The sequence below is a fragment of the Streptomyces recifensis genome (assembly GCF_002154615.1).
GTDB lineage: Bacteria > Actinomycetota > Actinomycetes > Streptomycetales > Streptomycetaceae > Streptomyces > Streptomyces griseoluteus.
The window spans coordinates 1-47,105 of the sequence record NZ_MUNH01000221.1; the positions used below are offsets into that span (position 1 = coordinate 1).

At 69.8% G+C, this 47,105-nt stretch carries 42 protein-coding genes and 3 pseudogenes; 24 read left to right on the plus strand and 21 right to left on the minus strand.

Going from position 1 to position 47,105, the window contains the following annotated elements:
* Window positions 1-608 (plus strand): MFS transporter (locus CCN33_RS13175; protein ID WP_140394530.1); only part of this gene is annotated, 608 nt, incomplete at its 5' end.
* Between the two features lie 437 nt (window positions 609-1,045).
* On the opposite strand, the gene CCN33_RS13180 is transcribed toward CCN33_RS13175, so the two are convergent.
* The gene (locus CCN33_RS13180; RefSeq protein ID WP_086693819.1) at window positions 1,046-1,912 is read right to left on the minus strand and encodes a L,D-transpeptidase family protein; all 867 of its coding nucleotides are present in this window, start codon (window positions 1,910-1,912) and stop codon (window positions 1,046-1,048) included.
* 237 nt (window positions 1,913-2,149) lie between these two features.
* Here CCN33_RS13180 and CCN33_RS13185 point away from each other — a divergent pair, with 237 nt between their 5' ends.
* Window positions 2,150-3,052 carry a DUF2690 domain-containing protein gene (locus CCN33_RS13185; RefSeq protein WP_167387845.1) on the plus strand — a complete coding sequence of 301 codons (903 nt, stop codon included), beginning with the start codon at window positions 2,150-2,152 and terminating at the stop codon, window positions 3,050-3,052.
* 547 nt (window positions 3,053-3,599) lie between these two features.
* Here CCN33_RS13185 and CCN33_RS13190 read toward each other — a convergent pair.
* The 3 genes from CCN33_RS13190 to CCN33_RS13200 form a co-directional block, all read right to left on the minus strand.
* Window positions 3,600-3,845, minus strand: coding sequence for a DUF5133 domain-containing protein (locus CCN33_RS13190; RefSeq protein WP_086693821.1), 246 nt, complete (start codon window positions 3,843-3,845; stop codon window positions 3,600-3,602).
* Between the two features lie 266 nt (window positions 3,846-4,111).
* The gene (locus CCN33_RS13195; RefSeq protein ID WP_086693822.1) at window positions 4,112-4,381 is read right to left on the minus strand and encodes a GlsB/YeaQ/YmgE family stress response membrane protein; all 270 of its coding nucleotides are present in this window, start codon (window positions 4,379-4,381) and stop codon (window positions 4,112-4,114) included.
* Between the two features lie 547 nt (window positions 4,382-4,928).
* Entirely contained in the window at window positions 4,929-6,113 is a 1,185-nt protein-coding gene (locus CCN33_RS13200) for an ATP-binding protein (RefSeq protein WP_483027240.1), read from the minus strand.
* A 242-nt stretch (window positions 6,114-6,355) separates the two neighbouring features.
* Here CCN33_RS13200 and CCN33_RS31090 point away from each other — a divergent pair.
* Window positions 6,356-6,448: pseudogene (locus tag CCN33_RS31090) on the plus strand (IS5/IS1182 family transposase); the annotation flags it as partial.
* 49 nt (window positions 6,449-6,497) lie between these two features.
* Here the strand turns inward: CCN33_RS31090 and CCN33_RS13210 are convergent.
* The 7 genes from CCN33_RS13210 to CCN33_RS13240 all read right to left on the minus strand — a co-directional run bounded on the left by CCN33_RS13210 (window position 6,498) and on the right by CCN33_RS13240 (window position 15,760).
* Complete coding sequence (locus tag CCN33_RS13210; protein WP_244173783.1) at window positions 6,498-7,988, minus strand: tetratricopeptide repeat protein; 1,491 nt, start codon at window positions 7,986-7,988, stop codon at window positions 6,498-6,500.
* An 18-nt stretch (window positions 7,989-8,006) separates the two neighbouring features.
* Complete coding sequence (locus CCN33_RS13215; RefSeq protein ID WP_208621741.1) at window positions 8,007-8,957, minus strand: NADP-dependent oxidoreductase; 951 nt, start codon at window positions 8,955-8,957, stop codon at window positions 8,007-8,009.
* Between the two features lie 130 nt (window positions 8,958-9,087).
* Window positions 9,088-10,545 carry a family 43 glycosylhydrolase gene (locus CCN33_RS13220; RefSeq protein WP_086693826.1) on the minus strand — a complete coding sequence of 486 codons (1,458 nt, stop codon included), beginning with the start codon at window positions 10,543-10,545 and terminating at the stop codon, window positions 9,088-9,090.
* Window positions 10,546-10,655: 110 nt separating this feature from the next.
* On the minus strand, window positions 10,656-11,597 hold the full coding sequence (locus CCN33_RS13225; RefSeq protein ID WP_107483935.1) for a carbohydrate ABC transporter permease: 942 nt from the start codon (window positions 11,595-11,597) through the stop codon (window positions 10,656-10,658).
* A gap of 1 nt (window position 11,598) precedes the next feature.
* The gene (locus CCN33_RS13230; RefSeq protein WP_086693827.1) at window positions 11,599-12,504 is read right to left on the minus strand and encodes a carbohydrate ABC transporter permease; all 906 of its coding nucleotides are present in this window, start codon (window positions 12,502-12,504) and stop codon (window positions 11,599-11,601) included.
* An 18-nt stretch (window positions 12,505-12,522) separates the two neighbouring features.
* A complete protein-coding gene (locus tag CCN33_RS13235) occupies window positions 12,523-13,866 on the minus strand; it encodes an extracellular solute-binding protein (RefSeq protein WP_086693828.1) in 1,344 nt (447 codons plus the stop codon).
* An 85-nt stretch (window positions 13,867-13,951) separates the two neighbouring features.
* On the minus strand, window positions 13,952-15,760 hold the full coding sequence (locus CCN33_RS13240) for a glycoside hydrolase family 2 protein (RefSeq protein ID WP_086693829.1): 1,809 nt from the start codon (window positions 15,758-15,760) through the stop codon (window positions 13,952-13,954).
* A 151-nt stretch (window positions 15,761-15,911) separates the two neighbouring features.
* Here CCN33_RS13240 and CCN33_RS13245 point away from each other — a divergent pair, with 151 nt between their 5' ends.
* Complete coding sequence (locus CCN33_RS13245; RefSeq protein WP_086693830.1) at window positions 15,912-16,934, plus strand: LacI family DNA-binding transcriptional regulator; 1,023 nt, start codon at window positions 15,912-15,914, stop codon at window positions 16,932-16,934.
* 830 nt (window positions 16,935-17,764) lie between these two features.
* On the opposite strand, the gene CCN33_RS13255 is transcribed toward CCN33_RS13245, so the two are convergent.
* Complete coding sequence (locus tag CCN33_RS13255) at window positions 17,765-18,955, minus strand: Cmx/CmrA family chloramphenicol efflux MFS transporter (RefSeq protein WP_086693831.1); 1,191 nt, start codon at window positions 18,953-18,955, stop codon at window positions 17,765-17,767.
* A gap of 272 nt (window positions 18,956-19,227) precedes the next feature.
* Window positions 19,228-19,313: pseudogene (locus CCN33_RS33765) on the minus strand (IS5/IS1182 family transposase); the annotation flags it as partial.
* Window positions 19,314-19,579: 266 nt separating this feature from the next.
* Here CCN33_RS33765 and CCN33_RS13260 point away from each other — a divergent pair.
* The 14 genes from CCN33_RS13260 (at window position 19,580) to CCN33_RS13320 (ending at window position 36,552) form a co-directional block, all read left to right on the plus strand.
* The gene (locus CCN33_RS13260) at window positions 19,580-20,407 is read left to right on the plus strand and encodes an FAD binding domain-containing protein (protein WP_086693832.1); all 828 of its coding nucleotides are present in this window, start codon (window positions 19,580-19,582) and stop codon (window positions 20,405-20,407) included.
* Complete coding sequence (locus CCN33_RS13265) at window positions 20,404-23,121, plus strand: molybdopterin-dependent oxidoreductase (RefSeq protein WP_086693833.1); 2,718 nt, start codon at window positions 20,404-20,406, stop codon at window positions 23,119-23,121. The genes CCN33_RS13260 and CCN33_RS13265 overlap by 4 nt, the downstream gene beginning before the upstream one ends.
* 6 nt (window positions 23,122-23,127) lie before the next feature.
* Complete coding sequence (locus CCN33_RS13270) at window positions 23,128-24,099, plus strand: antibiotic biosynthesis monooxygenase (protein ID WP_086693834.1); 972 nt, start codon at window positions 23,128-23,130, stop codon at window positions 24,097-24,099.
* Window positions 24,100-24,206: 107 nt separating this feature from the next.
* Window positions 24,207-24,512: a hypothetical protein gene (locus CCN33_RS31570; RefSeq protein WP_140394532.1), complete on the plus strand. Its 306-nt coding sequence runs from the start codon at window positions 24,207-24,209 to the stop codon at window positions 24,510-24,512.
* Window positions 24,513-24,740: 228 nt separating this feature from the next.
* Window positions 24,741-25,469: a TauD/TfdA family dioxygenase gene (locus CCN33_RS13275; RefSeq protein WP_140394533.1), complete on the plus strand. Its 729-nt coding sequence runs from the start codon at window positions 24,741-24,743 to the stop codon at window positions 25,467-25,469.
* 14 nt (window positions 25,470-25,483) lie between these two features.
* On the plus strand, window positions 25,484-26,545 hold the full coding sequence (locus CCN33_RS13280) for an AurF N-oxygenase family protein (RefSeq protein WP_244173784.1): 1,062 nt from the start codon (window positions 25,484-25,486) through the stop codon (window positions 26,543-26,545).
* Between the two features lie 65 nt (window positions 26,546-26,610).
* On the plus strand, window positions 26,611-27,921 hold the full coding sequence (locus CCN33_RS13285; RefSeq protein WP_208621742.1) for a KamA family radical SAM protein: 1,311 nt from the start codon (window positions 26,611-26,613) through the stop codon (window positions 27,919-27,921).
* Window positions 27,918-29,408 (plus strand): GNAT family N-acetyltransferase, encoded by a 1,491-nt coding sequence (locus CCN33_RS13290; RefSeq protein WP_086693838.1) that lies wholly within the window; start codon window positions 27,918-27,920, stop codon window positions 29,406-29,408. The genes CCN33_RS13285 and CCN33_RS13290 overlap by 4 nt, the downstream gene beginning before the upstream one ends.
* Window positions 29,405-30,484, plus strand: coding sequence for an Ldh family oxidoreductase (locus tag CCN33_RS13295; protein ID WP_086693839.1), 1,080 nt, complete (start codon window positions 29,405-29,407; stop codon window positions 30,482-30,484). Before CCN33_RS13290 ends, CCN33_RS13295 begins: the two co-directional genes overlap by 4 nt.
* A complete protein-coding gene (locus CCN33_RS13300) occupies window positions 30,481-31,713 on the plus strand; it encodes an ATP-grasp domain-containing protein (RefSeq protein WP_086693840.1) in 1,233 nt (410 codons plus the stop codon). The genes CCN33_RS13295 and CCN33_RS13300 overlap by 4 nt, the downstream gene beginning before the upstream one ends.
* The gene (locus tag CCN33_RS13305) at window positions 31,710-33,113 is read left to right on the plus strand and encodes a GNAT family N-acetyltransferase (RefSeq protein WP_086693841.1); all 1,404 of its coding nucleotides are present in this window, start codon (window positions 31,710-31,712) and stop codon (window positions 33,111-33,113) included. Before CCN33_RS13300 ends, CCN33_RS13305 begins: the two co-directional genes overlap by 4 nt.
* Window positions 33,104-34,024 carry a branched-chain amino acid transaminase gene (locus CCN33_RS13310; RefSeq protein ID WP_086693842.1) on the plus strand — a complete coding sequence of 307 codons (921 nt, stop codon included), beginning with the start codon at window positions 33,104-33,106 and terminating at the stop codon, window positions 34,022-34,024. The genes CCN33_RS13305 and CCN33_RS13310 overlap by 10 nt, the downstream gene beginning before the upstream one ends.
* A complete protein-coding gene (locus tag CCN33_RS13315) occupies window positions 34,017-35,396 on the plus strand; it encodes an MFS transporter (RefSeq protein ID WP_208621743.1) in 1,380 nt (459 codons plus the stop codon). Before CCN33_RS13310 ends, CCN33_RS13315 begins: the two co-directional genes overlap by 8 nt.
* 61 nt (window positions 35,397-35,457) lie before the next feature.
* A complete protein-coding gene (locus CCN33_RS13320) occupies window positions 35,458-36,552 on the plus strand; it encodes an alpha-hydroxy acid oxidase (RefSeq protein WP_167387847.1) in 1,095 nt (364 codons plus the stop codon).
* Here the strand turns inward: CCN33_RS13320 and CCN33_RS13325 are convergent.
* Window positions 36,537-37,316, minus strand: a complete 780-nt coding sequence (locus tag CCN33_RS13325; protein WP_140394534.1) for a PhzF family phenazine biosynthesis protein — start codon at window positions 37,314-37,316, stop codon at window positions 36,537-36,539. The genes CCN33_RS13320 and CCN33_RS13325 overlap by 16 nt on opposite strands.
* A gap of 156 nt (window positions 37,317-37,472) precedes the next feature.
* Between CCN33_RS13325 and CCN33_RS13330 the strand changes: the two are divergent.
* A pseudogene (locus tag CCN33_RS13330) lies at window positions 37,473-38,003 on the plus strand (SigE family RNA polymerase sigma factor); the annotation flags it as partial.
* A 164-nt stretch (window positions 38,004-38,167) separates the two neighbouring features.
* Window positions 38,168-38,596: a hypothetical protein gene (locus CCN33_RS13335; RefSeq protein WP_140394535.1), complete on the plus strand. Its 429-nt coding sequence runs from the start codon at window positions 38,168-38,170 to the stop codon at window positions 38,594-38,596.
* Window positions 38,597-39,207: 611 nt separating this feature from the next.
* Here CCN33_RS13335 and CCN33_RS13345 read toward each other — a convergent pair.
* The 4 genes from CCN33_RS13345 to CCN33_RS13350 form a co-directional block, all read right to left on the minus strand.
* On the minus strand, window positions 39,208-39,510 hold the full coding sequence (locus CCN33_RS13345) for a hypothetical protein (RefSeq protein ID WP_086693848.1): 303 nt from the start codon (window positions 39,508-39,510) through the stop codon (window positions 39,208-39,210).
* Window positions 39,507-39,833, minus strand: coding sequence for a hypothetical protein (locus CCN33_RS31575; protein WP_140394536.1), 327 nt, complete (start codon window positions 39,831-39,833; stop codon window positions 39,507-39,509). Before CCN33_RS31575 ends, CCN33_RS13345 begins: the two co-directional genes overlap by 4 nt.
* Window positions 39,834-39,896: 63 nt before the next feature.
* Window positions 39,897-40,106, minus strand: a complete 210-nt coding sequence (locus tag CCN33_RS31580) for a hypothetical protein (protein WP_140394537.1) — start codon at window positions 40,104-40,106, stop codon at window positions 39,897-39,899.
* 12 nt (window positions 40,107-40,118) lie between these two features.
* Entirely contained in the window at window positions 40,119-40,970 is an 852-nt protein-coding gene (locus tag CCN33_RS13350; protein ID WP_244173785.1) for a LysR family transcriptional regulator, read from the minus strand.
* An 81-nt stretch (window positions 40,971-41,051) separates the two neighbouring features.
* Here CCN33_RS13350 and CCN33_RS13355 point away from each other — a divergent pair, with 81 nt between their 5' ends.
* From CCN33_RS13355 to CCN33_RS13370, 3 genes are all read left to right on the plus strand, one after another.
* Window positions 41,052-41,546, plus strand: a complete 495-nt coding sequence (locus CCN33_RS13355) for a cupin domain-containing protein (protein WP_208621744.1) — start codon at window positions 41,052-41,054, stop codon at window positions 41,544-41,546.
* A gap of 281 nt (window positions 41,547-41,827) precedes the next feature.
* Window positions 41,828-42,868, plus strand: coding sequence for an LLM class flavin-dependent oxidoreductase (locus tag CCN33_RS13365; RefSeq protein WP_086693854.1), 1,041 nt, complete (start codon window positions 41,828-41,830; stop codon window positions 42,866-42,868).
* A gap of 254 nt (window positions 42,869-43,122) precedes the next feature.
* On the plus strand, window positions 43,123-43,560 hold the full coding sequence (locus CCN33_RS13370) for a glutaredoxin domain-containing protein (RefSeq protein WP_086693851.1): 438 nt from the start codon (window positions 43,123-43,125) through the stop codon (window positions 43,558-43,560).
* A 60-nt stretch (window positions 43,561-43,620) separates the two neighbouring features.
* On the opposite strand, the gene CCN33_RS13375 is transcribed toward CCN33_RS13370, so the two are convergent.
* From CCN33_RS13375 to CCN33_RS13380, 3 genes are all read right to left on the minus strand, one after another.
* Entirely contained in the window at window positions 43,621-44,682 is a 1,062-nt protein-coding gene (locus CCN33_RS13375) for a cytochrome P450 (RefSeq protein ID WP_086693852.1), read from the minus strand.
* Between the two features lie 134 nt (window positions 44,683-44,816).
* Window positions 44,817-44,897: a tryptorubin family RiPP precursor gene (locus tag CCN33_RS33770; RefSeq protein ID WP_364817717.1), complete on the minus strand. Its 81-nt coding sequence runs from the start codon at window positions 44,895-44,897 to the stop codon at window positions 44,817-44,819.
* Between the two features lie 460 nt (window positions 44,898-45,357).
* Window positions 45,358-46,155: a hypothetical protein gene (locus CCN33_RS13380; RefSeq protein ID WP_086693855.1), complete on the minus strand. Its 798-nt coding sequence runs from the start codon at window positions 46,153-46,155 to the stop codon at window positions 45,358-45,360.
* 346 nt (window positions 46,156-46,501) lie between these two features.
* On the opposite strand from CCN33_RS13380, the gene CCN33_RS13385 reads away from it, so the two are divergent.
* Window positions 46,502-47,105 (plus strand): oxygenase MpaB family protein (locus tag CCN33_RS13385; protein ID WP_244173786.1); only part of this gene is annotated, 604 nt, incomplete at its 3' end.

Sequence of the window (47,105 nt, forward strand, 5' to 3'; positions counted from 1 at the left end):
CCTGGCTGTGGACCTACACGGCCGTCGGCACGGTCCTGGTCTCCGCGTGGCTGGCAGGTTTCCAGCTTCTCGGCCCGCTCGTGGCCGCGGAGCAGTACGCCGGTGCCCGCGACTGGGGCCTGATCCAGGCGGCCTTCACCTGCGGTCTGCTGGTGGGAACCCTCGTCTGCCTGCGCTGGAAGCCGTACCGACTGCTCACGGTCGCGGTCGTCGCGGCCGGTGCTCTCGCGCTCCCCTTGGCGGCCATGGCCTGCACGGTGCCACTGTCTCTCGTCCTGCCGGCCACCACACTCGCAGGGATCGGGCTCGATGTCGCAATCGTCGCCTGGACTACCGCGTTCCAACAACGTGTTCCGCAGACGGAACAGGGCCGCATGAGCGCCCTCAACGGCGTGGGGGAGCGCCTCGCCATTCCCGTGGGCTACCTCATCACCGCTCTCGCGGCCCACTCCTGGAGCAGCCAGGCAGTGCTGTTGACCTGTGCAGGAATGATCGCGGCTGCGACCGTCCTGAACCTCTGCGTGCCGGATGTCTACCGCATCAACCGCCTGACACCGGACAACCAACGGACAGCCGCACACGGTCCTCGCACAGTAGAGCAGGCGTAGCGGCCGCGACGGCGCCGGGTGTCGTCCGAGACGCGAACTGTCCGACGCGGTCCGCGGTTCTCGGCCGTTTGCCAATCAAGCCGGAAAGTGCCTGATCAGTAATATCCGCGACGATGTGATCGGGCCGGGTCCGTGGTCTTCCCGGAGCCGGGAGCATGCCGGTGGCGGCCGCCCCCGCCGCCATGGGCCTCGGCCCCGGGCTCGCGGTCCTACCGCCGAGCTTGCTCCTCGCGCCGCTCCCACCCGTTCACGGCGGCCCTGCGTGCGGATACTGCCGGCTGACCTGCCGGTGATCGATCACGAGTCGGCGTTCGAGGCCGAGCGCGACCCGGACAGATCAACCTCGCCTGAGGTCCCCCTGGTTACCGGGCCCGTGTCGCCGGTAGGGGCTTCCCCGGCAATGCGCCCGGGAAGCCCCTACCCGAGGGGTGGTGATGTCAGCTGACCCGGAGGGTCAGGTTCCTGGGCCAGTGGGCCTGGTTCAGGCGGGCGAACAGATTCTTGATGTCGGCGGGGGTGAGCTTGATGCAGCCGTTGGACTTGTAGCTGCCCCAGCGGCTCTCGCCGTCTTTTGTCATGTTGCTGTGGATGAACAGGTCCCCGCGCGTGATCCCCCTCTTGCCCCGCTTCGTGTGACACGGCATGTCCTCGAGGCGGATGGCATAGCCCTTGATCTTGGTGTTGCGGTTGGTCTGATGCCCGAGGACCTTGTAAGTGCCGCTGGGCAGCCAGCCGACGTTGCGGGCGCACTCGTCCGTGCTGCCCATGCCGGACCCGGCACGGTAGCTCTTGACGAGTCGGCCGTCGCGGTAGAGAGCGAGCTTCGAGTTGCCCGGGGCATTCCGGTTCTTGGTGAACTTCAGCATGTACCCGCGCGGCGGGGGCGTGGTGCCGGTACCGTCGTTCGCCAGCGCGTTCCAGGTGTCGGGTCCCACGACACCGTCGGCGTTGAGGTGGTGCTGGCGCTGGAAGGCCTTGACCGCGGCGGTGGTGCGGGAGCCGAACACGCCGTCTGCCTTCGCCGCGTGCCCCCGAGCGGTGAGCAGGTGCTGGGCCGCCCTCACCGCCGGGCCACGGCTGCCGGAGCGCAGCGTGGGCCAGTGTCGGGCGTGCGAGGCACCGGCGGCCTTCTTCCCCGTGTGGGCGGCGTTCAGCGGCTGGGCCACGTGGCCCGGGTGGGTGGTGCCGACGTCGTGGGCGGCGGCAGTGCCGGCCGGTGTGGTCAGGCCCAGTACGGAGAGCATCCCGACGGAGGCGGCTGTGGCGGCGGTGATCCGCAAGGTCGTGCGGTACTTCGCGTTCATGAGGGTTCGTCCTTTCGTGTCATGTCTCCGGGCAGGCCCGTGACGCGCCAGGGCATGGCGCGGCCAGGGACTACCGGGGAGGGGGTCTGCCGGGACGTTTTCTCCGGCTGACGACAACCTTGGACCATGTTCGGAGCCGGTTCTACGCTGAGCGCGGTACCGGTCATACGCGCATATACACGGTTGCGCGTATGGGCTTTGACCTGGTGTTTGAATGTGAACAGAGGGAGCGTGCGGGTGGACACCCAGCCTCGAGACGACGCCGACAGCGGCCAGGAGCCGCCGACTGCCGCAGCAATCGAGTTGGGGCAGACGCTCAAGCGCTGGCGCGAGGAGAGCAACCGGAGCCAGAACGCGGTCGCCAAGAAGTTGGGGACCAGACAACCGACGGTTTCGCGATGGGAATCGGGTGCCACGCTTCCCGCTGTCGAGGCGATTCAGGTGCTGTGGCGCATTCGCACGCAGGCCGCCGAAGCGCCACGGAGCGAGACGGAACTCGACCGGGCCCTGGGGTTGCACCAGCGCGCGGAGACGGAGCGCGGTCGCTTCCCCAAGCGGTCCGTGCCACCGGCATCCCCGGCGACGACGGCCCGAGCACCTTTACCGGCACCGGCCGAGACCCCGACGAAGAGGACCATGGTGACGATCCTCACCGCATCAGGTGTGGTCGTCGCCCTGGTCGTCGCGCTCCTGGTCTGGCAGCACTCCAGCGGCTCTGCCCAAGCCGGTGGAGAGGACCACCGGTCGACACCAGCGGCAGCAGCCCGCCATGCGCCGCCCTCCACTTGCAGCGGCGTCTCCTGTACGTCCGTGGAGCCGACCACCACGGTGTGCGCGCAGGACGCCACGACGGCATACACCGGCCGCGGCTACGGCGTCCTCGTCGAACTGCGTTACAGCGCTCGCTGCCACGCTGCCTGGGCCAGGATGAGCGGCACCTCCCCCGGAGACCGGATCATGCTCACGGTCCAGCACGACGAAGAGAACTCACAGGAGTACCGCCAGCAGACCGGGAAAACCGCCCACACCCCCATGGCCCACGTGGACTCCCTCACCGGTGTCCAGGCCTGTGCCATCGTCGAGGGCCGGGGCACCGTCTGCGCCACCACCCAGGCCACCTCCGCCACCACACGACCGTGACCAGCCGCGCTGAAGTGCGACGGTCACTCGGAGCGTGCACATGAACCGGACCCGGCGGGCAGTGACCAGTGCACGACGGCCGCGGACCGGGCCGCCCGGCAGGCGACCGACGCCTTGGCTCGGGCGTAGCGCGGCGACGGATGCGTTCGCTGACACCGGCGAACCCGTCACGCGGTGATCCGGACCGGAGCCGCCACGGGTGAAGGCGTTGGCCTCTTCCTCGCTGGCATCGGCGGTCTGGAGCGGGAGGCAGCTGCGTGCGCGGTACTTGCCGTAGTCGGTGAAGGCGGCTGTCGGCGTGACGGTGAAGCCGATGGCGGCGATTGTGACGCTCTGCCAGGTGAACTGGTCGCGGCTGTCCAGCGGGCGACGGTGGTCGTGGACGCTGCCCCGACCGTGATGAGGTGCTGCTCGATCACCCCGGCCACATCTTCGCGGCAGAGGCTACGCCGCTCTGGAACTTCGGTGGGGCTTTCGCCGCCGCGGCCGTACTGCGCGTCCAGGTGGAAGGGGCAGCTGCCGCTCGCGCACCTCGTCCCCGGTTCGGCTATGCGGCGAGGGCCTCGTCGGCCTGGGCGATGCCGCTGCGGTCGGCCCGGTACTGCTCCAGCATCGCGTCGGCGGTGCGCAGGGCGTCCTTGACGGTGTGGGTGCCGGTCATGGCGCGAAGCGTCTCGGAGGACTCCTGCAGCATCCGGCCGGTCTCGGGAGTGGGGAGCGCGTCATGGTCGATGCGTGCGGCGGCGAAGCGTGCCAGGACTGCACGCAGGTTCTTCTCGGCCGGCAGCAACATGGCAGTTTCCTCCACAGATAAGACGGCACGACGCGCCGATGACATCGGCAGTCAGGTCTGCTCCCAACTGCCCCGTCGGGTGGGGTCTACACCTTTCGGCCGGGGGTGCCCGGACCAGCGGGAGCAATACGACTGGGGGTCGTCGGGCCGGCGGGTGCGGGCGGCGTCGCGACTCGAGCGCGACGGAGGGCAAGCCCACACATGGCGAACGGCTCCGTTCCCAGATGGGGGAGGAGCCGTTCAACGCGTTGTGGAGTACGGAGCGGTCAGGCGCGTCGCCGGTTGCCCGTAATGACGCGGTAGAGGATCAGCAGGATGACCGAGCCGACGATGGCCGCGATCCAGGTGGAGAGGTCGAAGAAACCATCGATGGAGTCGACACCGAAGATGACCTTGCCGAGGAAGCCGCCCAGCAGACCGCCCGCTATACCGATCAGGATCGTGATGATGACCCCGCCCGGGTCCTTCCCCGGCATGATCGCCTTGGCGATGAACCCGGCGATCAGGCCAATGAGAATCCACGCGATGATGCCCACGACATGTCTCCTAGCTGCTCAGATAAAGGTTTCGTCAACGCCACGTATGCACGGCGAAGCGGCTGTCAAACCTCGCGGGCGGCCAGAATTTCCACCGTCTGGGCGATGCACGGGTCAATAGCGGACAGCCGAACCGCGAAGTCGGTCGCGAGCTGGACGCGTGGCCGAGTGAGCGGCGCGCGGCAGGAGGTCTCTGACGTGGCCTGTCGCTGACAGAAAGTGCGTCAACTCGCTGAAAGCTCATAGGAGCAGGCGCGCTTGGCAAGCCTGGCTCCCACACGCATCCAGGCGCTCGAACTGGCCGACGCCGCAGTGCGAGGCACCTTGCAGCGTCCTGATGGCGAAGCTCGGCTCGCGGGCTGCTCGGACGAGATCGCAGGTCGCCCGACTGCAGGAACTCCCCAGCGCCGCCGCCGACTTCGCCGGACGGGCCACGACCCGGAGCAGTGAACTCGTCGCGTGACCAGCTCCTCGACTGTGCCGACCGCCGACCGCCGACCCCCTGGAGCCACTGCTCGGCGGTCCAGCGGCCTCGCGCCGGGCCGGCTCACAGGCGGCTGTACGTCCCGATGTCCTCGGTGAACTCCTCCAGCGCGCGGGCGGTGAGCGTCGGCCGGGTGTCGGCGATGGCCGTCATGAAGTCGTCGGTGCCGGCCGGCCTGCCGCCGCGCTCGGTGATCTCGCGCTCGAACGCCGCCTGCGCCCCCTTGCGCGTGGCGAACTCGATGTCGGCCGGGGTGAACAGTTCACTCGCCGCGACCAGGCGGCCGATGTCCACTGCGTCGCCGGCCGCCCTGAGGTAGCGGGCCCAGATCGCCGCACGGGCCGTAGGGTCCGGCGGGCCGATGGGGATGACGTAGTCGAACCGGCCGTGTCTGAGGAACGCCGCGTCGAGGGAGCGCACCGAGTTCGTGGCGCACACCAGCATCCGGGCGTCGTGCTCACGGAAACCAGGGATGATTTTGAGGAGCTCGTTGGTCACTCCGTGCCCGGGATCGACCGCCTTGCCGGAGCGCGCACCTGCGATCTCCTCCACCTCGTCGATGAACAACAGCACCGAGTCCAGCTCGGCCAGCTCCGTGAACGCCTCCCGCAGCGCCGACGCCAGGCCCTCGCCGGTGTCAGTGGCGAGCCGGGACGGGAACAGTTCCACGAACGGCCAGCCGAGCCGGGAGGCCACGGCCTTGGCGAAGCTGGTCTTCCCGGTGCCGGGCGGGCCGAAGAGGATGATCGCCTTGGGCGGGGCCACACCGTAGCGGTCGGCCAGCGCCGGCTCGGTCAGCGGCAGCACGACACGGCGCTCGACGATCTGCTTCTCCCGCTCCATGCCGGCCATGGCGTCCCAGAGGCCGCCGGGCAGCATGCGCCCGCCGAGCGCCGCCAGTACGTCGGCGTTGTCGGCGCCGGGCGGTTCGAGCTTCTCGTAGTAGGTCAGGCCCTCGCGGAGCCGGTAGCCGGAGTTCTCCAGGGCCTGGGTGCCGGCGGCGCCCGCGGGCAGCAGCGCGCTGACGTGCCTCACCCCCAGGGCACGCAGCCGGCGCTCCAGCTCGGCCAGGAGCGCGCTGCCGATCCCGCGCTCACGCCAGCGGGAGGCCAGCGCCACCAGGACGACCCACGCCCGTCTGCCGTCCGCCTGGGCCACGGCCATGCCCACCAGCTCGTCGCCCACCAGGGCGACCACCGCCGGCTGACCGGCCTTGGCCGCGGCCATCACCTCCGAGACCGGGAACACCGACTCCGCCTCGGCCTGACGGCTCTGGTCCCAGATCTGGATGGCCTGGTCGAGATCGTCGTCGTGATAGTCGCGCAGATGCCAGGGGGCATCGCCACCACCTCACCTGAGCCGGGAGTCCCATTCTCCTCCGGAGCCCCGCGGGAGTGCTCGGCGGAGGCGCGGGCCGGCGCGGCGGTGGCCGCCACCCCCGGTCGGCAGCGGTCGCGGTAACCATCCCGATCCCCCGCATGAAGACCTGAAAGATTCTCCGCGACTGCCGTCTCAGCGGCGACGGAGTGCACCAGGCGATGCTCGGCATCGCCCGCATGCACAACCTCGCCCTCGCCGGATAGACGAACGGCCCGCACCGCGGCACCACGCCCGAGCAGACTCGGAGATCATTTACGGGACAACCCTTAAAAAGGGGGGTTCCGTAGAGTACCCGTCCTCCCGCAGGGGGACGGATGCGGTCTTCGCCCTGGCGGCACGCTGCTCGGCGACCATGGGGTGGACGGTGACCGCCTCGGCCGCTCGCCCTTGCTTGACGAGGATCTCGAACAGATCCTCACGTGCTGCGACGGTACCCAGATCCCGCAGTTCCGCCTCGGCTTGCGCGAGGTGACCGGCGGTATTGAGGAGGTCGGCCCTGACGAGCCGGGGGTCGCTGAACGGGGCCGGGTGGGTCTCGACCACGGCGAGCGCTTCCTCGGCGCGACCGAGGCCGGCGAGAGCGAAGGCCCGCCACCAGTGCTGGAACTCCTCGTGGCCGTGGTGGGGAACGGTGAGGGGGTGATCCAGGAGGTAGAGCAGCTCCTCGGGACGGTCGAGGAGCGTCTGGACGAGTCGGGCCAGGAGATTGGAGCAGTCGTACCAGCTGAAGCCGGGTTCGGCCACGGCGATCGCATCGTCCAACCGGCCGTCCTGCAGCAGAATCGCGGAGAGCCAGGCCCGATACCCGACCCAGCCGTCAGCGGCGATGGCCTCCCGCATCACCGTCTCGGCCTCGTCGGCCCGGCCGCAGTCGCGGAGGGCACCGGCGAAGATGCCCAGGACGGTGTGGGCGTGCTCTCCGGTGGCCATCTCGCGCAGATCGTCGAGCCGACCGTGACGTGACAGCAGTTCGGCGTAGGCGGTCAGGGTCTTCTGGGTGCCATAACGTTTCTCGGCTATGTCCGCACCGAGGACGCGTATCGCCTCGTCGGCGCGGTTCATCCGTTCCAGCGTCCGAGCCTGTAGTGCCAGGACTTCCTCGTCGTTGGAAGCCCAACGGCTCTCCTCAAGAGCCTGCCGCGCGGTCTCGGTGTGCGGGGCGATCAACTCCAGCACCCGCTCGTCGCGGCCCTGCCCCTCGGTGATCTCCACCAGCACCGACCGGATCCACCGCCCCCCAAGATGCGGCACAAGCAGATCGACGGCCTCGTCAACACACCCCGCTCTGACGAGCAACTCGGCGAAGTCCCGGCACACGTACTCCGAGGTGCGCCCCTCCTCGTCCGGACGGACCAGATCCAGGGCCTCGTCCGTCCGGCCCGCCCGCAACAGAACGTCCGCCTTCGCCCAGAGGGCCGGCCGCCACCCGAGAGCCGCAAACGGCTCGACCACCCCGATGGCCCGGTCGAAGTCGCCCGTCCGGCACAGCTCCTGCGCCGCGCGCTCGGCGCAGAACCACTCCCCGCGCTCTTCCGCTGCTCGGATCACCAGGTCCAGGTGACCGTGCTCCAGCAGGAGGTCCACTTTTCGGGGATGCAGGCCACCGTAATTACGGGTCTGCCAAGAAAGATCACCGGTGTTCACGGCCGGAAGCGTAGAGGCAGTCACTGACAGTCGGCCGGCGGCCTGGATGGGCTGCCGGCACGGCAGCGGCCTTCGTGTCCCGCCCTCAGGCTGATGCATGGCCTTTGACGACAGAACCTAGTCCACCACAAGCACCAGCTTGCCCGTCGTCCGGCCGGTTTCGCCCAGCTCGTGTGCCCTGGCGGCCTCGGCCAGCGGGAAGGTCTCCGCGATTGTCGCCTTCAGCTGCCCCGCCTCCGCCATGCGGGCGATCTCCCGCATCCCGTACCGGTCGGAGTCCACCAGCATCCGCACCGCCCGCACCCCGCGCCGCTCGGCCTCGTCGAAGAACTCCTGGTCGCCGAAGGGCACGATCGACACCACGATCCCGCCCGGTCGCAGCACCTCCAGCGAGCGCACGGACGTCTCGCCGCCCAGGGTGTCGAGGACGACGTCGACGTCCCGCACCGCCTGCGTGAAGTCCGTGGACCGGTAGTCGACCGGCTCGTCCACACCGATCTCCCGCAGGAAGTCGTGCTTGCCCGCGCTCGCCGTGCCGATCACGTACGCGCCGAGCGCCTTGGCGATCTGCACCGCCACGTGCCCGACCCCGCCCGCCGCGGCGTGGATCAGCACCCGCTGCCCGGACCGCAGGCCGGCATGCTCGGTCAGCGCCTGCCACGCCGTCAGCGACACCAGCGGCAGCGCGCCCGCCTGGACATGGTCGATCGAGGCGGGCTTGTGCGTCAGGGCGCGGACCGGGGAGATGACGTACTCGGCGTGCGAGCCGTGGCCGAAGGGGTAGGGGAGCATGCCGAAGACCTCATCGCCCGGCCGGAACGCGGCCACGCCGATGCCGGTCTCGGCGACCTCACCGGAGACGTCCCAGCCGAGTACGAACGGGGGGTCGCCGAGGAATCCGCCGGTCGCCCGGTGCTTCCAGTCGGTCGGGTTGACCCCGGCGGCCCGCACCCGGACCAGCACCTCGTTCGGACGCGGCGTGGGCCGCTCCAACGTCACTTCCTTCAGGACCTCGGGTCCGCCGAGGACGTCCTGGCTGATGGCGCGCATCGTGTTCATGTCGTTCATGGTCACCCAGCCTGCCGTGGTCGGCCTGTCCGGGAACGAGGCGGCAGGTACCCATCGCCTCGGCGGCCCGACCTCACGCAGTCCGACCCGAGACGTCGGATTCGAGGGGGAGTGGGGAAAGCGGCGGGAGTCAGTCCTTGTAGACCTCGGCACGGTCCACGCTGATGAACGAGCCGATGGACGCGGTGCGGTGCTCCCCGGTGACCCGGACACGCAGCGTGTGCGGACCGTCGGCCAGGCGCGGGCTCAGGTACTGGAGCGTCTCGCCGGTGCGGATCGCGCCGTAGAAGTCGACGCGCTGCTCGGGTCCGCCGTCGACGCTGATCGCCGCGATCCCGTTTCCGGTGTCCTGGACCGACAGGAGCGCGATCCGGGTGCCGGTGAAGGTGAACGTCGCCGAGTTGCCGGCCCGGTCGCTCCAGTGGTCGTCGCTCCAGAAGCACTGGGCGGCGCAACCAGTGCCCGACTTCCAGGTGCCGGAGTACGTCACGCCGCCGACGCCGCTGGTGCGGCCGTCGTCGTTGATCCAGTAGTTGCCTGAGCCGGGATCGCCGGACGGCAGGTTCTGGGTCGCGCCCAGGGCGAGGGGAGTGCCGAGGTCCGGGCTGCCGTCGGCGTTCCAGGAGATCTTCTGCGCGCGGGTCGTGCGGTTGGTGTACGTGTTCGTCGACGTGGTCTTGGCGTGGTAGACCAGCCAGTCCTCGGTCCCGTCGGGGGACGTGAAGAAGGCGTGGTGGCCCGGGCCGAACACGCCGCGTGCGTCGGCGCGGGAGAACACCGGACCCGGGTGCCGCTTCCAGTTGCCCGGGACGAGGGGGTCGGCGTTGTCCGGAAGGGACATCATCCAGACCTGGTAGTCCGGCTTCCCGGTGTCGCAGGTCGAGTACGTCATCCACGTACGCCCGTTGCGGTTCAGGAACTCCGGCCCCTCGCGCACCTCTGGGCAGCCCCCGGCGGCGTCGATCGCGACCGCGTCGCCCGACACGGTGTACGGGTTCGACATCGGCGCGATGTTCAGTCCGTTGTGCTGGTACGGGTTGATGCCGCTGTACGCGAGGTACAGCTTGCCGTCGTGCTGGAGGATGCCCGGGTCGATCGCGAAGTCGCCCGTGTGGTTGGGCGGGGTGAGCTTCGCCTTGAAGTGGTACGGGCCAGTCGGATCGTCGCCGGCAGACTCCAGCACGAAGAGCCGGTGGTGGTCGTCCGTGCCGTCGTCGGCCGTGTAGTACAGGTACCAGTGGTTGTCGAAGCGGTAGAACTCCGGTGCCCAGATGTGCTGGTTGCGGGAGCTTTCGGTGTCCGTCCACACCGTCTTCGGGTCGGCGTCGAGCAGGGTGGCCAGGGACGGTGAGCTCCACATCCTGATGCTGTCGCCCTGGGTGGTGGTCAGGTGGTAGGCCCCGTTCGCGTATGTCACGAACGGATCGGGGCCGGTGTTCAGCGGGTTGCGGAAGGTGCCGCTCGCGGCCGCGGAACTCACCGGCCGTTCGGCGGGCTCCTGGTGGGCGGCGGCCTGCGGGCCACAGGTCAGCCCCGCGAGGAGGGCGAGGAGTGCGGGGACGAGGGCGGTACGGGACCGTGCGTGCACGAGCGGCTCCTTGCAACGATGTAAGTCCCGGAGGTCCGGGGGGTCAGGAGAGGGCGTAGTGCGGTATCAACGAGGCTTCCCGAGACGGGAGTTCGTCCTGGTGTACGGGCCTACTGCCCGCCCAGGCCGGTTGTGGCCACGGACTTGACGATGTGCCGCTGGAAGAAGACGAACGCGGCGACCAGGGGCAGCGCGGCGAGCACCGCCGAGGCCATCGACTGCGCGTACTGAATCCCGTACGCGTCCTTCACCGTCGTGATGCCGACGGGCAGGGTCATCAGAGACGGATCGGACGTCGACACGAACGGCCACAGGAAGTTGTTCCACGCCCCGATGAACACGAAGATCGCGACGGCGGCGAGCATCGGCCGGGAAAGGGGGAGCAGCACCGACCAGAAGATCCGCCAGTGTCCGGCGCCGTCGATCCGGGCCGCCTCCTCCAGCTCGACGGGGAGCGAGTCGAAGTGCTTCTTCAGGATGAACACCATCACGGGTGCCACGGTCTGCGGCAGGATCACCGCCGCGTACGTGTCGAGGAGATGCAGCGTCAGCATCTGTTGGAACCACGGCACGATGAGGATCTGCGGCGGCACGAGCACCGCCGCGATCGTCAGCGTGAACAGCCACCTGCGGCCGGCGAACAGGGTGCGTGAGAAGGCGTAGCCGGCCATCGCGGAGACCAGCACGGTGATCGCGGTGACGGCGACGGAGACCAGGAAGCTGTTGAGCATCCACAGCGGCAGATCGCCACGCTCCCACACCCTGCTGAACGCCTGGAGCGTGAAGCCGTGTTCCGGCCGGATCCAGTGCACCGGATCACTCGCGTCCGCCTCCGACTTGAAGGCCGTGAGCAGCGCCCAGGCTGTCGGCAGCAGCCAGATCAGGGCGGCGACCGCGAGGACCGCCAGGGCGAGGACGCGCGTGGTGCGTCCTGCCCCGAGCGTCAGGTTCGTGGTCGTCCGGCCGGGAGCGCCACCCGGGCGGCGTGGCGGGCGTACGGGCACGATGCGCTGTCCCGCGCGACGGACGGGGGCGTCGGTGCTGGTCGTCATGTCACTTCTCCCGGCGGCGGAGGACGGCGAACTGTACGGCGGAGGCGAGCAGCACGAGGGCGAAGAATATGTAGCTGATCGCCGACGCGTAGCCAAGCCGGTAGCCGGTGAAGCCGACGTCGTAGATGTACTCGACGACCGGCCGCGTCGAGTTGTTCGGGCCGCCCTTGGTCAGCAGGTACACCTGGTCGAAGACCTTCAGAGAGGCCAGGAGCTGCAGCACGGTGATGACGGTCGTGATGCGGCCGAGCTGCGGCAGCGTGATCGAGAACAGGCGCCGCCAGGCACCGGCGCCGTCGATGGCCGCGGCTTCGTACAGGTGATCGGGAATCGACTGCAGGGCGGCCAGGTAGAGCAGGAAGTTGAAGCCGACCGTCCACCACAGCGTCGTCAGCGCGATCGCCCACAGGGCCACCGACTCGTCGCTCAGCCAGGCGACCTTGCCGAGGCCGACGGCGTCCAGGAGGTGGTTGTAGACGCCGAGATCGGGCTGGTAGAGCCACAGCCACAGCAGGCCGACTACGCCGACCGGTAGGAGGTACGGCGCGAAGAAGGCCAGGCGCCACACCCACTGGCCCGGCAGCCCGGTGTGCACGAGGAGCGCCATGCCGAGCGCCACGACGACCAGCGGCACGGTGGAGACGAGCGTGAACATGACGGTATGCCACAGGGCCCGCCACATTTCCGCGTCCCCGAACGCCTCACCGAAGTTGTCGAGGCCGATGAAGGACGGGGTGTGCGCGGACAGGGCCCGGTCCGTGAGCGCCATCCACAGGCCTTGCCCGAGCGGCCACAGCATGAAGACCGCGAACAGGACGAGGAAGGGAAGGGCGAAGAGCAGGCCCGGGGGCAGCAGCCGACGCGGCGACGGCGGTCCCGGCCGGGGCGAAACGCGTGGAGAGGACATCGTTGTGCCTCCTGGAGGTCAGGCCGGGCTGGGCTTGGAGAGGAAGGTGTTGACGCGGCGCACCATCGCCCGCGCCGCGCGGTCCGGGGAGAGACCGTCGAGCAGGGCCTGCTGGAGCACCTGCGACATGGCGTTCTGGAAGTCGGAGCCCGCGCCGACGAACCAGGCCGCCGGGTCGAGGACCACGTGCGAGGCGGCCGACTCGTAGTGGGCCTGCGGCAGCAGTTCCGAGTAGGCCTTGGTACGGGTGACGGGCGTGTACGCGGGGATGTGCCCGGCGGTCGCCCACGTCTGGCCCGCCTTGAGCAGGGCGGCCACGGCCTGATGGGTGCGGCGGCGGTGCCCGGCGTCGGGGGCGTCGCGGTGGGGGAGCACGAACGAGTGCGAGTCGGCGTAGACCGCGGGGGTGCCGAAGACGGTCGGGAAGGGAGCTGCGTCCACCTTCGTGTCCGCGGTGCGGAAAGTGCCGAGCTCCCACTCTCCGGACAGCGCCATCGCCGTCTGCCGGTTGGTGAACGCGGCCACGCTCGCGTTGTAGTCGAGCCGTTTGGGGTTGGCCTCGCCGTCGACCAGCTTGGCCATGAACGAGATGACCTCGGCCATCCGGTCCACGTCCACCTTCGCGGGGCCGCCGGGCGGCAGGTCGAAGACGCCGCCCGTCTGCTTGTACAGGCCGTAGAAGAGCCGCCACCCCTGCGCGGTGTCGTTCACGTACCCGAAGGAGATGCCCTCCTTGCCCGAGGCCCTCGCCAGCTCCCGTCCGGCGGCGAGGAACTTGTCGGGAGACGAGAACGCGTCCAGGTCCAGCGTGCCGTCCGCCTTCAGCAGCCCCGCCTTCCTCGTCGGCTCCGGGTGGAAGAACACGATGAAGGGATGGGTGTCGAGCGGGATCGCGTATGTCGCGCCCTTGTACTGCGTCCGGCTCCACACCGCGTCGGCGAAGTCGCTCTCGTGCACGCCGAACTCGGCCAGCAGGTCCATGTCCCACGGGTCCACGAGCCCGGTCGGCGCGTAGCCGGCGAGCCGTGACATGTGCGCGACGGCGACGTCAGGGCCGCGCCCGCCGGCCGACGCCATGGCCAGCTTGGTGTAGTACGGGGTGCCCCACTCCAGGACGGTGCGCTCGATGTGCGTACCCCGCATGTCGGGTTGCGCCGTGCGCACCATCTCGTTGAGCAGGCCGCCGTCGGCCCCCTGGAACAGGTCCCAGAGGCGGACCGTGCTGTCGTCCGCGGCCAGTGCGCTGCCGCAGCCGCTGAGCGCGCCCACGCCGAGGACCGACGCCCCGGCGGCGAACGCGGCCGTCAGGGCGCGGCGCCTGGTGAGCGCGGGGCGACCGACGGGGGCGGGTATGCCGGTCATGAGGCTCCTTCCCGGCGGGCGGCGGGGTCGTCCCGACACCGCCACCCACAGGCATACATCGATGTAAACGAGAGGACCGACTGAGCTAGTTCACGTTCTCGAAGGCGGCCGCGCGCAGCTGCGCCGCCCGCAGCAGGGCGGTGTCGACCTTCTCGCCGCGGTCGAAGCGGTAGACGCCGTTGCGCTCCTGGAAGACGTCCGTCAGCTGGGTGTAGCAGTAGCCGAACATGTCCGGGTCGTCCAGCAGGACGCCCGTCAGACCGGTGAACCGCTCAACGAACTCCTCGGCGCTGCGCGGCCGTTCACCGTAGCCCCAGGAGTCGTCAAGAACGTTGCCGGCGGCCTCGGCGGAGGCCGTGGCGTCCCACCAGATACCGCCGAACTCGCTGCAGAAGTACGGCTGCCCGTTGTACGGGACCGACCAGACGCGGCCCTCGGGGCCGGTGTTGACGTACGGCCGGTCCTCCGCGAGGCCGCGCATCGTCTTGGCGAACTCCACCGGGTCCTGCTCGTAGCAGTGCGAGTCGTACACGTCGGTTTCCGGCACGCGGTGGGCGTAGCCGGAGGCGTCGATCACCGGGCGGGTGCCGTCGGCCTGCTTCGTGGCCCGGAACATCGCGTGCGTGACGTCGTCGAGCTGGGTGATGCGGTCGTGCAGGTTCTGGTACGTCTCGTTCAGCGGACACCAGCCGATGACCGACGGGTGCGAGTAGTCCCGCTCGAGGGCCTCCAGCCACTGGGTGACGTAGCTCGCGTCCGGCCGCTGGTTGTCGTCGCGGACGCCGACCTCGCAGCCCCAGTCGCCGAACTCGCTCCACACGAGGTAGCCAAGACGGTCCGCGTGGTGGAGAAACCGCTCCTCGAAGACCTTCTGGTGCAGGCGCGCTCCGTTGAAGCCGGCGGCGATACCGAGTTCGATGTCGCGTACGAGGTGGGCGTCGCTCGGCGCCGTCATCACGCCGTCCGGGTAGTACCCCTGGTCGAGGACGAGGCGCTGGAAGACGGGTGCACCGTTCAGGAGCAGCCGCTTGCCGTCGATCGACACCGAGCGCAGGCCGGCGTACGAGGCCACGCGGTCCACCGGCGCCCCCTCGGCATCGACGATCTCGAAGGTGAGGTCGTACAGATGCGGGTCGGCCGGTGACCACACGCGCTGCCGGTCCTCCGGCACGGCGAGGGTCAGGATCGGCGTGAGGTCCAGGTCGGCGCGGGCCTCGGCGGTGACGATCGCGCCCTGCTCGTCGGCTAGGGTGGCGCGCACCCGGTGCCCCGGGGCGTTGCCGGTCAGCGGAAGCTCCAGGTGGAAGGTGCCGGACGCCAGATGCGGGGTGATCCGGGGCCGCCGCAGGGCGACCGCGCGCGGCACCGGCTCCAGCCATACCGTCTGCCAGATGCCGGTGGTGCGGGTGTAGTGGCAGTGCGAGTTCGCGAACCAGGTGGCCTGCTTGCCGCGGGCCTGCGAGCCGTGCCGGGTGTCGCGGGCCCGCACCACCAGCGTCAGCTCCTCGCCGGGAGCGGCGATGGCGCCGAGGTCCGCGGAGAAGGGGGTGAAGCCGCCGCGGTGCCGGGCGACCTCCGTCCCGTTCGCCCATACCGTCGTGTCGTGGTCCACCGCGCCGAAGTGCAGCAGCACCCGGGCGTTCGCCCAGTCGGCGGGCACCGTGACCGTGCGCCGGTACCAGACGGCCTCCATGAAGTCCGTCTCGCCGATCCCGGACAGCTCCGACTCCGGGCAGAAGGGCACGGTGATGCGGTCGGCGAGTTCGCGCTCCCGCAGGCCGCGTTCCAGGCCGGTGTCGGACCGGTCGATCTCGAACTGCCAAGTGCCGTTGAGATTCAGCCAGGCGTCGCGGACGAACTGCGGTCGCGGGTACTCGGGACGGGGAACAGGCATGGTGCTCCTTGCCGGGTCAATGCGGTGCCAGTTGGTGCGCGGCTCATGGCACCATGGCGATTACATCGTTGTAAATATGCGGAGCGAGGCGGGATCGGGCCCGAAACCGTTTCGTGATGCTCGGTACGATCGCGGACGGCAGACGGAAGGAATGGACAGCGTGGCGGCCAGACCCAGGATCAAAGACGTTGCGGAGTACGCGGGTGTCTCGCCCAAAACGGTCTCCAACGTGATCAACAACTTCGAGCATGTCTCCGACCGCACCCGCGAGGCCGTCCGGGAGGCGATCGACGCCCTGGGCTACCGGGTCAACATCGCGGGCCGTCAGCTGCGACAGGGCCGCACCGGCATGATCACCCTCGCTGTCCCCGAACTGGATGTCGCCTACTTCTCCGAGCTGGCCAAGCACGTGATGACCGAGGCCGACCGGCACGGCAGAACGGTACTGCTCCACCAGACCGGCGGCTCGCGAGAGCGTGAACTGGCCGCGCTGCACGGCTTCGACGCCCAGTTCTCCGACGGGATCATCCTCAGCCCGCTCGCGCTCCGGCCCCAGGACCTCGCCACCCGCGACCGCCGGCTGCCCGTGGTCCTGCTCGGCGAGCGGCCCGCGGAGGGCAGCACCGACCATGTCGCGATCGACAACGTACGGGCCGCACGCGACGCCACGGAACATCTGCTGGCGCGCGGCCGCCGCCGGATCGCGGTGGTCGGCGGCCGCGTCCGTGGCCGCCAGGGCACCGACCGGCTGCGCACGGACGGCCACCGGGCGGCGCTGAAGGCGGCCCACGTCCCCTTCGACAGCGACCTCGTGATCGGTGTCGACGCCTACCACTGGCAGGACGGCGCCCGGGCTGCTGCCGCGCTCCTCGAACAGCGGACGCCGCCGGACGCGTTGCTCTGCCTCAACGACCATCTCGCCCTCGGCGCGCTGCGGGCCCTGCACGAGAAGAACGTGAGCGTGCCGAAGGACATGGACGTGGTCGGCTTCGACGACATCGAGGCGTCCCGGTTCAGCGTGCCCACCCTGACGACGGTGGCCCCGGACAAGAGGGAGATCGCCCGCGCCGCGGTCCTGCTGCTCATCGACCGGATCGACGATCCCGACGGCGGGCCGCTGCAGGACCACGTGGTCGGGCACGAGGTGATCGTGCGGGAGAGCACGGGCGGCTGAGGCGCCGGGGGAGGGCCTGCCCGCGGGCGGACAGCGGAGCGGTCTCGAGCACGTGCACCGTCCAGTCCCGGGCTTCCAAGCCGGCGCGGAGCGATCGAGTTCCTGAACTGGGGCGGTTGACGAGGCGGCGGTGCGCTCGGGCGGCGTAGCCGCATGTGAGAGCCAGCAGGGCGCCGCGGCCACCGGCCGGCGACACCGTGCCGAGCCCGGACGTGCCGGCCCTGGTCGGCTACCGGCCCTGCCATGACCGACCCCACCCTGCTCCGGCGGCTGGGCGAACTCGCGCCCCTGGTGCACGTGTTGTGGGGAGAGAGCGACCGCATCGTCGACCCCGAGTAGGGGGAAGGCCTACGCGGCCCGACGCCCGGTGCGCCACAATGACCGTTCCGTCCTGTTGCCGCACGGACCGGGGGGCCGGACATGACGAGCAAGCGTGAGCGGCCGCCTGTGGCGGGGGCAGTTGGGGCCGTCTGCGTCGCTGCGGCACTGGCGTTCGGCGTCTCCGCGTGTGCCGGCGAGTCGGACACCGACTGCACCGGTGGGGCGTACGAGGTGGAGTGCCATCCGGTGTACCGGCCCCCGAGCACTGCCACGGCCCCCACGTCGCCGGTCGCGGCACCTACCAGTTCGTGCCCGTCGGACTGGGCAGAGGTGTGGAAGCAGGTGCACGCGCGAACCTGGGACGCCGCCTGCCCTCCTCCCAGTCCCTTGGGAACCGTCCCACCGGCTCCGACCGGTTGACCCCTCCGCCACGTCAGCGCCCGCGCTCGTGCTGGCGGGCCGCTGCGTGCGTGTCGTCGTAGTCGAGCAGCAGCCGATCAGCAGCCCGCTCACAAGGAAGTCCGCTTCGGCGCTGCCGAGGTCCGGCCGGTCGCGACCACCGTGCGGAGGGGGAACGCGATGAGTAGCGCGGCAGCGACCAGCAGCCCGCTTGCCCATAGCGGCCCTAGGGTCCCGACCGCGGTACTGAGGGTGGTCGCGGCGATGAGAGGGCCGGCGGCGGCGCCGATGTTGAGGGCCGCGGTCGCATACGAGCCGGCCATGGCGGGAGCTCCGGCCGCCTCGTAGAGGACCCGGGTGATCAGTGTGCTGCCCAGCGCGAACGACAGCGCGCCCTGCACGAACACGAGGGCGAACAGGGCGACCGGCTGGTGGGCCAGCATGGCCAGGGCCGGCCAGCCGAGGAGCAGCAACGGACCACCGACTGCGATGACCAGACCGGGACGCTGGTCGGACAGCCGGCCGGCGACGGCGACCCCGACGGAGGAACCGGCACCGAAGAGCACCAGCGCGACAGAGATCCACAACTCGTCCAGCCCGGCGGTGTCGGTCACCACGGGAGCGAGGAAGGTGAAGCTCGCGAACGTCGCCGCGTTCACCAGTGCGCCGAGCAGCATCACCAGGAGCAAGCGCGGCCGGGTGAGCTGGGCTAGCTCTGCTCGCAGGGCCGGCCCGCCAGTCGCCTCTGCCTGCTCCCGTCCCGTGGGGATCCCCTTCAAAACGCCGAGAGCTGCGGGCAGGCAGAGAGCGGCGACGGCCCAGAAGGTGGCCCGCCAGCCGAGCAACGTGCCGAGTACCGCCCCCGCAGGGACACCGGCGATCGTGGCCACCGTCGTGCCTGACAGCAGCACGGCCAGCGCACGTCCCTTCTTGTCGGGCGAGACCAGCGTGGCAGCAGTCGTGAGAGCGACGGCGAGGAACCCTGCGTTCGCGAGTGCGGCGACGACCCGGGTGGCGAACAGGACGGAGAAGCTGGTGGTGAGGGCACCCACGATGTGGGCTGCCGCGAAAGCGAGGATGAATCCGGCAAGGGTCGAGCGCCTGGGCCAGTTGCGGGCAAGCGCGGCCACCAGGGGGGCGCCGACGACCATGCCGATGGCGAAGGCTGAGGTGAGCACGCCTGCGGTCCCGACGGAGACGTCGAGTTCTGAGGCGATGTCCGGCAACAGGCCGGCGAGCATGAACTCCGAGGTACCCATGGCGAAGACCGCCAGGGCAAGCAGGTACAGCGGGAGAGGCATCGAGTGGCTCCGGGGTGAGGAGAGGCACGAGAAGGTCATCTCGTCACCGCGGCCAGCCCCAGGGGCACACGCGTCCCACCGCAGCATGCGGCGCGACGACAAGGCTACGAGCTCAGGGGTTCAGGGGGCTGACGGCGTGACCGAAAGCCCCCACCTTGTCTGACTCAGGACTCGACATGGCCCGCACGCTACCCGACCGACGCCCGCCAAGGCACCTAGGTTTCACCGGCATTGGCCTGCGTCACCAACGTCCCGTCCCGCAACACCCAATGAGACTGCTCTGCGGTGCTGTGGTCGCGGGTGGGCACGAGCGTGCCGTCAACGAGGAGCACGTGCCGGCGCGGAAGCGTTTGCGCTGCGCGCGGGAGGGGGCGGTCCAGGGCAGCGTCGCAAGAACACTGGCGTGACGTTCCAGAGTGGTTCCGTCACGCTCAGCCATGTTTGGCCGGGGCGTTATCCCCATGCTGCGATAAACTGGTTAAAACTGTGCGCGCCCGCCGTCTCTACGCGGCTCGGCCGCCCGGCGGTGCGGCACGGGGTACTTGCGCGGTCGGCGGGAACTCCATGCCCACAGCCCCAGGGGACGGCGCCTTCCCGCAGGTCCGTTCTCAGGTAGGTCGGTTCATGGACCTCAACACCATCACCGAAGTGATCCGGCAGCCGTCCGAGCAGCCAGGCAGGGACTGGCACCAGGGCGACGCCTGGCTCGCAGGCGGAACATGGCTCTATTCCACGGAGCAGCCGGACCTGCGACGGCTGATCGACCTGACGGCGTTGCGTTGGGAGCCTCTTGTTCCGACGGACGAGGGACTGGAGATCAGCGCCACCTGCACCATTGGCGACCTGTACGCCTTTCCATGGCCGGAGACCTGGACCGCCGGAATTCTCTTCAGGAAGAGCTGCGAGGCATTCCTGTCCTCGTTCAAGGTCTGGAACGCGGCGACCGTCGGCGGAAACATCTGCCTGTCCTTGCCCGCCGGCCCGATGATCACGTTGACGGTCGCGCTCGAGGCGCGGTACGAGCTCTGGGGGCCCGACGGCTCCGTACGCATCGTCGACGCCCTGGATTTCGTCACGGGCGACCACCGCAACATTCTCGCCCCCGGGGAGATCCTCCGGCGCATCACCATTCCGGAGTACGCGCTGCGCAGAAGCACCGCGCACCGTCGCTTCACACTGACCCGGCTCGGCCGCTCGACGGTGTTCCTCGTCGGCACGCAACGTCCGGGAGGGAATGACCTGCTGCTCACCGTCACCGCCGGAACCACGCGGCCGGTCCGCTTCGCCTTCGTGTCCCTGCCCGACGCCCGAACCCTGCGGCAGAGCATCGACGCCCTGCCCGCCGACGTCTGGTTCGCCGATCCCAACGGGACCCCCGACCACCGTCTGCACCTGTCACGGCACTTCGCCGAAGAGATCCGCCGCGAACTCACGGCTGGGGACCTGCCATGACCTACATCGTGAACGGCCGGAGATTCGACCGGGCACCGGCCCCGGGCCAGTGTCTGCGCACGTTCCTGCGCGCACTCGGCCACTTCGGCGTCAAGAAGGGGTGCGACGCGGGCGACTGCGGCGCCTGCACGGTGTGGCTGGACGGAGTGCCTGTACACAGCTGCATCACCCCCGCCTTCCGCGCGAACGGCCGTGAGGTGACCACGATCGAGGGCCTCGGGCGACCAGGCGCCGCGCATCCCATGCAGCGGCAGTTCGAGGACGCCCCGGGGTTCCAGTGCGGCTTCTGCACCGCCGGAATGATCATGACGTCGGCGACCTTCACCGAGGACCAGAAGGCAGATCTGCCACGGGCGTTGAAGGGCAACCTCTGCCGCTGTACCGGATACCGGGCGATCGAGGACGCCGTGAAGGGCGTCAGCGCGGTGGAGACGGCGGCACCGGGCAAAGCCGTCGGAACGAGCGTCGGCGCCCCCGCGGGCCATGACGTGGTGACCGGTCACGCCGAGTTCACCATGGACACGTGGATCGGCGGCATGCTGCACCTCAAGGTGCTGCACTCGCCCCACGCCCACGCCCGGATCCTCTCGATCGACAAGAGCGCCGCCCTCGCGGTGCCCGGCGTGCACCGGGTCTACACCTGGGAAGACGTCCCCCGCAGACGCTTCACCACGGCGATCCACACCGACCACCTGGTCGACCCGGACGACACCTACATCCTCGACGACACGGTCCGCTTCGCCGGCCAGCGCGTCGCCGTGGTCCTGGCCGACACGATCGGGGCGGCGGAGGAGGGCTGCCGGCGTCTCGCCGTCGAGTACGAGGTGCTGCCGGCGGTGTTCGACCCGGAGGCGGCGATGGCCGACGGCGCGCCCCAGCTGCACGGCTCCCACGATCCGTTCGTCCGCGACCCCGGCCACAACATCCTGGTCGAACTCCACTCGCACATCGGTGACGTCGACGCGGGGTTCGCCGCGGCCGACGTGATCCACGAAGGCACGTACTTCTCCCCGCGGGTGCAGCACGCACATCTGGAGACGCACGGTTCGATCGCCTGGATGGAGGACGGCCGGCTGAACGTCCGCACCAGTTCCCAGTCACCGTCGATCGCGAAAGTCAAGCTGGAGTACCTGTTCGCGCTGCGCCCGGACCAGGTGAGGGTGTTCTGCAAGCGCGTCGGCGGCGGATTCGGCGGCAAGCAGGAGGTGATCGCGGAGGACCTGGTCGCGCTCGCCACCCTGGACACCGGACGGCCCACCTGTTTCGAGTACACCCGTGAGGAGGAGTTCACCACGGCCTCCCCGCGGCATCCGATGAGCCTGACGGTCACGCTCGGCGCGAAGGCTGACGGAACGCTCACCGCCTTCCAGGTACGCAACGTGTCGAACACCGGTGCCTACGGGAACCACGGCGGCGAAACGCTGTACGCGGGCGGAGCCGCCGTCATGATCTACCGCTGCCCCAACAAGAAGTACGACGCGTACTCCGTCTACACGAACACCGTGCCGAGCGGGGCGCTGCGCGGTTACGGCATGACGCAGCCGGCGTTCGCCGTGGAGTCGGCGATGGACGAACTGGCCCGCGCCCTGCACATCGACCCGCTCGAACTGCGCCGACGCAACATCGTGCGGCCGGGTGAGCCCCTGCTCGCGCTGCACGAGGGCCCCGACGACGTGGTCTTCACGGAGGACGGCCTCGGCCGGTGCATCGACCTGGTGGGTGACGCCCTGGCTCGTACGGCCGGCCAGCTGGCCCCCGGCCCCGAGTGGCTCGTCGGAGCCGGCGTGGCGAGTTCCCTGCACGAGACCGCGCCCCCGACGGACCACCTCTCCGAGGCATGGGTCACACTGGGCGACGATCTCGTCTACGAACTGGCCGTCGGCACCGCCGAGTTCGGGGAGGGGACCTCCACGGCCCATGTCCAGATCGCGGCCAACCAGCTGGGCACGACACCGGCACGGATCCGGCTGGTGCAGTCCGACACGGACCGCACGGGATTCGACACCGGTGCCTTCGCCAGCGCGGGCCTCTTCGTGGCGGGCAATGCGGTCCTGCGGGCGGCCAATGCCGTGCGCGACCGCATTCTGCAGTTCGCCGCCGCGCACACGGGCATCCATGTCGTGATGTGCACGATGGACGACGACGGTGTCGTCTGCGGGGACCGGCGGGTGTCGCTGGCCGAACTCGTCGCGCTGGCCCGGAGACGTGGAATCCGCTTCACCGCCGCCCGCAAGGCATACGGCTCGCCCCGGAGCGTCACCTCCAACACCCAGGGGTTCCGGGTCGCCGTGCACCGTGTGACGGGTGAGATACGGATCCTGTACAGCGTGCAGGCGTCCGACGCCGGGGTGATCATCAACCCGGCGCAGGTCCGGGGACAGGTGGAGGGCGGTGTCGCCCAGGGAGTCGGTTTCGCGCTGACCGAGAACCATCAGGTCGACGGCAACGGCGTCATGGTCAACCCGAACCTCCGGAACTACCGCATCCCCACCTACGCCGACAGCCCCCGTACCGAGGTCCTCCTGGTGGGCTCGGCGGATTCGGTCGGGCCGCTGCGGGCGAAGGGGATGGCGGAGTGCTGCATCAACCCGGTGGCTCCCGCGCTCGCGAACGCGGTGCATGACGCCACAGGTGTCCGCTACCGCGCGCTGCCGCTGACTCCGGAACGCATCTACGGCCGGCTCTCTGCTGAGCAGTCGGTGCCGACGGGCTGAGCCGCCATGAACAGCGAAAGGAACGTAGCCGCCGCGGCGACGGCGATCATCGGCCAGAAGGTCCTGCCCGGGACGGAGCGGGAGTTCGAGTCATGGCAGGAGGATCTCAACGCCGCGGCCGCGTACTACCCCGGTTTCCTCGGCGCCGAGGTCTCCCCGCCGACGGCGCTGCAGTCCGATTGGGTCGTCGTGTACCGGTTCGACTCGGTGGCGCATCTGCAGGCGTGGATCAACAGCGCGACCAGGCAGACGTTTCTCGACGTCGGCTCCAAGTACTTCGACGGTCCGGCGACCCAGCAGGTGGTCAGCAGCGGCACCCAGTCACTGGATCCGCTGGTCACCGTGGTGGTCACGCACCGCGTCTCCCCGAACCAGGTCGACGACTTCCTCGCCTGGCAGCACCACATGGTCGAGGAGGAGAGCAAGTTCGAGGGGTTTCGCGGGACCGAGCTCTTCCGCCCCATCGAGGGGCTTCAGGAGGAATGGACCACGCTGTACCGCTACGACAGCGCGGAACACCTCGACGCGTGGCTGACGTCGCCTCAACGGCAGCGGATCCTGGCCGAGGGCGAGAAGTTCAGCGACTTCAAACTGCGTACGATCGACAACTCGTTCGGCAGTTGGTTCGCCTTCGAGGGCAACGCCAAGGAGGAACCGTCGCCCCCCTCCGAGACCAGGACCTCCCTCGCGGTCTGGGTCGGCCTGTACCCGACTGTCGTGCTGCTGACGCTCGCTCTGTCCCCGCTGCACATGCCGCTCTGGATCGGCCTGCTCGTGGGCAACCTGCTGTCGAGTTTCCTCATGAGCTTCCTGACCATGCCCTACTACGTGAACCCGATGCTCGGGCGATGGCTGCGGCCGGCACCGGACGAACCGGTCAGGAGCAACCTCCGTGGTCTCGGCATCGTCGCGGTGGCGATGGTCTTCTGGGTCGTCGTCTTCTACCTCGTCACGGTCCGGTTCTGGACGCTGCCCTGACCGGCGACATCGATAGCCCGCCGTCCTGAAATGCCGCGGCGATCGATGTCCGTGACCTGGCAGCCTGCATCCCCGGCAAGGCGCTCCGGGTGGACTGGGTGGACTGGGTGGGCGACAACACCACGCTCGACGGAGTTGACGCCGGCAAGCGGACTGTGCCGGGCGAGCGCCTCGACGCGGTGAACGATCGTAGGCTTCGTGACCATCCTGTCTGGCTGACGATCAATGAGGCGGTCTGTACCTCTTCGCCCCCCACACAAGATCATGTAAGTGCAAGATCCTGGCGGGTGTTTCTCGTGGGTTACGGAGGCTTCACTGGCAGACTCCGAGGTGAAGTGAATGGCGCATGCACGGAAATGAACGGCGCATCCATGGACATACAGACCATCGGAATGGACCTTGTCATCTCGTAAGCGAGAGCAGATCATGACCCCCAGCCGCGCAGGCACGCTGGGGTATCCCTCCCCCCAGGCCTGTAGGACTTGGCCGAGCTAGGCCCCACCCGGCCCCGGTAGCCGACTCCCCGTCCGCTGCTCGAATCCTGCTCCGACTCCGACGAGTCCCGCATCCGGCTACCGGCCTTCTGCCACTCCGTTGTGCCTCAAGTGATTCCGGACACCTTCGCACGGGAGAGCTACACCATGACCATTGCTGTGCATCAGCATGCCCAAGAACTGCTCGACCAGGGCTACACCCTGATCGAAGGCATCACCTCCGACGAGGAGGCTGCCGAGGCCCTGCGCCCGTTCGGTGAGCTGATACCCCAGTACGACGGGGAGCTCCGCTACCAGGTGAAGGCGGCCCCAGGCTTCGAGGACCGCCGTTACTCCAAGAGTACGAACACGATCCTGGTGCACACCGAGGCGCCGGGCTGGTCACCTCCGCCGCAATATCTGGCCCTGCACTGCCGGGTGCAGGCCACCTGCGGCAGCGGACACACTGAACTGGCCGACGCGCGGGCCTTCCTGTCCGGCCTCGACGAAGCCGACACCATGGCCGTGCGCGAGCGGCAGATCGACTGGGTGGGGCACAACACCGCCGGCACCGGCACCGAGGGTGTGCGCAGTCCCGTGGTGGAGTCCACTACCGACGGCCGGGAGATCATCCGGTTCAGCTACAACCTGCTCACGGCCGGCCACTACGACCCTCCGGTCGACGCGGTCCCCGATCCGGCCCGCCTTCCGCTCGGGCGGCTCGGTCTTGAACTGGCCGAGCGGGCGGCGGAGTTCTTCCGCGAGTACAAGGTGTCGGTCCTCATTCCAGAGAACGCCGTCCTCGTCTGGGACAACCAGCGGATGCTGCACGCCCGTTCCGAGTACCGGGACGCGCGGCGTCACCTCACCCGTTACTGGCTCGCCCAGCAGATCTGACCGCCCTCCCCTACATGAAGGACCTCATGAACGTCGACTCCCCTCTGCCCACCGACGAGTCCGGCGACAAGCCCGAAGGCGAGTTCGTCGACGGACCGGCCGCCGCGCTGCCCGACGGCGTCCCGAGCTTCGACCCCACCGACCCTGTGGAGAGCGCCGTCATTCGGCGCTTGGTGGGCAACTGGCACCGACGAGCCACGGTCAAGCGGGACGAGCCCGACCTGGATGACCTGTTCGAGCCGGAGCGGGCCGACTACCCGGAGGGCATCCTTCCCTTCCACGACCACCCGACATGGCAGGCGCTCGCTCCCGAGAAGCGCTCGGAAGTGCTGAGCTGGGCATGGATCGCCTACAACCGGCACACGGTCATGGCCGAACAGAAGGTGGCGAACCCGGCGTTCGCTCTGGTGATGGAGGGCGAGTACCCCGCGCTCCAGGGCGAGGCGCTCAATCTGTCGCTGGCGCAGGCCATGGTCGACGAGCAGTACCACACCCTGATGCATCTCAACGCGAGTGCGGTGACCCGGCGTCGGCGCGGCCTGGCCCTGCCGGACCACGCGTTGCCGCTCTCCCACACGGCGCGCGTGCACGAGCGGCTGCGGGAGAGCGTGCCGGAGCGGTGGCAGCGTTCGTTGACCACTCTGGCGTTCGCGACGGTCTCCGAGATTTCGATCAACGCTTACCTGGACCTCCTCGCTGACGACACCGAGATCCAGGTCATCAACAGCACCACGGCGAAGCTGCACAACCGCGACGAGTACTGCCACGCCTCCATCTCCGCTGTGCTGGCGGAGATGGTCTACGGCAAGCTCGACCCCAAGCAGCGCCGGTTCTTCCTGGACATGCTGGTCGAGGGGCTCGACGCCTTCGTCGCCAACGACTACACCACCTGGAACACGATCATGGACCTCGCCGGTATCGCCGGAGGTCACGAGATGCTGGCGGACTGCCAGGCCGACACCGGACGCAAGCGGCTGGTGCGTGAGTACACGGGGCTGCATGGCCTGGTGGAGCAGTTGGGCGTTTCGGACCAGGTCGACTTCGACTGGTCGCGCTCGCACGTCGCCACCGTCTGACCCACCCCCCACCACCCACCGGCCATGGCGGGTCTCCCTCACTGACACGGTCTGAGGTTCCTCGGTTGAAATTCTTCTCCCACGAACGCCTGGCAGGGCTGGCCCGCGACCGCGGGATGCCGACGACGTACCTGCGCGACCTGCGGGTCGTGTCCGCCGTCCTGCCCTTCAGAGTGAACGAGTACGTCGCGGACCAGCTGATCGACTGGTCCGCGGCGCCTGACGACCCGATCTTCCGGCTCACCTTCCCGCACCGGGACATGCTGCCGCCTGAGATGTACGACACCATCGCGGGGCTGCTGGACAGCGGCGCATCGCGCGAAGTGGTGCGCAAGGCGGCCGCCGAGGCGCAGACGCTCCTGAACCCCCATCCCGGTGACCAGTTGGAGGCCAATGTTCCGACGCTCGAAGGGCGTCAACTGCACGGCCTGCAGCACAAGTACGCCGAAACGGTGCTTGCCTTCCCGTCGCAGGGACAGACCTGCCACGCCTACTGCGGCTACTGCTTCCGGTGGGCTCAGTTCGTCGGCGTCGCCGAGCTGCGGCAGGCGCTGCGTGACCCCGCCGATCTGACGGGCTACCTGGGTACCAAGCCCGCCGTCACCGACGTCCTGTTCACCGGCGGCGACCCAATGATCATGAAGACGCCGGTGCTGCGCCGCTGGATCGATCCCTTGCTCGATCCGGCCATGGAACAGGTGCGGACCCTGCGGTTCGGCACCAAGGCGCTCGCCTACTGGCCCGACCGCTTTGTCGGGGACGACGACGCCGACGATCTGCTGCGGCTCTTCGAACGATGCGTCGCGGCGGGCAGGCACGTGGCCGTCATGGCCCACTTCTCGCACCCGAGGGAGCTGGAAAGTCCTCTGGTCCGCAAGGCTGTCGCCCGGATCCAGGCCACCGGGGCGCTGATCCGGTCGCAGGCTCCGCTGATCGGCCATGTGAACGACGACGCGGCCGTCTGGGCCCGCATGTGGCAGCAGCAGGTGGAACTGGGCATCGTGCCCTACTACATGTTCGTGGAGCGGGACACCGGCGCCCGCAGCTACTTCGGGGTGCCGCTCGTCCGGGCCCTGGACATCTACACCCGGGCCGTCCGCGGGGTGTCCGGCCTGGCCCGCAGCGCCCGCGGGCCGGTGATGTCGGCCGCGCCCGGCAAGGTGGTGGTCGACGGCATCAGCACGATCGCGGGGGAGCGGGTCTTCTCGCTGCGGATGCTCCAGGCACGCGACCCCGAACTCGTCGGCCGGCAGTTCTTCGCCGCGTACGACTCGACCGCCGAATGGTTCGACCAACTGCGTCCCGCGCTCGGCTCGTGGTTCCCCGAACAGCCCCTTTCGCGGATGCTTCCGCTGCTGCCCGCAGGTGCCCTGTGAAAGTCACCGCATACGAGATCAGCATCACCCAGCGCTACCTGTGGCGCTCCGCCCGCGAGGCGATCCCGGTGCAGCATGCCCTGATCGTCGAGGTGGAGCAGAACGGCATCAGCGGTTTCGGCGAGGCGTCCGCCTTCATGACCGCCCACTACAACTCGGACCTCGACCGGATGCACGCCGACCTGAGACGGCTCGCTCCCGTACTGTCAGGTCTGGAGCCCGAGGACCCGTTCGCGGTCTGGAAGGTCCTCGTCAGCCACCTGCCGGACTCACCGTTCATCCTCGCGGCCCTGGACACCGCCGTGCACGACCTGCGGGCCAGGCTGCTCGGTGTACCGCTGTGGCAGGCACTCGGGCTGGAACCTCCGACGGACGTGCGCTCCAGTTTCAGCATCGGCCTGGACGAGACCGACGTCATGGTCACCAAGCTGCGCGAGCGGCCCGGCTGGCCCGCGTACAAGGTGAAGCTCGCCGACCCCGGTGACCTGAGTGTCCTCAAGGAGCTGCGCAGGCACACCGACGCGCCGTTCTACGTCGACGGCAACTGCGGCTGGGATCTCGCCGGGACGCTCCCCGCGCTGGAGGGGATGCGCGAACTGGGCGTCGAACTCGTCGAGCAGCCTTTCGCCCGCTCCGCGTGGCAGGACGCCCAGGTCCTCAAGGAGGCAGCCCCGATTCCCGTCATCGCCGACGAGAGCATCACGTCTCTTCACGATCTGGACGCCTGCGCCGCCGCCTTCCACGGCATCAACGTCAAGCCGATGAAGGCAGGCGGTACGACTCCGGCGCTCGCGCTGTTGCGCAGCGCCCGAGAACGCGGTCTGAGGACGATGCTCGGGTGCATGCCCGAATCGGCGGCGGGTCTGTCCGCCACCGGTCACCTCGCCTCCCTCGCCGACTACCTGGACGTCGACTCGGTCGTACTCAACGCGGTCGACACCGGACAGGGCATCGGCGTCGACGCGGTCGGCCGCGTCACGCTGCCCGGCCGGCCGGGCTCGGGCTTTCGGCCCGACCCCGCCGAGCACGGCTGGCGCGTCCGGCCGGTCGACGCGGAGGTGATCCGGCCGGTCCGTCACCAGGTGCTGCGGCCCGGCGAGCCCCCGGAGAACTGCGCCTACGCGGAGGACGGCCTTCCTGGCGCCCGGCACTTCGCCGCGCTGCGCGCCGGCCGTGCGGTCGGTGCCTGCTCCCTCTATGACGAGGATCCTCCCGAGGGACGCACGGTGCCGGGCCTTGTGCCCGGCACGGGGCGCCGGCTGCGCGGTATGGCCACGCTCGAGGAGGCGCGTGGTACGGGGCTCGGTGCCGCGCTGCTGCGCACCGCACTGACCCATGCCGTCCTGGACGGCGCCGATGTCGTCTGGTGCAACGCACGCACCGACGCGGCCGGTTTCTACCGCCGACACGGCTTCCGGGTGGCGGGCGACCCCTTCGAGATGCCCGGTATCGGACCGCACCTGTTCATGCATTGGAGCCCGCGATGACCACAGACTCCTGGACCGGGGCGATGATCGAGGAGAGCACGGCGCGCACCCTGGCCGCCGCCGCGCTCACCGCGGCCGACGTTCCCGGCACGAACGCCCAACGGGTCGCCGACGCACTGGTCGACACCTCCCTGCGAGGCATCGACACGCACGGCCTGCGTCTGCTCCCGCAGTACCTCGACGAACTGGCGAGCGGAGTGGCCAAGGCCAAGGCCGACATCACGGTCGTACAGGACCGGGGGGCGGGACTACTCCTCGACGCGGACGGCGCCCTCGGCGTTCTCGCGGGTCTCGCCGCCGCCGGGTACGCGGCCGAGCGGGCCGCGAGCTTCGGCGTCGCAGCTGTCGGTGTCCGCGCCTCCAACCACTTCGGAGCCGCGTCCGTCTACACCCGGCGGCTGGCCCGCGAAGGCCTCATAGGCCTGGCGGTCACCTCGGCGGCCTCGCGGGTGGCGCCCTTCAACGGGGTCGAGCCTCTGTTCGGAACCAATCCGATCAGTGTGGCGGCGGGCGGCGACGAGCGGGAGTTCGTGCTCGACATGGCGACCAGCCAGGTCTGCTTCGGCGAGATCAAGCAGCGCCGCTCGGAGGGCCGCGGGCTCGATCCGGGCTGGGCGACCGACGTGAACGGGCGCCCCACCGAGGACGCGGGTGAGGCAACAGCCCTGTCACCGCTCGGCGGTTACAAGGGCCAGGGGCTTGCTATGGCCGTCACTCTGCTCGGTGCCGTCCTCACCGGCATGCCGCCGGACTGGCGGCTGTCGCAGGTTGGCGAGGGAACTCCCGGACGCCCCCGTCAGGTGGGCCACTTCGTGCTGGCCCTAGACCCTGCCGCGTTCACCGGGGAGGAGCAGTTCACCGCCGGTCTCGGCGAGCTGCTGGACACCGTGCGCGAGGCACCCGGGTCCGCGGGGACGGCGGTGCTCGCACCCGGCGATCCGCAGCGCGCGCACGAACTTCGTCGGCGCGCCACGGGCATCCCGCTGGACGGCCGGACCGCCGAACTGCTTGCCGCCTGCGCCGAGCGCCTCGAAATTCCGGGGCCCGTCACCGGGCAGGAGGTGCCGCGCCGATGACCCTCGTGCTGATCAGCCCGCGTCACACCTCCCTCCCCTTCGCCCACTGGCTGCCCGAGCGGGCTGGACGGATGGTGGCCGTTGCGGCCGCCGGAACACCGATCGGTGACGGTTTCCGCGAGGTCCGTACCGTCGCGGACTACCGGGACGACGCCGCCGTCCTGGCAGCGGCGCGGGACCTCGCGAACCGCCACCGCCCGACGACCCTGCTTGCCCTGGCGGAGTCCGACCTCGAGCGCGCCTCCTTGCTTCGCGGCGAGTTCGGCCTGCCCGGTCTCGGCTCGGCCGCCGCGGCGGCGTACCGCGACAAGGTCCTGATGAAGGAGTACGCGAGGAAGGCGGGGATCCGCGTACCCGACTTCGCCCCCGTACGGCGGCCCTCGGACGTCACGGATTTCCTCGCCGTCCGCCCCGGTCCGGTCGTGGTCAAGCCGCGCAGCGCCTCGGGGGCCACCGGCGTGTACGTGGTCGACAGCGTGTCCGAGGCCGCCGCGCTCCCCGCCGGATTGCTCGAGTCGACACCGTACGAGGTCGAGGAATTCGTCGAGGGCCAGCTGTACCACGTGGACGCCTTCCGCGTGGACGGCTGCCGGGTGGCCGCCGTGGCCTCCCGGTACACCACGCCCGGCTGCCTGTCGCACTGGTCCGACAGCCCGCACGGTTCGCGTACCCTCACGGCCGGAGACCCCCTGCGGCCGCTCCTCGTCCGGGAGGCGTGGCGGCTGGTCGAAGCGCTCCCCTCACCACCCACCGTGTGTGTGCACGCCGAGTTCTTCGTCACGCCCGAAGGGACGGTCGTGCTGTGCGAAGTGGCCGCCAGGGTCGCGGGCGGCACCATCCCGGTCATGCTGCGGCACGTCCTCGGCACTGACCCGCGGGAGCTGTGGGCTCGCGTCGAGTGCGGCCTGCCGAACGACCTGGACGCCGTACGGGAGCACGTGGCGGCGGCCCCTCTGGCAGCCTGCTGCGGATTGCCGCCGCGCCGGGGCCGGATCCGGCGTACTCCACATGCCCCCGCCGGCGCGCTGGACTTCACCTTGCACAACGGCGCCGGTGACGACTGGGGCGGCGAGCGCTACGCGCAGCGCAAGTCCGGGGACTTCGTCGCCAGCTGGGTGGTCACGGCCGATGACGACGAGCGTCTGACGGCCGCGTTGGACGCCACCGTGGCGCAGGTGAGCGCCGGTTTCGACTGGGAACTGGAAGCCGTCTCGGGAGCCGTCATATGACCTACCGCCCATTCCCGGCCGACCAGGGGCCCGACACGGAGCCTGGCACGACGACCGCGGGCACCGACGCGAACGGCACCCCCGCGGGTCGGCCGACGCAGCCGCAGGCCCCGGCGTACGCCGCCGTCCGCCCCCTGGACGGTCACGTCCTGCCCCCCGGCACGCGCCCGACTGCCGACGACTTCCCCGCTCTTGACGAGCCGGCCGTCATCTGGGAGGACGCCCGCTGGTGGCGCTTCACCGAGCGGACGGATCTGCACGAGGTGCGGTACCTCAGCGTCGACGAGGGCGGCCGCACGGTCGCCCTCGCCCCTCTGCTGCTCACCCGGGAGGCGGGAGGACTGCTCTTCTACGACCCGCCCCGGCTGATCGGCACTGCCGGATCGATGGCCGAGCCCGACATCCTGGACCCGGCGGACCAGGAACGCTGGAGTGAACTCGGCACGGCCCTGCCGCTGGCCCGGCCGGACCAGTACCCCTCCCTCACCCTAGGCGTCTTCGGTTCCCACCACGGTGTGGCCCACGCGACGGACCGCAGCCCCGCCCAGCGCGCCGCGGTGATGGCCGCACTGCCCGGCCTGCTGCGCCGGGCCGCCGCCGAACTCGGCTGCCGCAGCAGCGCCCTGCTGTACGTCGGGGAGCCGGACGCGGCCGCCGTGGACAGCGCGGCGCGCCGGAGCGGATACCAGGCTGTCCTGCTCGGAGCCGAAGGAGTCCAGCACCTCCCCGAAACTGACTGGGACGGCTATCTCGCCGGACTCGGCAGTCACCGCCGGCGCCGTATCTGCAAGGAGGTGGACGGATACCGGCAGGCCGGCTGGCGTACCGTCGCCCGCTCCGGTCCGGACGCCCTGGACGACGAGGTGGTGGCCCTCCAGGTCGCCCACCGCGCCAAGTACGGCCTGCCCGGCGGCGAGGACCGGGTGCGTCGCGACTTCGACGCCGTCAGCGCGGACCTGGGGGACAGCTGCCTCGTCCTCGGCAGTGAGCGCGAGGGCCGCCTCGGCGGCTTCGTCCTGTACTTCCGGGCCGGCGACGCACTGTTCGCGCGTACGGCCGGTTTCTCACCCGAGGCCAAGGGCTGCTACCTCGCCCTGACCTACCACGAGACGGTCCGCTGGGCCCTGGACCATGGCATCCGCCGGATTCACTACGGCCTGTCCGCCTACCAGGCCAAATTTGCACGAGGCTGCGAACTCCAGCCCCGCTGGGGCTGGTTCGCCTTCGAGGGCCCCCACGCCGGTGTCTACCGGGATGCCGCGGATCTGCAGTCCCGCAGCATCGAACGGCGCCTCGCGTCGGTGGGCGCACCGGTCGTCCCGCTCGCCTCGCTCTCCAGCCGCCGCAGCACTACGCCTCCATCCGTCACCCCATCCCAGGGAGCCGAGAAATGCAGCTGACACCCACCAGCACCATCTGGATGGACGACGAGTTCGTTCCCTGGGACGAGGCGCAGGTCCACGTGCTGACCCCGAGCCTGCACTACGGCTGGGGCGTCTACGAGGGAATCCGCGCCTACGCGACGGACGAGGGACCCGCCGTCTTCCGGCTCCACGACCACCTCAAGCGGCTGCTCGACTCGGCCCGCGTCTACCTGATGGACCCCGGTTACACCGTCGACCGGCTCGCCGACTCCTCGCTCGAACTCCTGCGCCGCACCGGCCTGGACTCCGGTTACCTGCGCCCGATCGTCTACCTGGGCTACGGCGCCATGGGCATCACACCCGACCTGAACAGCGTCCGCACCACTCTGGCCGCCTGGGCCTGGGGCTCGTACCTGGGGGAGAAAGCCGAGCAGGAGGGCTGCCGGCTGACCGTCAGCAGCTGGCAGCGCAACGGCATCAACACCATGCCACCGCTGGCCAAGTCGACCGGTGCGTGCGTCAACTCCTCGCTTGCCAAGGTGGCCGCCCTGCGGGCCGGTTACGACGACGCGCTGATGCTCACCCCCACGGGGCACGTCGCCGAGGCCTCTGCGGCCAACCTCTTCGTGATCCGGGACGGCGTGCTGCACACCCCGCCGGTCAGCGACTACATCCTCCCCGGCATCACCCGGGACACGATCATGACCCTTGCCAGGGACCTGGGCCTCACCGTCGAGGAGCGAAGCATCACCCGCAGCGAGATCTACGTGGCGGACGAGGCGTTCCTGACGGGCACGGCTCTGGAGGTCGTGCCCGTCGCGTCGGTGGACGACCGGCCGCTCGCGTCGGCGGGCTGCGGACCGCTCACCAAGCAACTCCGGGACGCGTTCGTGGACGTGGTCCACGGCCGCGACGAGCGCTACCGGCACTGGCTCACCCATGCCTGAGGACCGGAACCCGGGGGAGAGCGGCCGCACGGCCTCCGGGATGCTGCGCAGAGTCACCGGCCGGGCGGGCGGCTTCCTGCTGCCCGACAGCCGGGCGGGCCGGACGCTGGTGGTCGGGTCCTTCGTGGACGCGCTGGGCACGGGCATGTTCATGAGCTCCGCCACGCTGTACTTCGTGGGCGTCGTCGGTATCGCGGCGGACCGCATCGCGTGGGCGTCCACACTTGCCGGGGCCCTCGCCCTGCTCGCCCCGGTGCCCCTGGGACGGCTCGCGGACCGGTTCGGACCGGGCCGCTTCTACATGGTGCTGCTGGTACTCCGCGGCCTCGGCTACGCCTGCTACGCCTTCACCACCCAATTCGCGCCCTACCTGGTCCTCACCATGGCGCTCACCGCGCTCGACCGGGCCAGCACCCCCATCCAGCAGGCTGTGGTCACCGTGGCCGTCGACGGAAACGACGGCACCCGCACGATGGCCTCCATCCGCGCCGTGCGGAACATCGGCTTCACGGTCGGCATCCTGCTGGCCGGCGGGGTGTTCGCGGCCGACAGCCGCCCGGCGTTCACCGCCCTCTTCCTGGGCAACGGGCTGTCCTTCCTGGTGATCGCGTTCACTGTGCGTCTCGCGCTGAGCCGCGTCGCCGGCCAGGGCGCGCGGCCGCCGGAGTCCGCGGCGGGTACGGAACTCGGCGCGTCCCCGGTTCCCTCCGGAGGGGTACGGTCCCCGTTCCGGGACGGCTGGTTCATGCTGTTCACGCTGGCCAACGGCATCCTGTCGCTCTACGACACCGTGCTGCTGGTCCTGTTGCCGGTCTGGGTGATGCAGTACACGGACATACCGTCCGCCGTGGTGCCGCTGCTGATGGTCGTCAACACCGTGCTGACGGTGGGCCTCCAGATCGTGATCGCACGCCACGTGGACGAACCGGCGACCGCGGTGCGCTTCCTGGTGGTCTCCGGCGTCCTTCTTGCGGTGAGCTGCGGCTTCTTCGCTCTCGCGCAGGGCACCACGAACACCGTCCTGGCGGTGGCGATGGTGCTGGTGGCGACCGTCGTCCTCACGGTCGCGGAGAACCTCCAGTCGGTCGCCGCCTGGGAACTCTCGGCCGTCCTGGCCCCGAAGGCGGCCCGGGCCCGCTATCTCGGTGCGTTCAGTCTCGCCTTCACCGGACAGAAGGTGATCGGCCCCAGCCTGCTGGTGATCGCCCTGCTGCCGGCGGGCCTGCTCGCCTGGCCGCTGCTCGCCACGGCGTTCGGCTGCGCCGCCGCCGTCTCGGGCACATCGGCACGCCGCGCCCTGGCCGCGCGAGTCGGGCGGCTCCCGGCCGTCGTCCCCTCACCCGTTGCCGAGAGTCCGGTGGAACAGACCTGATGGGACAGCCATGAACGGACACACTCCACCCTCAACCGGCATGCCCGGCCTGGACCGGCCCGTGACACCCGTCAGTCTGGAGGACTTCCGCGAGGCGGCGCGCAAGGTGGTTCCGGGTCCGGCCTTCGACTATCTGGAGGGCGGGGCCGCCGACGAACACACGGTGCGCTGGAACGAGGAGGCCTACCGGCGCACCGCGCTGGCCCCTCGCGTCCTCACCGGACACGCTCAGGTCGACACGCGTTGCTCGCTGTACGGCACGTCGCTGGACGCGCCGGTCCTGCTCGCTCCGACGGCCTCCCACGGCCTCTTCCATCCGGAGGCGGAGTCGGCCACGGCCCGGGGCGCGGCCCTGAGCGGCACGCTCATGACCGTCAGCACGTTCTCCTCGCAGACCGTCGAGGAGATCGGGGCGGCGGCGAGCGGCCCGTGGTGGTTCCAGCTGTATGTGCAACGGGACCGCGACCTCACCACGGAACTGGTGCGCCGGGCCGCGGCGGCCGGGGCCAGGGCCTGCGTCGTCACGGTCGACACCCCGGTCACCGGACCGCGGGAGCGGGACACACGCAACGGTTTCGCGCTGCCCTCGCACGGCCTGCCCGCCAACCTCGCGAGCAGTCCGCGGGCCCAGGGACGTCCCCGTGACGGCATCCACGATCCGCGGATCGACCCCTCGGTGACCTGGGCAGATCTGGAGTGGCTGCGGGAAGTGTCCGGACTGCCGGTGCTGGCCAAGGGGATCCAGCGACCGGAAGACGGCCGCCGGGCCGCCGACCTCGGAATCGGGGTATGGATCTCCAACCACGGTGGCCGCAACCTGGACACGGCCCGCCCGACATTCACCGTCCTGTCCTCCATCGCCGCCGCGGTCGACGGCCGGGTTCCGGTCGTCCTGGACGGCGGCATACGGCGCGGCACGGATGTGGTCAAGGCGATCGCCTGCGGTGCCGACACGGTCGCGATCGGGCGCCCGTACGTCTGGGGTCTCGCCGTCGGTGGATCCACCGGGGTGCGGGACGTCGTAGCCGCGCTGCGCAGGGAGACGGAACTCGCGATGGCGCTGCTCGGCGCGGGGAGACTCGCCGACCTGACGCCGGACCTCGTCGTGCCTCACGATCCGGGACCCCGCTTCTCGGCGTTTCACGACCCGGTGTAGAGCACTTCCACCGCCGTGCGCACGTCGTCGCCGGGTCGGTCGATCACGCATCGGCCGCCCAGCTCCACGTGGACGTCGTCCACGGGCCGGGTGCGGATGACGGCGCGGTGGCGGCCGTGCAGTACCTCCAGTCCGCGGCCCAGTTTCCGGGTCAGCAACATGGAGGCGCTGCCACACGCCTCGTCCTCGCCCTTGCCGATGCGAGGCGCCCACAGGCGCGCCCGCACCCGCCCGGCATCCTCGTCCTCCCAGGCCCACACCTGGGTGAAGTCCTCGCCGTCGGGCAGGCCGGTCAGTGCGTCGATCTCTGCGGCGTCGGCCATCTGGTAATGCCGCCAGGGCTTGGACCATGCGGCAGGCGCGGTGAGCCACGCCGTGCCGTCGGCGTCCCTCCGGCAGGTGACCGCACCGGCGTCGGGGGTCAGCTCTCGCGGCGTCCGACCGGTCTGGTGCAGTGCCTCGACAGTGGCCAGCAGCGGGTGGCCACCGAAGCGGATCGACTGCCCGTAAGAGCTGTGGATGCTGATCCGGCCTGCGCCGGATTCGTGGATGAACACCGTGGCGGGGATGCCCAACCGGCTTGCCAGCTCCTGGCGTTGTGCGGCGGTCACCGCGGTCCCTTCCGGCTCGGCCACCACCAGCGCCGGATTGCCGTGCATGCCTTCCGCGTTCACGAATGCTCGTACGAGCCAGCAGTTGACCATGCCCAGACAGTACCGGTCTCCGCCCGCCGTGCGGGACCGCACGAAGTACACGACAGCCACCGGCGGCCCCCTCACCAGCACCGTCACCACGAACCCCCCCCTATCCGACCACCGCCAACTTCGAACCGGGGCGCGGCACGTGATCTTCCGCGAAGTGCCGGAGCGAGGCAACGGTCGGGGCAGCTCATGGACTCTCTTTGATGTCAGGAGGTGCCCATGAGTGACGGTAAGCGGGCTCGGGACGAGGAGTTCGGCAAGTTCATGGCCGGTCGTTGGCCCGTGTTGATGCGTACGGCCTTTCTTCTCACCGGGGAACGGTACGCGGCCGAGGACTTGGCTCAGTCGACGCTGGAGCGGGTCTACACGGCTTGGCGCAGCGGCAAGGCCGACGACCCCGATGCCTATGCACGGCGCGTCATGATCAACCTGCATGCCCGCAGGCACAGAAGAAGACTGAAAGAGTTCCTGGCACCGCGCGACGACTCAGGACTGGCGCGGGAGGAGGCTGATGTCGGCGACCGCATCGCCCAGGCCGACGACCGCGGCGTGCTGCTCCAGGCGCTCACCCGACTGCCGCCACGACAGCGGGAAGCGGTGGTTCCGCACTACTGGGGGGACCTGACGGAGACACAGACAGCTCAGCCGATGGGGTGCTCGGTCGGCACGGTCAAGAGCAACGCCGCCAAGGGGATAGCGAAGCTGCGCACCATACCGGCGCTGGCCGGAACGGTCCTGCCGGAGGGAAGGAACGGTTGTGCGGGCCGGTCGCCGACGCAAGGCGCGGCGGCGGGCGGTGGCCGGAGATCTCCGAGGTGGCCTTTGGCACCCGCGGGGGGGTCGCGTGGGGTGTCACGGTACTGGTGTGGACGGCACCCCGCGACCGGGCCGAGGCCGTCGTGCAGACGAAGGCCATGAAGGACTGGGGACTGACGCCCGTGACCTCGGGCAGCCCTTCCGACCTGGTCGGGAAGACGAGTTATTTCGTCACACACCTCAACGGCAGCTCCGGCGACGTCTCCAGCCGTCGGCTGGTGACGTTCGACTCGACCACTGAGCTGCCCCGGCCGAAGGGAACCGACATCAAGGTCCATCCCCAGCCCCTGACCAAGGATGACGGGCCACTCCGCCTGGTCGTAGGCACGGTCGCCACGACGGCGAAGCAGGTCGCCTGCCACTGGAAGGACGGCAGCACGACTCTGGCCGACCTCGCTCCCCGGAACTCCGCGCTGCACAGCACTGATGCCGTGATCAGACCAGTCCGCGGCTACCCCACCGCGAACTGGTTCGTCTGCCTGGCTCCGGGATCCACCACGTACAAGTCCGCGCAGGTGACGAAGTAGCAGGCTGGGGTGATCTTGCGATCACGGCCGTGCCGGCGTCACGGCATGCCCGCACCGTGACGCCCCAACTGCACACCGCGGACGGGCTACGTCATCAACTCGATGTGCGGATGCTCGGGCTCCGCCGGGCATGGGTGCGGGTGCGGAGACCAACTGTTCCCGGTGTCGTCCCCTTCCTCGAACGTGGCGACGGTCATCTTCCGGGTCCATGTCTTCCTCTGCCAGCCTCACCGGATACGTCCGCGGGGATCGCATCCGCTCGAGGGTCTCCCGTTCCTCCGGTGTCAGGTCCCGGCCGTGCGGCGAAGATCCGTCGCTTCAGCCGCAGATCCGCGGGGGACCGGGCTGGGTTGATGCCATCCACCGCGTGCGGTTCCTCGCAGTGCGTCCACGGCTCCTCGGCGGGCCACAGCAGCGGCCCGCCGATCGAGCTGTCGTGGCCCATACGGCGCCCCAGGGCGCGGGTGCAGGCGGGTCGCCGTGCGGGCCAGCGAAGCCAGTTGGGGGAAGACCGCGGCAACGTCGATCGGCCGTGGCGGGGTGACAGGAGTGACCTTCATGGCCGCAATCTTGCCTGGAGCCGGACGAAGCAGATGAGGACCGACAGGTGCTCATTCAATCCAGATGAAGTCGCAGATACGGATTTGTTGCTGGTCCGGATAAATGCTGTAGCTGAATAGAACTCGCTCGTTGAAAACCGGGATGCTGTACCACACCACCCCGTCGATCGGCATAGGCAGTCCTGGCGGCGTCTTGCCCGCCTGCACCGCGTCGCCGACCTCAAGTGCCAACGAACGCATGAACAAGACCATCTGATCGTGCAGTTCTTTGAAACCTGAGGCGCCCATCGTGTGCAAGACGTGGGCAGCCCGCGGCTCGATGACGGCCTTCCAGCTGGGCAGAGGTGCGGTCACGGCTGCTCCTCGTCCAAGGTGTCCGGCAAGCGTAGTAGGTCACGTCCGGCGACGGTGCGTTCGAGACGGTGGGCCCGGCCGGGTACCGCATCGAACATTGCTTCCATCCACCATGTGTCGAACACCGCGTCGAGTTCCGGACCTTGTACGGCCTGTCCCAATGCTCGAAGAAAAGTCTCTCGCTTTTCAGGAGCCAGGCTCCTGCTGACCGCGTCGATCGTGCGGGGAAGGGCGGCGCTCTTCCCCACCGACGTGCATGGGTCAGGCGGTATGTGCATGTCTACATCCCATCGGTAATGTTCCCTCAGGAAGATGCTGCTCACGGCACGGTATCCGTTACCTGAAAGCATGCGGTGTCGATTCGCCATGTCGCCGAGGGTGTGGTATCAGCTGGGGTGCGGCGAGCGGCACTTCGTGCAGGCGGGGCCAGACGCCGGCCTCACGACGTAGGCTTCCACTCCGGTGTCGGCGGCGGTCTGTGCGCAGACCAGGTCGTACAGGGGCAGCCCGTCGCCGAGCGGGGTGTCGGGCAGCAGCAGCCGCACCTGGCCGGTCCTGCGGCGCCATACCGGGGTGAGCTGCCGATGCGGCGGCATCCGGTGCAGCGCTCAGTGGCGGTACGCGGCTGTCGCGATCTCGACGAAGGATCGGATCAACGGGTCGGTGTCCCCTTCGTTCCATACCGCCACCACTCGGCTCGGCGCCATGTCGATCAGCGGTACCACGGCGAACTCGGCGGGCAGGTCGTGTCCGAAGGGGGCCAGGCCCACCGTGCCGTTCCACAACACGGCCTGCAGGCATTCCTGGACGGCGCGGACCATTGGTCCCTCGCGCGGCCTGCCGCCGTTCCAGTACGACTGCCAGACGGGGTCGGTGCCCTGGGGGAACTGGAACCAGCGGCGGTCGCTCAGTTCGGCCAGCCGCAACTGGTCGCGGCGGGCCAGCGGATCGTCGGCGCGCAGGACCACGCCGACCGGATCGGTTCGCAGCTCACGCACCGTCAGGGCGGTCTCGTCGAACGGCGCGCGGGTGAGGGCCACGTCGACCAGTCCGGCGCGCAGCCCGCACGTCGGGTCGGTCAGGTCGGTGTCGCGAACGCGGATGTCGATGCCGGGGTGGGTTCGGCGGTAGGCGGCGGCCAGCCTGGCCGCTCCCGGGTCGGTGCCGTCGCCCAGGATGCCGACGGTGATGGTCGCGGTGCCGGCAGCCGCGCTGACGCGTACACGGACGCGGTCGGCGTGGTCGAGCAGGGCTCGTGCCTCGTCGAGCAGCACCGTGCCCGCCGGCGTGAGCGTGACGCCGGTGGGCGAGCGGGCGAAGAGCGGGGCGCCGACATCGGCCTCCAACTGCTTGATCGCCCGGCTCAGCGGCGGCTGACTCATGTGCAGTCGGGTGGCGGCCCGGCCGAAGTGGAGTTCCTCGGCGACCGCCACGAAGTAGCGCAAGGTCCGTAGCTCCACGCTGCAACGATACCCACGGAGTATCGGCGCTGCGGAATGGGTCTTGGACACTGGCGGGCTCCCGGCGGTGCACTGGTGAGCATGACCGATGAAGCGAAGACCAGCGAGCCGCAGGCCGACCCCGCCGTGTCGGTGGTGGGTCCCGGCGCAGGTGAGACGATCGTTCTGGGCACCACACGCATGCGCCTTCTGGAAGACGGCAGCCACACCGGGCACCGCCTCGCCATCGCCGAGTCCGTCCTCGCCCCGCACACCCAGGGACCGCCGCAACACCGTCACGCCCGACACGACGAGGGCTTCTACGTCATCTCCGGCACCGTGCGGTTCACCGTAGGACACGACGACTACGACGCCACCGCGGGCACGCTCGTGATGGTTCCGCCAGGCACCCCGCACACCTTCGCCAACGTGGCCGACCAGCCCGCCGTCATGCTCAGCACATTCACCCCCGACCTTTACGTGCAGTACTTCCGAGACCTCGAAGGGGTGTTCGCCGAGGGCCGGCCGTTGACGCGACAGGCCAACATCGATGCGATGAGCCGCTACGCGACCGAGCCCGCCACCGACCTCGACTGAGGCCGACGGTACGCAACGCTGCCCCCTTTCGCGTCCGCCCTCCCCGGACGACTGAACGGCCCGCCTCATGGGCTTTTCTGGCAACCGACACAATCGCCGTGCACCTGACCGGTGAAGACCGCCGGGTCGCACTCAACGTCGGGCTCATCGCCACCGCGGCCGTGACCGTCTGGCTGGCCACCGGTCTGTGATCGACGGCCGCGCCGTCGTTCCGATCACACGGCTGTCACATTCGGCTGCGAGAATCATGCTCGAGTGCCGTCCGAGTGGTGAAGGAGGCCGTGGCGTCCATGTCTCGTCCGCTGCGCAAGCTGGGGTTTCTGACGATCGGGCTGTTCGATCCCGCTGAGCCCGCCCGGGGCCACGCCGACACGCTGGAGATCATCGAGCTGGGCGAGCGGCTGGGCTTCGACAGCGCCTGGGTGCGGCACCGGCACCTCCAGTACGGCATCTCGTCGCCCGTCGCCGTACTGGCGGCCGCCTCGCAGCGCACCCGGCGCATCGAGCTGGGCACGGCGGTGATCCCGCTGGGCTGGGAGAACCCGCTGCGCCTCGCCGAGGACCTGGCCACGGTGGACGTGCTTTCCGGCGGCCGCCTCAATCCCGGGGTCAGCGCGGGACCCCCGAGCCACTACGACCAGGTCAAGGAAGCGCTCTATCCGGCCTCCGTCGAGGCGGAGGACTTCGGGTACGGGCGAGTGCGGCGGCTCCTCGACTTCGTCCGGGGCGAGCCGGCCACCAACTTCAAGGGCGCCGAGGGCTTCGAGGAGTACTCCGACATCGTCCAGCCGCACTCTCCCGGCCTCGCCCGACGCATGTGGTACGGCGGCGGCAGCCTGGCCTCGGCGCGCTGGGCCGGTGAGCAGGGCATGAACCTGCTCACCAGCAGTGTGGTAAAGGCCGAGGACCCTGACGCCCCGCTGGACTTCGCCGCGATCCAGGCGGCCCAGATCCGGGAGTTCCGCGCGCGGCACCCCGAGGGGGCGGCGGCCCGGGTCTCCCAGGGTCTGGTGGTGATCCCGACCGACTCCGCGACGGCCGGACAGCGGGCGCGGTACGCCGAGTTCGCCGCCGCCCGGCTGCCCCGCACGGCCTCACCGCAAGGCCCGGCGCGGCTGCTGTTCGCGCCGGATCTGGTGGGCACCAGCGAGGAGATCGCGGAGCGGCTACAGGCGCACGCGGGGTTCCGCGAGGTGGACGAGGTGGCGTTCGCGCTGCCGTTCACCTTCCGGCACGAGGACTACGTACAGATCCTCACCGACATCGCGACGAAGCTCGGCCCCGCGTTGGGACGCCCTGACGGCGGGCACCGCAGCGGCTGATCACCCGCGGCCGGGTTCCGCATCCGTCAGCGCCTCGGACGGCCTGCCGTCCACCCCGGTCAGGATGGTCACCCGCCGGCATCACCCGGTGCATGCTCCGGGGGCCGGCCGAGGTGAGCTCTACCGCCGAGTGCACCGCCCCTGGCGCGCATCAGGGCACCTGATCAGACGAAGGCCGCGTCAGCGTCCGGCGAACACCCTGGTGAGCGGCCTGGTCCGAGGCACATTTCGACTCAGCGATAGCCTGCATCACCATGATGCGCGCCTGGATCCTGCCGATGCTGTTCGTGCTCAGCGGCTCAGCCGTCGCAACCGGTCTGATGTCCCAGGGGAGCCCCGGCACAGCCGCAGCACTCCTGCTGCTGTTCCTGGCGCTCGCCGGCGTGAACTCCCCTCTGATCTTCCCGAGGTCCATCGGCGTGCGGGAGGCACAACGCCGCAGTGCGGTCGACGGCCGACCGGTCGTCTTCTGGCGGCCGGGCTGCAAGTACTGCATACGACTGCGCATCCAACTGGGTCGCAGCGCCCGCCAGTTGCACTGGGTCGACATCTGGCGCGACCCGGCTGGAGCCGCAGCGGTGAGAGCGGTCAACGACGGCAACGAGACCGTGCCGACCGTTGTCGTGGCAGGCCGGCCACACACCAGCCCCGACCCCGGCTGGGTGCGCGAACAGCTCTCTCCTCCCGCCTGATCGCGCTCCTGTGTGAAGACGCGGGCGTCGCCCGCAAGGCCGCCTGACCGGCGGCGGACGTCACCCCCGCGCTCGGGCGGTTCGGACCATGCGTACGTCCTCGACACCGAGGAGGCCGAGGAGCGGCACCTTGCCGATGCCCTGCTCAGGGTCGACCATGAGCCCCGAGCGGCGCACGTGGTCCAGGAGCAGTTCAGCGAGTGGCATGACCATGTGCCGACCCCAGCAGCGCTCGGAGGAGTGGCCGAAGGGAAGGTATCCGGGGGTGTTGTCGGGGTCCAGGCCGTCCCAACGTTCGGGACGGAAGCTCTCGGGGTCGTCCCAGAGGCCCGGGTCGCGGTGGGACAGCAGTGGCAGCACGAGCACGTCGTCGCCGGCGCCTATCCGCTCGTCGATGGCGGAGTACTCGGGCGAGGCGTTGCGCAGGATGTTCCAGGAGGGTGGCAGCAGGCGCAGCGACTCCAGAATGATGTTCCGGTTCGGCGTCGCGTCGTCGAACGGGGCTCCCAGCCACAAGGCGTTGGCCACGAGCGTGGAGATGGTGAAGCACACCGGTGCGGCGGCCCTGCGGTACATGCCCATGGCGTACCGGCGCTCCTGGTAGCCGGTGGCCTCGGCCGTTCGGGCGGCCAGTCCGGTGAGGCCCTCATCGCCGGGCCGGGGCCAGCCGGGCAGCGCGGCGCCCACGGCGATGACCGTCCAGGTGAGCTTGGGCGTCAGTTCCAGATAACGGCTCATGAGCATGCGCAGCCGGTAGGGGTCACCGCTGAGGATGAGGTCCCGCAGGAAGAGGTGCCCGGCGAGCGGCCAGGAGCCGGACAGGTCGACGGTCTCGGGCAGGGGACCGGTCAGGGCCCGACGTACGTCGTTGGCGACGGTGCGGGTCACCGACGAGGCCTCGGTGCGGGTGATGGAGCGGCCGTGCAGCGGCTTGAACGTCGGCCGTTCAGATTCCGTGGCCCGGCGCGCTGCGAGCACACGGTGGGTGATCTCCGGTCCGGCGACCCCGATCGTGTCCGGTTCCAGACGGAAGACGTCCTGGCCGAGGTGACCGCTGATGAGTGCGGCCAGCCGCGGGGCGAACACGGTGGTGCGTGCGCGCGTGGCGGATGACGACGACATGCGTACTCCGGTGCGGGCGGCGACGGGGCCGGCCGGGTGCTCGACGGGCTGGGAGGGGAGACGCGGTGGCGGGCCTCGTCGTCCGGTGGCCCGCTTGGGGGAGGACCGGACAACGATGTCGGACCGCCGCTGGATCAGTACCAGATGTACCAAGCGCTGGCCTTCAGGCTCTTGCCGGCAGCGATCTTGTTGCGAATGGCGAAGAGAAGCTTCATCGACACACCTCCGTGTGGAATGGGGAACGCCCGGAGACTTCCCTGGTCCGATCAGCGGGTATGCGCCACCGTTCCCCAAAACTTTCCCCACGGCGATTTTCAGGCACCTCCCGGCGGCTTCGCACCCCTCGGAAATCGCGCCCCCGGGGAGAAGCGGGGAGTCCGGTCAGGTTCCCCTGCCGCCAAGGGAAGAGAGGGCGTGAGGGGTGCGTGACGACATCCCGCCCCCGGCGAGGCGCGAGATGAACTCGTGCCTCGCTCCGGAATGTTCGTGACCACAAGGTTGGCGGGATATGGCGCCAGCCCTGTATGCGTGGCTTGTCGTGTGAGGGAGCTTTGGTCTCCCGTCCGCCGACGACGCCAACCGGCATCGGGTCATGTGAATGGCCGTCACCGAGTCATTGGACCGTCCCCGCGGGCGCGAGGCGGCGACCGGATCGCGTTGCTCGGGTCGTGTCGCTCAGAGCGTGAGCACTGGTCGTACGGAGAAGTCTTCGTACATGTCCTCTCCGTCAGGTCCGTACACGAACTCGGCCATGCCGGGGTTGCGGTTGGCGGTCGCCAGGGGGAGCCAGGCCAGCAGGTGGCCGTAGCCGCCGCACACCGACTCGCCTCCGTCGCCGCCGTGGACCGCGGTGATATCGCTGGTCAGCTCGGTGCGGTAGGTGTCGTAGGCGATACGCAGGCCGAAGGCGTTCAGCGCGTTGTGGGGGCCGGTGTCGTCGCCGTAGGGGATGCGGTCGAGGGGACAGTCGTCGCCCCACCGGAACAGGGTGCCCGACCCGGCGCCGCAGGCGTGTTCCCACTCGTCGGAGGTCGGCATCCGCAGACCCCGGGCCAAGAGGGCGGCCGGCATGTCGGCCGGAGGTTCGGCCAGGTTCTCGTCCTCCACGGCCATGAGGAGGGTGGCCAGGTGAACGCTGCGGCGGCCACTGAGGATCCGCGCGAGGTGGGCCTGCAGATCGGGCCCGTAGCCGTAGCCCTGTTCCAGGCTCTCGGCGTAGTCGGCGGCCTGCCACGCGGTCGGCTTCCAGGTGTCGAGGTCGAAACCCAGGGACACCCGGCCTCCGGGTATCAAAGCGAACTCCTGCCCGTCCCGCTCGATCCGGACGCGGTACAGCCTGGCACCGAAGTGTTCCGTGGCTTCGACGAGTGACACCTGGCCGCCCACGTGGTCCGCGGCCTTCTGGGCGATCCGCCGGGCGGTGACCGCGTCGAAGGTCCGCCACAGATCGAGAGTGAGATCAGCGAGCGACATGGTCGGCAGTGTGGCACGCGGCACTGACACGGCATGTAGGGACGGCCCAGTCCTGCGCCCCCGCACGCATCGCCGGCGGTACGAGACCCGCACCGGACAACCTGCCCCAGGCGTGCTCGCCATCGGAGAGGCACCCGCACGCCCCGAAAACGACGCAGTAGCGATGCGACTGGCATCGCCCGCTCCATCGGTGTTCACTCGGCGACAGTCGAGAGACAAGGGCGTGTCGATGGTCGACGATTCCCCAGTCACGCGCTCACGACCGCGCCCGGAACGAAGGACAACGGCCGCGTCAGCGTCACGTTCCGGCCTGCGAGGCCGTGTGGGCGATGCCCTCTTCCGGGCCGTGGCCGGCCCCGACGGTCCGGAAAGCCGACGCCGGGTCCACGGCACACCCGGCCCCCGCTGGTTCGCCCCGGACCGCCCGATCCGCGTGGTCCACGGCGACGCCTCCATGTTCCCCGGCGGCCTGGCCGCCCTGCTGCTCCAGTCCCTGCACCCCCTGGCGATGACGGCGGTGGCCGACCACTCCGACTACCGCAACGACCCCTGGGGCCGCCTCGCCCGCACGAGCACGTTCCTCGCGTACACCACCTACGGCGCGGCGGACGACGCCCAGCGAGCCGTCGACCGCGTACGAGCCGTCCACGAGAACATCCGGGGCCACACACCGGACGGCGAGCCGTATCACGCCGCCGACCCCCACCTCCTGGCCTGGGTCCACAGCGCCGAGGCGTACTGCTTCCTCACGGCGCACCAGCGCTACGGCAGACACCCGCTGAACGCGGCGGGCCGGGACGCGTACGTGGCCGACATGGCGCGAGTCGCCACCGCGCTGGGCATCGAGAACCCCCCGACAACGGTGACGGGACTCCGCGACACTCTCCACACCTACCGCCCCGAACTGCGCCTGACTCCCCAAACCCGAGAGGCAGTCCACTACATCCTCC

Coding starts and splice junctions, on each gene's coding strand:
- CCN33_RS13180 (WP_086693819.1), bottom strand. CDS start 1,912: ATGAACGCGAAGTACCGCACGACCTTGCGGATCACCGCCGCCACAGCC.
- CCN33_RS13190 (WP_086693821.1), bottom strand. CDS start 3,845: ATGTTGCTGCCGGCCGAGAAGAACCTGCGTGCAGTCCTGGCACGCTTC.
- CCN33_RS13210 (WP_244173783.1), bottom strand. CDS start 7,988: ATGCATCAGCCTGAGGGCGGGACACGAAGGCCGCTGCCGTGCCGGCAG.
- CCN33_RS13215 (WP_208621741.1), bottom strand. CDS start 8,957: ATGAACGACATGAACACGATGCGCGCCATCAGCCAGGACGTCCTCGGC.
- CCN33_RS13225 (WP_107483935.1), bottom strand. CDS start 11,597: ATGACGACCAGCACCGACGCCCCCGTCCGTCGCGCGGGACAGCGCATC.
- CCN33_RS13230 (WP_086693827.1), bottom strand. CDS start 12,504: ATGTCCTCTCCACGCGTTTCGCCCCGGCCGGGACCGCCGTCGCCGCGT.
- CCN33_RS13235 (WP_086693828.1), bottom strand. CDS start 13,866: ATGACCGGCATACCCGCCCCCGTCGGTCGCCCCGCGCTCACCAGGCGC.
- CCN33_RS13240 (WP_086693829.1), bottom strand. CDS start 15,760: ATGCCTGTTCCCCGTCCCGAGTACCCGCGACCGCAGTTCGTCCGCGAC.
- CCN33_RS13245 (WP_086693830.1), top strand. CDS start 15,912: ATGGACAGCGTGGCGGCCAGACCCAGGATCAAAGACGTTGCGGAGTAC.
- CCN33_RS13255 (WP_086693831.1), bottom strand. CDS start 18,955: ATGCCTCTCCCGCTGTACCTGCTTGCCCTGGCGGTCTTCGCCATGGGT.
- CCN33_RS13260 (WP_086693832.1), top strand. CDS start 19,580: ATGGACCTCAACACCATCACCGAAGTGATCCGGCAGCCGTCCGAGCAG.
- CCN33_RS13265 (WP_086693833.1), top strand. CDS start 20,404: ATGACCTACATCGTGAACGGCCGGAGATTCGACCGGGCACCGGCCCCG.
- CCN33_RS13270 (WP_086693834.1), top strand. CDS start 23,128: ATGAACAGCGAAAGGAACGTAGCCGCCGCGGCGACGGCGATCATCGGC.
- CCN33_RS13275 (WP_140394533.1), top strand. CDS start 24,741: ATGACCATTGCTGTGCATCAGCATGCCCAAGAACTGCTCGACCAGGGC.
- CCN33_RS13280 (WP_244173784.1), top strand. CDS start 25,484: ATGAAGGACCTCATGAACGTCGACTCCCCTCTGCCCACCGACGAGTCC.
- CCN33_RS13295 (WP_086693839.1), top strand. CDS start 29,405: ATGACCACAGACTCCTGGACCGGGGCGATGATCGAGGAGAGCACGGCG.
- CCN33_RS13300 (WP_086693840.1), top strand. CDS start 30,481: ATGACCCTCGTGCTGATCAGCCCGCGTCACACCTCCCTCCCCTTCGCC.
- CCN33_RS13305 (WP_086693841.1), top strand. CDS start 31,710: ATGACCTACCGCCCATTCCCGGCCGACCAGGGGCCCGACACGGAGCCT.
- CCN33_RS13310 (WP_086693842.1), top strand. CDS start 33,104: ATGCAGCTGACACCCACCAGCACCATCTGGATGGACGACGAGTTCGTT.
- CCN33_RS13315 (WP_208621743.1), top strand. CDS start 34,017: ATGCCTGAGGACCGGAACCCGGGGGAGAGCGGCCGCACGGCCTCCGGG.
- CCN33_RS13335 (WP_140394535.1), top strand. CDS start 38,168: ATGAAGGACTGGGGACTGACGCCCGTGACCTCGGGCAGCCCTTCCGAC.
- CCN33_RS31580 (WP_140394537.1), bottom strand. CDS start 40,106: ATGCCGCCGCATCGGCAGCTCACCCCGGTATGGCGCCGCAGGACCGGC.
- CCN33_RS13355 (WP_208621744.1), top strand. CDS start 41,052: ATGACCGATGAAGCGAAGACCAGCGAGCCGCAGGCCGACCCCGCCGTG.
- CCN33_RS13370 (WP_086693851.1), top strand. CDS start 43,123: ATGATGCGCGCCTGGATCCTGCCGATGCTGTTCGTGCTCAGCGGCTCA.
- CCN33_RS13375 (WP_086693852.1), bottom strand. CDS start 44,682: ATGTCGTCGTCATCCGCCACGCGCGCACGCACCACCGTGTTCGCCCCG.
- CCN33_RS33770 (WP_364817717.1), bottom strand. CDS start 44,897: ATGAAGCTTCTCTTCGCCATTCGCAACAAGATCGCTGCCGGCAAGAGC.
- CCN33_RS13380 (WP_086693855.1), bottom strand. CDS start 46,155: ATGTCGCTCGCTGATCTCACTCTCGATCTGTGGCGGACCTTCGACGCG.